This is a genomic window from Brevibacterium renqingii, assembly GCF_017808095.1.
Taxonomy (GTDB): Bacteria; Actinomycetota; Actinomycetes; order Actinomycetales; family Brevibacteriaceae; genus Brevibacterium; species Brevibacterium renqingii.
Window position 1 is genome coordinate 57,672 of record NZ_JADBHG010000001.1, and the last position, 57,671, is coordinate 115,342.

The 57,671-nt window shown below is 64.4% G+C and carries 54 protein-coding genes (1 of these 54 only partly in view); 12 read left to right on the top strand and 42 right to left on the bottom strand.

From position 1 onward, the window contains the following. Positions 1-107: 107 nt before the first annotated feature. Positions 108-812, top strand: a complete 705-nt coding sequence (locus tag IIE29_RS00245) for an aspartate/glutamate racemase family protein (protein WP_209323206.1) — start codon at positions 108-110, stop codon at positions 810-812. Positions 813-880: 68 nt separating this feature from the next. Here the strand turns inward: IIE29_RS00245 and IIE29_RS00250 are convergent, their stop codons facing one another. The 6 genes from IIE29_RS00250 to pheS all read right to left on the bottom strand — a co-directional run bounded on the left by IIE29_RS00250 (position 881) and on the right by pheS (position 10,561). Next, positions 881-2,989: a hypothetical protein gene (locus IIE29_RS00250; protein ID WP_209323207.1), complete on the bottom strand. Its 2,109-nt coding sequence runs from the start codon at positions 2,987-2,989 to the stop codon at positions 881-883. A 609-nt stretch (positions 2,990-3,598) separates the two neighbouring features. Continuing rightward, positions 3,599-4,504, bottom strand: a complete 906-nt coding sequence (locus IIE29_RS16725; protein ID WP_343071740.1) for an anthranilate synthase component II — start codon at positions 4,502-4,504, stop codon at positions 3,599-3,601. 353 nt (positions 4,505-4,857) lie between these two features. Then, positions 4,858-5,601 (bottom strand): oligosaccharide repeat unit polymerase, encoded by a 744-nt coding sequence (locus IIE29_RS00260; protein WP_209323208.1) that lies wholly within the window; start codon positions 5,599-5,601, stop codon positions 4,858-4,860. Positions 5,602-6,053: 452 nt separating this feature from the next. After that, positions 6,054-6,932 (bottom strand): SDR family NAD(P)-dependent oxidoreductase, encoded by an 879-nt coding sequence (locus IIE29_RS00265; protein WP_209323209.1) that lies wholly within the window; start codon positions 6,930-6,932, stop codon positions 6,054-6,056. 10 nt (positions 6,933-6,942) lie between these two features. Beyond that, positions 6,943-9,516 carry a phenylalanine--tRNA ligase subunit beta gene (gene pheT / locus IIE29_RS00270; RefSeq protein ID WP_209323210.1) on the bottom strand — a complete coding sequence of 858 codons (2,574 nt, stop codon included), beginning with the start codon at positions 9,514-9,516 and terminating at the stop codon, positions 6,943-6,945. Position 9,517: 1 nt separating this feature from the next. Next, positions 9,518-10,561 carry a phenylalanine--tRNA ligase subunit alpha gene (gene pheS, locus IIE29_RS00275; RefSeq protein WP_209323211.1) on the bottom strand — a complete coding sequence of 348 codons (1,044 nt, stop codon included), beginning with the start codon at positions 10,559-10,561 and terminating at the stop codon, positions 9,518-9,520. A gap of 223 nt (positions 10,562-10,784) precedes the next feature. On the opposite strand from pheS, the gene IIE29_RS00280 reads away from it, so the two are divergent. Together IIE29_RS00280 and IIE29_RS00285 are read left to right on the top strand one after the other, a co-directional pair. Continuing rightward, entirely contained in the window at positions 10,785-12,416 is a 1,632-nt protein-coding gene (locus IIE29_RS00280) for an acetolactate synthase large subunit (RefSeq protein ID WP_209323212.1), read from the top strand. A gap of 174 nt (positions 12,417-12,590) precedes the next feature. Then, the gene (locus IIE29_RS00285; protein ID WP_209323213.1) at positions 12,591-12,875 is read left to right on the top strand and encodes a hypothetical protein; all 285 of its coding nucleotides are present in this window, start codon (positions 12,591-12,593) and stop codon (positions 12,873-12,875) included. Between the two features lie 5 nt (positions 12,876-12,880). On the opposite strand, the gene IIE29_RS00290 is transcribed toward IIE29_RS00285, so the two are convergent. The 9 genes from IIE29_RS00290 to infC form a co-directional block, all read right to left on the bottom strand. Next, complete coding sequence (locus tag IIE29_RS00290) at positions 12,881-13,648, bottom strand: DUF429 domain-containing protein (RefSeq protein ID WP_343071741.1); 768 nt, start codon at positions 13,646-13,648, stop codon at positions 12,881-12,883. A 61-nt stretch (positions 13,649-13,709) separates the two neighbouring features. Beyond that, positions 13,710-14,612, bottom strand: a complete 903-nt coding sequence (locus IIE29_RS00295; RefSeq protein WP_209323214.1) for a polysaccharide deacetylase family protein — start codon at positions 14,610-14,612, stop codon at positions 13,710-13,712. A gap of 151 nt (positions 14,613-14,763) precedes the next feature. Further along, complete coding sequence (locus IIE29_RS00300; protein WP_209323215.1) at positions 14,764-15,423, bottom strand: pentapeptide repeat-containing protein; 660 nt, start codon at positions 15,421-15,423, stop codon at positions 14,764-14,766. 76 nt (positions 15,424-15,499) lie between these two features. After that, positions 15,500-15,742 carry a hypothetical protein gene (locus tag IIE29_RS00305; protein WP_209323216.1) on the bottom strand — a complete coding sequence of 81 codons (243 nt, stop codon included), beginning with the start codon at positions 15,740-15,742 and terminating at the stop codon, positions 15,500-15,502. A 67-nt stretch (positions 15,743-15,809) separates the two neighbouring features. Further along, the gene (locus IIE29_RS00310; protein ID WP_209323217.1) at positions 15,810-16,079 is read right to left on the bottom strand and encodes a hypothetical protein; all 270 of its coding nucleotides are present in this window, start codon (positions 16,077-16,079) and stop codon (positions 15,810-15,812) included. A gap of 162 nt (positions 16,080-16,241) precedes the next feature. Beyond that, entirely contained in the window at positions 16,242-17,063 is an 822-nt protein-coding gene (locus IIE29_RS00315; protein WP_209323218.1) for a TrmH family RNA methyltransferase, read from the bottom strand. A gap of 140 nt (positions 17,064-17,203) precedes the next feature. Then, on the bottom strand, positions 17,204-17,593 hold the full coding sequence (gene rplT, locus IIE29_RS00320) for a 50S ribosomal protein L20 (RefSeq protein WP_025779787.1): 390 nt from the start codon (positions 17,591-17,593) through the stop codon (positions 17,204-17,206). 127 nt (positions 17,594-17,720) lie between these two features. Further along, positions 17,721-17,927, bottom strand: a complete 207-nt coding sequence (gene rpmI / locus IIE29_RS00325) for a 50S ribosomal protein L35 (RefSeq protein ID WP_209323219.1) — start codon at positions 17,925-17,927, stop codon at positions 17,721-17,723. A 100-nt stretch (positions 17,928-18,027) separates the two neighbouring features. After that, a complete protein-coding gene (gene infC, locus IIE29_RS00330) occupies positions 18,028-18,609 on the bottom strand; it encodes a translation initiation factor IF-3 (protein WP_216629483.1) in 582 nt (193 codons plus the stop codon). A gap of 355 nt (positions 18,610-18,964) precedes the next feature. Here infC and IIE29_RS00335 point away from each other — a divergent pair, with 355 nt between their 5' ends. Then, positions 18,965-19,336 (top strand): DUF1844 domain-containing protein, encoded by a 372-nt coding sequence (locus IIE29_RS00335; RefSeq protein WP_209323220.1) that lies wholly within the window; start codon positions 18,965-18,967, stop codon positions 19,334-19,336. A 94-nt stretch (positions 19,337-19,430) separates the two neighbouring features. Here IIE29_RS00335 and IIE29_RS00340 read toward each other — a convergent pair whose 3' ends face one another. Next, a complete protein-coding gene (locus IIE29_RS00340) occupies positions 19,431-20,093 on the bottom strand; it encodes a TetR/AcrR family transcriptional regulator (protein WP_209323221.1) in 663 nt (220 codons plus the stop codon). 157 nt (positions 20,094-20,250) lie between these two features. Between IIE29_RS00340 and IIE29_RS00345 the strand changes: the two genes are divergently transcribed. Next, on the top strand, positions 20,251-21,222 hold the full coding sequence (locus tag IIE29_RS00345) for a Rossmann-fold NAD(P)-binding domain-containing protein (RefSeq protein ID WP_209323222.1): 972 nt from the start codon (positions 20,251-20,253) through the stop codon (positions 21,220-21,222). Between the two features lie 19 nt (positions 21,223-21,241). On the opposite strand, the gene IIE29_RS00350 is transcribed toward IIE29_RS00345, so the two are convergent. The 8 genes from IIE29_RS00350 to IIE29_RS00385 form a co-directional block, all read right to left on the bottom strand. Continuing rightward, positions 21,242-22,567 (bottom strand): dicarboxylate/amino acid:cation symporter, encoded by a 1,326-nt coding sequence (locus tag IIE29_RS00350; protein ID WP_209323223.1) that lies wholly within the window; start codon positions 22,565-22,567, stop codon positions 21,242-21,244. Positions 22,568-22,797: 230 nt separating this feature from the next. After that, a complete protein-coding gene (locus IIE29_RS00355; RefSeq protein WP_209323224.1) occupies positions 22,798-23,634 on the bottom strand; it encodes an SseB family protein in 837 nt (278 codons plus the stop codon). A gap of 4 nt (positions 23,635-23,638) precedes the next feature. Then, a complete protein-coding gene (priA, locus tag IIE29_RS00360) occupies positions 23,639-24,376 on the bottom strand; it encodes a bifunctional 1-(5-phosphoribosyl)-5-((5-phosphoribosylamino)methylideneamino)imidazole-4-carboxamide isomerase/phosphoribosylanthranilate isomerase PriA (protein WP_209323225.1) in 738 nt (245 codons plus the stop codon). Between the two features lie 58 nt (positions 24,377-24,434). Beyond that, positions 24,435-25,061, bottom strand: coding sequence for an imidazole glycerol phosphate synthase subunit HisH (gene hisH / locus IIE29_RS00365; protein WP_209323226.1), 627 nt, complete (start codon positions 25,059-25,061; stop codon positions 24,435-24,437). Further along, positions 25,058-25,660 carry a hypothetical protein gene (locus IIE29_RS00370; protein WP_209323227.1) on the bottom strand — a complete coding sequence of 201 codons (603 nt, stop codon included), beginning with the start codon at positions 25,658-25,660 and terminating at the stop codon, positions 25,058-25,060. The genes hisH and IIE29_RS00370 overlap by 4 nt, the downstream gene beginning before the upstream one ends. After that, positions 25,657-26,253 (bottom strand): imidazoleglycerol-phosphate dehydratase HisB, encoded by a 597-nt coding sequence (gene hisB, locus IIE29_RS00375; protein WP_209323228.1) that lies wholly within the window; start codon positions 26,251-26,253, stop codon positions 25,657-25,659. The genes IIE29_RS00370 and hisB overlap by 4 nt, the downstream gene beginning before the upstream one ends. Beyond that, positions 26,250-27,479, bottom strand: a complete 1,230-nt coding sequence (locus IIE29_RS00380; RefSeq protein ID WP_209323229.1) for a histidinol-phosphate transaminase — start codon at positions 27,477-27,479, stop codon at positions 26,250-26,252. Before IIE29_RS00380 ends, hisB begins: the two co-directional genes overlap by 4 nt. Positions 27,480-27,602: 123 nt before the next feature. Further along, the gene (locus IIE29_RS00385; protein WP_209323230.1) at positions 27,603-27,941 is read right to left on the bottom strand and encodes a LysM peptidoglycan-binding domain-containing protein; all 339 of its coding nucleotides are present in this window, start codon (positions 27,939-27,941) and stop codon (positions 27,603-27,605) included. 234 nt (positions 27,942-28,175) lie between these two features. On the opposite strand from IIE29_RS00385, the gene lexA reads away from it, so the two are divergent. Then, positions 28,176-28,931, top strand: coding sequence for a transcriptional repressor LexA (gene lexA, locus IIE29_RS00390; protein WP_209323231.1), 756 nt, complete (start codon positions 28,176-28,178; stop codon positions 28,929-28,931). A gap of 146 nt (positions 28,932-29,077) precedes the next feature. On the opposite strand, the gene IIE29_RS00395 is transcribed toward lexA, so the two are convergent. Together IIE29_RS00395 and hflX are read right to left on the bottom strand one after the other, a co-directional pair. Next, entirely contained in the window at positions 29,078-31,045 is a 1,968-nt protein-coding gene (locus IIE29_RS00395; protein WP_343071742.1) for an ATP-dependent DNA helicase, read from the bottom strand. Then, positions 31,042-32,514, bottom strand: coding sequence for a GTPase HflX (hflX, locus tag IIE29_RS00400; protein ID WP_209323232.1), 1,473 nt, complete (start codon positions 32,512-32,514; stop codon positions 31,042-31,044). Before hflX ends, IIE29_RS00395 begins: the two co-directional genes overlap by 4 nt. Positions 32,515-32,624: 110 nt before the next feature. Between hflX and IIE29_RS00405 the strand changes: the two genes are divergently transcribed. Beyond that, positions 32,625-33,239, top strand: a complete 615-nt coding sequence (locus tag IIE29_RS00405; RefSeq protein WP_209323233.1) for a class I SAM-dependent methyltransferase — start codon at positions 32,625-32,627, stop codon at positions 33,237-33,239. An 83-nt stretch (positions 33,240-33,322) separates the two neighbouring features. Here the strand turns inward: IIE29_RS00405 and dapF are convergent, their stop codons facing one another. The 11 genes from dapF to IIE29_RS00460 all read right to left on the bottom strand — a co-directional run bounded on the left by dapF (position 33,323) and on the right by IIE29_RS00460 (position 44,406). After that, positions 33,323-34,312: a diaminopimelate epimerase gene (dapF, locus tag IIE29_RS00410; protein WP_209323234.1), complete on the bottom strand. Its 990-nt coding sequence runs from the start codon at positions 34,310-34,312 to the stop codon at positions 33,323-33,325. After that, positions 34,309-35,253 carry a tRNA (adenosine(37)-N6)-dimethylallyltransferase MiaA gene (miaA, locus tag IIE29_RS00415; RefSeq protein ID WP_209323235.1) on the bottom strand — a complete coding sequence of 315 codons (945 nt, stop codon included), beginning with the start codon at positions 35,251-35,253 and terminating at the stop codon, positions 34,309-34,311. The genes dapF and miaA overlap by 4 nt, the downstream gene beginning before the upstream one ends. A gap of 28 nt (positions 35,254-35,281) precedes the next feature. Beyond that, positions 35,282-35,875, bottom strand: a complete 594-nt coding sequence (locus IIE29_RS00420) for a hypothetical protein (RefSeq protein WP_209323236.1) — start codon at positions 35,873-35,875, stop codon at positions 35,282-35,284. 73 nt (positions 35,876-35,948) lie between these two features. Next, complete coding sequence (gene miaB / locus IIE29_RS00425; RefSeq protein WP_209323237.1) at positions 35,949-37,445, bottom strand: tRNA (N6-isopentenyl adenosine(37)-C2)-methylthiotransferase MiaB; 1,497 nt, start codon at positions 37,443-37,445, stop codon at positions 35,949-35,951. Positions 37,446-37,516: 71 nt separating this feature from the next. Beyond that, positions 37,517-38,356 carry a regulatory protein RecX gene (locus IIE29_RS00430; RefSeq protein ID WP_246475627.1) on the bottom strand — a complete coding sequence of 280 codons (840 nt, stop codon included), beginning with the start codon at positions 38,354-38,356 and terminating at the stop codon, positions 37,517-37,519. After that, entirely contained in the window at positions 38,310-39,413 is a 1,104-nt protein-coding gene (gene recA / locus IIE29_RS00435; RefSeq protein WP_209323238.1) for a recombinase RecA, read from the bottom strand. Before recA ends, IIE29_RS00430 begins: the two co-directional genes overlap by 47 nt. A gap of 225 nt (positions 39,414-39,638) precedes the next feature. After that, a complete protein-coding gene (locus IIE29_RS00440; RefSeq protein WP_209323239.1) occupies positions 39,639-39,866 on the bottom strand; it encodes a DUF3046 domain-containing protein in 228 nt (75 codons plus the stop codon). Next, positions 39,866-40,195, bottom strand: a complete 330-nt coding sequence (locus IIE29_RS00445; RefSeq protein ID WP_209323240.1) for a helix-turn-helix domain-containing protein — start codon at positions 40,193-40,195, stop codon at positions 39,866-39,868. Before IIE29_RS00445 ends, IIE29_RS00440 begins: the two co-directional genes overlap by 1 nt. A gap of 184 nt (positions 40,196-40,379) precedes the next feature. Further along, the gene (locus IIE29_RS00450) at positions 40,380-40,946 is read right to left on the bottom strand and encodes a CinA family protein (protein ID WP_343071743.1); all 567 of its coding nucleotides are present in this window, start codon (positions 40,944-40,946) and stop codon (positions 40,380-40,382) included. Continuing rightward, entirely contained in the window at positions 40,939-41,598 is a 660-nt protein-coding gene (gene pgsA, locus IIE29_RS00455; RefSeq protein ID WP_209323241.1) for a CDP-diacylglycerol--glycerol-3-phosphate 3-phosphatidyltransferase, read from the bottom strand. The genes IIE29_RS00450 and pgsA overlap by 8 nt, the downstream gene beginning before the upstream one ends. 147 nt (positions 41,599-41,745) lie before the next feature. Further along, complete coding sequence (locus IIE29_RS00460; RefSeq protein ID WP_343071744.1) at positions 41,746-44,406, bottom strand: DNA translocase FtsK; 2,661 nt, start codon at positions 44,404-44,406, stop codon at positions 41,746-41,748. A gap of 775 nt (positions 44,407-45,181) precedes the next feature. On the opposite strand from IIE29_RS00460, the gene IIE29_RS00465 reads away from it, so the two are divergent. Beyond that, the gene (locus IIE29_RS00465; RefSeq protein WP_209323243.1) at positions 45,182-46,015 is read left to right on the top strand and encodes a hypothetical protein; all 834 of its coding nucleotides are present in this window, start codon (positions 45,182-45,184) and stop codon (positions 46,013-46,015) included. A 142-nt stretch (positions 46,016-46,157) separates the two neighbouring features. After that, complete coding sequence (locus IIE29_RS00470) at positions 46,158-46,367, top strand: hypothetical protein (protein WP_209323244.1); 210 nt, start codon at positions 46,158-46,160, stop codon at positions 46,365-46,367. Positions 46,368-46,555: 188 nt separating this feature from the next. Here the strand turns inward: IIE29_RS00470 and IIE29_RS00475 are convergent, their stop codons facing one another. Beyond that, on the bottom strand, positions 46,556-47,215 hold the full coding sequence (locus IIE29_RS00475) for a response regulator (RefSeq protein ID WP_246475628.1): 660 nt from the start codon (positions 47,213-47,215) through the stop codon (positions 46,556-46,558). Continuing rightward, positions 47,212-48,915 (bottom strand): ATP-binding protein, encoded by a 1,704-nt coding sequence (locus tag IIE29_RS00480; RefSeq protein WP_209323245.1) that lies wholly within the window; start codon positions 48,913-48,915, stop codon positions 47,212-47,214. The genes IIE29_RS00475 and IIE29_RS00480 overlap by 4 nt, the downstream gene beginning before the upstream one ends. A 143-nt stretch (positions 48,916-49,058) precedes the next feature. Here IIE29_RS00480 and IIE29_RS00485 point away from each other — a divergent pair, with 143 nt between their 5' ends. Together IIE29_RS00485 and IIE29_RS00490 are read left to right on the top strand one after the other, a co-directional pair. Next, complete coding sequence (locus IIE29_RS00485; protein WP_209323246.1) at positions 49,059-50,591, top strand: CitMHS family transporter; 1,533 nt, start codon at positions 49,059-49,061, stop codon at positions 50,589-50,591. Between the two features lie 6 nt (positions 50,592-50,597). After that, entirely contained in the window at positions 50,598-51,059 is a 462-nt protein-coding gene (locus IIE29_RS00490) for a universal stress protein (protein WP_209323247.1), read from the top strand. Between the two features lie 3 nt (positions 51,060-51,062). Here IIE29_RS00490 and IIE29_RS00495 read toward each other — a convergent pair whose 3' ends face one another. Together IIE29_RS00495 and aceB are read right to left on the bottom strand one after the other, a co-directional pair. After that, the gene (locus tag IIE29_RS00495) at positions 51,063-52,220 is read right to left on the bottom strand and encodes an FAD-binding oxidoreductase (RefSeq protein WP_209323248.1); all 1,158 of its coding nucleotides are present in this window, start codon (positions 52,218-52,220) and stop codon (positions 51,063-51,065) included. A 260-nt stretch (positions 52,221-52,480) separates the two neighbouring features. Then, entirely contained in the window at positions 52,481-54,085 is a 1,605-nt protein-coding gene (gene aceB, locus IIE29_RS00500; protein WP_209323249.1) for a malate synthase A, read from the bottom strand. A gap of 285 nt (positions 54,086-54,370) precedes the next feature. Here aceB and IIE29_RS00505 point away from each other — a divergent pair, with 285 nt between their 5' ends. Then, positions 54,371-56,275, top strand: coding sequence for an L-lactate permease (locus tag IIE29_RS00505; RefSeq protein ID WP_343071745.1), 1,905 nt, complete (start codon positions 54,371-54,373; stop codon positions 56,273-56,275). Positions 56,276-56,676: 401 nt separating this feature from the next. Here the strand turns inward: IIE29_RS00505 and IIE29_RS00510 are convergent, their stop codons facing one another. After that, positions 56,677-57,671, bottom strand: partial view of a ribonuclease J gene (locus IIE29_RS00510; protein ID WP_209324076.1) — the 3' portion only. 652 nt of this gene lie beyond the right edge of the window; only the last 995 of its 1,647 coding nucleotides appear in the window; the start codon falls outside the window, past its right edge; its stop codon occupies positions 56,677-56,679.

Consider the following 57,671-nt stretch of genomic DNA (forward strand, 5'->3'; position numbering starts at 1 on the left):
CCAGAGCAGTGGGAACTGGGTCTACCGGGAGTCTCCGGTTCACGCGAGACTGGTCACAAGGGACGACTTTGAATCGTCGCGTCATCGCTGAGTTGAGGAGTGGGAGTATGCGCAGGATCGGTCTGCTGGGTGGAATGAGCTGGCATTCGAGCATCGAGTACTACACGAAGATCAATGATGCCGTGGCGAAGCAGCTCGGCGGTCACCATTCGGCGCAGATCCTGCTCGACTCGTGCGACTTCGCCGATATCCGGTCGATGCAGGAAGCCAACGATTGGGCGGGCAACGATGCATCCCTGACGGCGACGGCGCAGCGTTTGGTCGACGGCGGAGCCGAGGGTGTAGCGATTGCCACGAATCTCATGCACAAGTGTGCCCCGGCCATCGAGGCGCAGGTCGATGCACCGCTCATCCACATGGTCGATTCAATCGCGACGATAGCGAAGCGCCAGGGTTATTCGACGCTGGCTGTGCTCGGTACCAGATGGACGATGCTCGAGGATTTCTACACGGGTCGACTCGAGTCACAGGGCATCAAGACCCTGGTTCCCGATGAGGCAACATGCCTCGAGGTCGACCAGATCATCTGGGATGAGCTCACTCAAGGGAAGTTCACTGATTCCTCCCGAGCCCGATACGTCGAAATCATGAATGAACTCAAGGCCCGCGGTGCCGAGGCCGTGACACTGTCGTGCACGGAGATCGGTCTATTGGTTCCCCCGGAGACCGCTCCCCTACCAGCCATCGACTCCGTCGACGCTCACGTCGCCGCGATTGTCGACTGGCTAATAAATCAGAACGCATTTGCCTGAGATCTATGAGGCAACACTACCCATCTACAACAATCAAGCTAGCAGTACCCGCTCAAATCGAAATAACCTCAAGCGTCTAAAGTTTCATAGGTAAATAGAGAGTACCCTACAAAACCAACCAAAACCAACAAAGGAAAGAACCCAGGCAAAAACAGGAGCGGCAGCACCCCCACCTTCAAACCGACGCTAACCATAAACCCAATGCAACCCATAAGCGCCAATATCAAGGGCACACGAACGAAACTCACCGCACATACGCTAAGCACCACCGATAGCAATATCAAGACCATTGCACCAAGCATCACAATACCAAACAAGTTCATTACCGAAACAAACAAAACAGGCAGACGGTTCAACTCTGATCCTGACACCACGCTAAACAGGGCATATCCAATAAACCCAAACAGGCTCACAACGCCCGCCAGCAAGACCGATCGAATGAACTTGAAATCATAATTAGTAGTTAACGAGTCAACGCCAATAGATAACCACTTCGGGAATTCAGGCCCGAACAACTCGCGGTACTCGAACCGTGACCCAATCCACCACCATATACCACCAAACGCTAAAGCGAGACTATAGACTAAGACTCCCGTCCACAGAGCGTTACTGGCCGCCGAATAGAGCGATTTACCCAGAATCGAAGGCACCAAGACCGCGATAGATAGAAACATAAAATATATGGTCATGCGCAGGCGGTAAATACGTAGCGAAAGAAACTCCAAACGATCACCAAGGCGATCAATCCGTCCATACATTCCAGTGCGCTTTAGATTCGGATAAGCCCATTTACATATCTCGAAACGAAATACAGATCTGGTATTCAAATAAGATGCAATTGGATGATCAAATATAGGACTCCGGCGTGTCGGAACCGAACCTTGAATCACTCCAGATGGCAATTCAGGCACAGACATACTGCCGACTATGTCGCTAAGAGAGCTGATTTCATGCCACTCTATTTTGGACCGCAACGGCCTCAGTTTCGGGAAAACTAAATTTCGTGATCGTTGATATCGCCAACCGAAAAAAGCGCTCACCAGGCCCACAAAGATAAGCAATGGTCCGTACCAAGTGTCGGGCCATACGCTATGCGAACTCGCTTCCACAAAGTCAGTCAATAACGACACCGAATCTGGCATCATCAGTATCGATGGAAAATTGAACAATAATGCCGTAGTCAAGTAGATCACTATTTGAAAGCCAAAAGTATTACCCAATTCACCTGGCTCAAATACCCGAACCACTCCTCCTACGATCAGCGCGTTCGACAATACATTTGCCCAGGCATATATTATCCATTGTCTATTACTCACCTCTCGCAACACAGAGATCGGCTTCAATCCGGACGCTAACCCGGTATATTTTCGCACCTTGGGGTACCTACCGTCGGGCAGAGTGCTCAGCAGCTGGTGAGTAATATAGCCGCCTTGGGAGTGCCCGATTACCCAAACATGTTCACTGTTCTCTGATGCATACGATAGAGCATTATTGGTGCGCACATTCACCGCATCGAGAGCTCTTCCGCCCTTCGACGCAATGGCGAGGTGCTCAAAAACATCAAATCTGCTTTGTGCATATAAAAGCACTCCAACTGCCAGCGCGACGAGTATAGCTACGGTCGGCCATAAATAAGCAGTTAATCCTAGTGAAAGAATAAGTAATATAGTGAACCAGGTGGCCATCCGCCATACAGTAGGAGCCAGAGCCAACATTTCCGTCAGAGCTCCGCTGCCTTTTTTTGAGGTCTTCTGCGCTGCTTCCTTGGAATAGGTGCCGGATGTAAAGTCTTCGTGGTATCTGGGCATGACTGCGAGCATAATCAAGATGGGAAGTGCAACTAAGAGCCGACCGGACCTCCTAACCGCAGCGCCGATTCCTTTTTCTCGCTCCTGTTCGACAATATCGGCCCAGTGAACTTCGATGATAGCTGACGGTTTACTAGTCGATATTTCCAGTTCCTGTAAATTAACCCCTTCGGCTACAGTTTCTGACTTTCCACGCTGATGTTTTACCTCGAACTGATCAAGGCTCTCTTCCACACAGCTCGTGAATGATTCGACTACGGCGAATGCCTTTTGCTTCCCTACCCCGTGAACCACGACCAGGGAGTTTCTATATTTTGCCTTGTCGATCGACTTCTGTACCTTATTTCTCGAATTACTCTTTTTCGCCATGCAACCCGCACTTAATCGATATGTTCAGTTATTGAGATTGATTCTACCACTTCCATTTGTTCGGCTGTACAACGGAATTCCTTTCGAGCGATTCGTGCGTTACTCGTTTTGGAATCAATGTAAACTTGACTTGCGATTTATGGCGTTAATTTGTGCGCATTTCACAAACCGAATACGCGAGCCTTAAATAGAGTCTTGAGTGCCAGAGTGATTAATCACATGTGAACATGTGTGAATTGAATTTCCGTAGTCATCATATAACCCAACTAACGATTCCACCGGTTTTGCCATCGCCTAATATGTCATTAATTTCATTTATATTTCGAGTACAGGTGCGTTGTTCTATTTCGACGCGGCTTCTTAAACCACACTATTTGTTCCACTAACCGTGTTGGTCTGGATTTTTAATGCATTCTCGAACTGCTCTTGAGGTTGCTAGCTCTAGTCCGCCGTGAGCCAAGGGGTGTGTTTCGCGGTAATCGAATATTCGTAATTGAAAGCGCTACCGGTGATACTGGTATTTTTACTAAGCTACGATGTATCAAGCAGAGGCCTCCCTAAAAATCAAACCGTTTTGTCACGCTGTAATACAGGTGGGATCGTCAGCCGTTAGCTGCGCGGAGGGACTATAACGGTTTCCAACCATGCACGCCAACTACCGAGACGGAACGCGTCTCCATGAGGCCGGCTTCCATTCCTAGCCCAAGCCTGATTCGGTCCAATGCCGCAAGGCGCACTGTCGCGAAAGTCGACCTTTTGTGGGAGCGCATCGGAGTCGAGAATGTAGTGGTTCCCAGCATCAAAACGACTGGTGGTCATGTGCGACCGGTCGAACGCTGCCAACGTCCCCGCAGGGATATCGTCATCAGAGGCGGCATCCTTCCCAACCCATTTTTCGCTAGCCGGGAGGTCGTTCTTATGCTGATCCCGACGGTTCCACGCCACAGTCAGGTCGGCAAAGTTCTGTAGTAGCGTCCGTGACTGCTCGGACGCGATCGATTCCGGGTGGAACTGGACTCCCCACTGTGGCCTAGTCCGATGCCGGAGCGCTTGGATGACTCCGTCTTCGGACCAAGCTGTCACCTCCAAACAGTCGGGCAAGTCGGTCACTGCGAGGGAGTGGTACCGCACCGCAGAGAAAGGAGTGGGGACGCCGGCGAACAGCTCAGTTCCGGTATTGCTGATCTGGGAGACTCGACCGTGTCGAGGTTCCGGAGCGTGCACCACGGCTCCCCCGTGCACATGTGCGATTCCTTGATGGCCGAGGCGCACGCCGAGCACGGAGATCTGTGAGTGTTCGACGACTTCGGCGCAGATGCCGAAGTCGGCTGGCCGCTCCGGGGTTCCTGGTCCCGGGGAGAGGACAACATTTTCGAACTCGTCGAGCACGCTCAGCTCGAACTCGGCCCAGTCATTGGGCACAAGCGTCGGCGCACACTCATTCACCTCGGCGAGGAGATGGAAGATGTTGAGCGTGAATGAATCGGCATTGTCGATGAGCAACGTCCGGATCACGCCTGCCTCCTCGCCAGAAGCTGATCGCCGTTGCGACAACTCAAAATTGGAGTCAGGCTCGAGCAATCAATGCGAATCGTGACCTCGGTTTGGTCAATCGATTTCGAACCGGCGTTCTGGTTACCCGCACCGACGCGCAAATTGCTTAAGCCGTTCTCTGAGTATGGACGATAGCGGGTCAATTCGAGCGTTGCATACTCGACCAGGCAACGAGTCTGCCGAACAGCACACCCAGCTGATCTTTCGTGTTACTGCCAAAACTTTCAATAGGGATCGGTGCCGCGGATTATGCGGCACCGATCCCTATTGGATTGCACGACGGGCAAGATGTGCTCAAGACCTAGCGCGTTGAACTACTTGACTTGGATGAATACTTTGTCGGCAAACATGTCAGGGCTCACTGCGAGCATGCCTGACTCAGCATCCTCGCTCGGTATCTTGATAGCGATGGGCCCCTCCGTGGAAGCGCCCTTGTAAAGCGTCTCGGCCTCGTCTTGCGCATTCGGCGCTATCACCAGGTCTTCGAGACCGTCGAAGGTGTTTCCGCCTGCCGATGCGTACTCAACGGTCGACATCGGCATTGACCCGCCCGGCTCGTCGCCCTGATAAGTCAGCTGGACGTCGATCACCATGTACTGGTTCCCCGACTCCGGCTTCTCATTGAACTCGTCAACAGCGAGAACCTCGTCAGTGGCGTCCAGCGTCACATCGGTGATCGTCATGTCCCACTCATCGGAGCTGATCTTGGTGCCGATTGCATAGGGGTTTTCCCTAGTGCCTTCTTCGGCCGAGTCACCGCCTTCTTCGACTACCGCGTTGTCAGCTTCCTGCGCAAGCGCTTCGGCGGAGACATCATCGCTGAACGCTTCGTCGAACGATGATGCCACTACAAAAAAGAACACGAGGATTCCGACAATGGTTCCAACCACCGAAATGATCAGAGCAGCAATAGAGAATCCCTTCTTGCCATTCAAGAAGAAGGAAATGATCGACAGCAAGAAAGCAATCGGAAGGAGGATCCTTCCGACAGTGAGCGCGCCTGGAATACAGGCAAAGATGAAACCGATCAACGCAAGAACAAAAGCGATGATTCCCATCACATTTTTGCCGCGGTTTCGCCTGGTCTGGTCACCCTCGGGGCCCTGCCCACTGCCATTGCCATAGGCGTAGGTTCCACCCTGATGTGGGTAGGCAGGCTCAAATGCAGCGCCCGACGGCTGGGCGTACTGGGGTGGCTGCTGCGCAGGAACGCTGTGCTGCTGCGGCCGGTTTTCTGGGAATGGGTTCTGGCTCGTGTCACCTCGACACTAGAAGGTTGAAACTAGAACTAGAATGGGCGACGTCCACAGCGGTAAATACCAAATTGCATACCACTACACCCGATAATTGCGCAAACGTTACAAATGCACTACAGGCAAGACAGCAAGACATTTATAATTTTGCACGCGGTGCATGTACTCGTGATTTAAGCTAATGCGAAGGCGCGAGTTTCTACTGCGGTGGCTTTTTCTGCCGCAGCCGATCCTTACCGGTTTGGAACGGCAATTCCTCAGCCAAGCACCATTCGTCGGGTCTTGTCTGCGAGCCCGGCCGCCTCGGCGAGCAGGGACTCCTCCGAGTCCGCGCCCGCACGGACGTACCGGCCGGTGAACGCATCCAGCGTTCCCGAGGCCAGGGCCAATGCAAGATCCGTGACCTGCTCGGGTGAGGTCCAGTCATCGCCCTGACGGAAGTCGTGGACGGGCATCGACTTCGTCATCGCCGTCTCGACGACGCCGGGTGCCATCTCGAAGATGCGCAGCCCCTTGTCGTGGCCGAAGTGGACGACGGAATCGGCGAGACGGAACAGCGACGCCTTCGACGCCGAATACACCGCATACGCCGGTGTGCCCTGCGCTCCCGACCCCGAGTTGAGGTCGATGATGCGGCTGGGACGTCCGGTCGCCTCGGCGTTAGCGAGCAGAACGGGGGCGAAGAGGTTGAGCACAAGCGCCACGCCGAGCACATTCGCGTCGACAACGCCCTTGATGCTCTCCGGATCGGCCTCCCACAGCGGCCCCTCGGTCGACTCGATGCGGCCGGCGTTGTTGATGAGCACCTGCATGCGGCGGCCCGTCTCGGTCTCGAGTGCACTCACAGACTCGCGGAAGGCCTTCACCGAGTCGATGTCGTCGGTGCACAGACCGCACCCGGTGACCGCTCCCCCGGTGGCATCAAGAATCTCGGCGGCAGCCGCTTCTGCCCTTTCCGCCGAGGTCGCCGTGACGACCACGTGGTACCCGGCCTTCGCAAACGCCTCCGACAGATACCGCCCGATACCGCGGGCACCACCTGTGACGACGGCGATCGTCTCTGCCGGCACTGCGGTCGCCTCGGAGGCAGCTTCGCCGGTGGGCATGGTGGTTCCGTAGGGCAGCTTCTCGCTCATCTTTTCCTCCTCAACTGCGGACTTCTGCACCGTGACGCTCGGCGGCCAGCTCCGTCGCCGCCTCCCGCATCGCCGAGGCCTCGTCGGCCTTGAGCGTACGGTCGGGAGCACGGAAGGTCAGGCGGAACGCCAGCGACTTCTTGCCCTCGGGCAGCTGGTCGCCGGTGTAGAGGTCGAAGGTCTCGAGCAGTTCGAGCTCCTCCCCCGCACCCTCGCGCAGGGTCGCGGCCAGAGTCTGAGTGGGCAGCTCGGCATCGACGATCAGCGCAACATCCTGCCGCGACACCGGGTAGGTCGACAGGGCACCGCCCCAGGACCGCAGGTCCTCCTGCGCCAGCAGCGCGTCGAGGTCGATCTCGAAGGCGACCGTCCGAGACGGCAGAGCGAGGTTCTCGCATACCTTCGGGTGCAGCTCACCGGCGTGACCGAGGATCTGCCCATCGGCGAGGACGAACTTGGCGGACCGACCCGGATGCCAGGGGGAGATCTGGTCGGCCTCGACCGTGACGTCGAGTCCGTTCGTCTTCGCGATCCGGCGGACCGTGTCGATGACATCGGCGGCCTCGGCCCTGCGGCCCTTGCCCCAGACGCCGGGCAGCTCCACATTGCCGGCGATGATGCCCGCGTAGTGGTACGGCTGATGCGGCACCGAGGCGTAGATGGCTTCGAGCTCCTCATCGCTCGGATGGTATCCGGGCAGGTGACGCGGTCCGGGGCCGGCAGGCAGGCCCGCCGAGGTGGACACGAGTCCGGCCTCGAACAGCGCGACATCCTTCGCCCCGCGACCGAGGTTGCGCACCACGAGGTCGACGAGCGTCGACAGCAGGTTGGTGCGCATGAGCGGCAGGTCTTCGGACATCGGATTGGCCAGACGCACGTGCTTGCGGCGCACATCGTCGGTTTCGAGCCGCAGCTGGTCATCCCGTTTGTCGTTCGTGAACGGGTACGACAGCACCTCAGTGAACCCGTCGGCGGCCAACAGGTTCGAGATCCGGCGGCGCGTCTTCTGCGCCACCGTCAGTCCGTTGCCAGCTCGGGCTGCGGGCTGGACGGACGGAATCCGGTCGTACCCGCCGGTGCGGGCGACTTCCTCGATGAGGTCGACGTCATCGGTGATGTCCGTGCGCCAGCTCGGCACGGTCACTGCCAGCCGGCCCTGGGCGACGAACTCGACTGTGGCGCCGATGCTCTCGAGCAGGCCGGTCACCTCGGCGGTGGAGTAGTCGACTCCGACGAGCGATGAGACGCGGTCGACCGGCAGTTCGATGACGGTCGGCTCGGGAGCCTGCCCGATCTGCGTGGTCGCTTGGCTGAGCGTTCCGCCGCCGAGTTCGACGAGCAGATCAGCACACCGACGCGCGGCCACGGGGCCGAGCTTCGGGTCCACACCGCGCTCGAAGCGGCGCGAGGCCTCCGAGGACAGCCTGTGCCGGCGGGAGGTGCGGGCGATCGAGATCGGGTCGAAGTGCGCGGCCTCGATGACGACGTCGGTGGTCTCTTCGCCGACTTCGACGGCGGCGCCTCCCATGACGCCGGCCAGACCGATGATCTGTCCGCCCTTGCCGCCGCGGTCGGTGATGAGGAGGTCCTCGGCATCGAGTGTGCGTTCGATGTCGTCGAGGGTCGTGAACTTCTCCCCGGCGCTCGCACGGCGGACGACGATCTCGTCGCCGAGCAGCGCGGTGTCATAGGCGTGCAGGGGCTGGCCGAGTTCGAGCATGACGTAGTTCGTCACGTCGACGGTCAGGCTGATCGGACGCATGCCCGCCTGCTGCAGGCGGCGCTGCATCCAGAACGGGGTCTTCGCTGTCGGATCCAGCCCGGTGACCTGAACGGCGGTGAACTGGTCACAGCCGGGAACCTCGTGGATGGGGTTCGCGTCGTCGATCACGACGGGGAAGCCGTCATCGGTGGGGGCGTTCACCTCGGCAGAGGTGGGGCTGCCGATGTCGGTGAAGGTCTGGCCCTTCATCTGGGCGTATTCGCGGGCGATGCCGCGCATGGACAGCTGGTAGCCGCGGTCGGGGGTGACGTTGACGTCGAGAGTGACCTGGTCGAGGCCGAGCAGGGCGATCGCGTCATCGCCGGGCTCACCGGTCAGATCCAGATCACTGAGCACGATGATGCCGTCGTGATCCTCGCCGAGGCCGAGCTCCTTGGCCGAGCAGATCATGCCGTCGGACTTGTGCCCGTAGGTCTTGCGCGCGGCGATGGCGAAGTCACCAGGCAGGACGGCTCCGGGCAGGCAGGCGACGATGAGGTCACCGGGCACGAAGTTGTGGGCTCCGCAGATGATGCCGCGGCTGGGCACCTCGGGGCCGGGCTGCGGGTCCTTCGGGTCGTCGAGAGCTTCGTTGTGCTCCGGCCCGACGTCGACGCGGCACCAGTTGATCGTCTTGCCGTTCGAGTGCTCTTCCTTGACGAGGTCGAGCACGCGGCCGACGACGAGGGGGCCGGTGATCTCGGGGCCGAAGAAGTCCTCTTCCTCGAGTCCGATGCCGGCGAATTCGGCGGCCAGGGCATGGGGATCCGTATTAGCCGGGAGATCGACGTAGTCGGCCAGCCAGTTCAGTGGGACGCGCATATCAAGCCTTCATTCCGAAACGGGCCGAGAAGCGCACATCGCCTTCGACCATGTCGTGCATATCGTTGATTCCTTCGCGCAGCATCAGGGTGCGCTCGATGCCCATGCCGAAGGCGAAGCCCTGGTAGACATCGGGGTCGATGCCGGCGGCGCGCAACACATTGGGGTGGACCATGCCGCAGCCGCCCCATTCGATCCAGCCGGGGCCGCCGACCTTGTTGGGGAACCAGAAGTCCATCTCCGCGCTCGGTTCGGTGAACGGGAAGAAGCTCGGACGCAGGCGGGTCTTCGACTCGGGGCCGAACATTTCGCGGGCGAAGCCATCGAGGGTGCCCTGCAGGTTGGCCATGGTCAGGCCCTTGTCGATGGCGATGCCTTCGATCTGGTGGAAGACCGGGGTGTGGGTGGCATCGAGCTCATCGGTGCGGAAGGTCTTGCCCGGGCACACGACGTAGAGCGGCACACCGCGTTCGAGCAGCGAGCGCGACTGCACCGGGGAGGTGTGGGTGCGCAGGACGAGTCCGGTCTCAGGAGGGTCGACGAAGAAGGTGTCCTGCATCTGCCGGGCCGGATGGTCGGGGCCGAAGTTCAGCGCGTCGAAGTTCAACCACTCGGATTCGATCTCCGGGCCTTCGGCGACCTCCCAGCCGAGGCCGATGAAGTAGTCGGCGGCCTGTTCCTGGATGAGGCTCAGCGGGTGGCGAGCGCCGAGCTGCCTCCGGTTGCTGGGCAGGGTGACGTCGATGGCCTCTTCGATGAGGACGGCGGCGTCGCGTTCGGCTTCGAGTTCGGCCAGGCGAGCGTCATGGGCCTGCTTGACCTGGCCCCTGGATTTGCCGACGATCTTTCCGGCGGCGGCCTTATCGGCTTTGTCGAGTCCTCCGATGGCCCTGTTGGCGAGCGCCAGCGGAGACTTGTCACCCGTGTGGTCGATCTTCGCCTGTTTGAGTTCGTCGAGGCTGTGGGCGTCCGCGAAAGCGCTCAGGGCCGCGTCGACGGCCTGCTTCACGGCGGACTCGTCCAAGGGGTCGAGCTGATCTGTCATCAATGTCCTTCTGTCCGTGTCGAATTGGACCGAATGTCTCTTCGCTCTCAGTCTATCGTCTCCGATGGGGGCCCTTGCGGCGGCGTCCGCGGGGTGGGTGGAGCGGAAACGAAGGGGTGAGCGGGGACCGAAACGATGGGCCTGGTCTGGCTGGATCGGTGGGGCCGCCTCGATGTGGGCGAGGTCATATTTACGGCGGGCTATGCGCGGTAGTGTCGTGCGTATGACGACTCAACGAGCATCCGATGTCATGGTCAAAGCTTTGGAGAACGAGGGCGTCGAACGGATCTTCGGCATTCCCGGCGAGGAGAACATCGATTTCATCGACTCCCTCCGCCAATCGTCGATCGAGTTCGTCCTCACCCGGCACGAGCAGGCCGCGGCGTTCATGGCCGCCACCTACGGACGGCTGACCGGCAAGCCCGGCGTGTGCCTGACGACGCTCGGGCCGGGCGCGCTCAACCTCGCGACCGGGGCTGCGTACGCCCACCTCGGCGGGATGCCGGTGATCATGATCACCGGGCAGAAGGGCATCCGCACGGCCGAGCAGGCGGCGTTCCAGATGGTCAACACGGTCGCGACGATGGATCCGCTGACGAAGGAGAGCAAGCAGATCACCTCGGCGGCGATGATCCCGACGATGGTCAGGGACGCCTTCCGCGTCGCCCAGGCCGAACGGCCCGGCCCGGTCCACCTCGAACTGCCCGAGGATATCGCCGGTCTGCCCGTCGAAGGGTTCGAACTCATCGAACCGCACACGAACGGTCGGCCCGTCGCCGCAGAAACGGCGATCGCGAATGCGGCCAATGTCATCCGGGAGGCGAAGAAGCCGCTGCTCATGCTCGGTGCGGATGCGTCACGATCCGAGTGCAGCGAATGCCTGTCGCGCTTCGTCGCCGGGATGCGCATCCCCTACTTCACCACGCAGATGGGCAAGGGCTCAGTGTCCGGATCCTCGGACCTCTACCTCGGTACGGCGGCGCTGACCGACCGCGACTACGTCCACGACGCGATCGAGGAAGCCGATGTCATCGTCACCATCGGCCACGACACGACGGAGAAGCCGCCGTTCACCATGGACGGGAACGGCCCCACCGTCGTCCACATCGGCTACCGCTCCGCTGTCGTCGAGCAGGTGTACTTCCCGCAGTTCGAGGTCATCGGCTCCCTGGGCCCGTCCCTCGACAGGCTCGCCGAGGTGCTCGGAGGTCCGGTGCCCACCGCCGAGGCGCTGCTGCCGATGCGTGAGAGCATCATCGCGCACACCGCCGAAGGATCCGATGAGGACCGGTTCATCCCGCAACGCATCGTCCGCGAGGTCCGCGACGTCATGCCCGTCGACGGGATCGTCACCTTGGACAACGGCATGTACAAGATATGGTTCGCCCGCAACTACCGCACCACCAGGGCCAACACCCTGCTGCTCGACAACGCCCTGGCGACGATGGGTGCCGGGCTGCCCTCGGCGATCGGGGCGAAGCTGACCTACCCGGAACGTCGGGTCATGGCCGTCGTCGGTGACGGCGGGTTCATGATGAACAGCCAGGAGATGGAGACCGCGGTGCGACTGGGCCTCGACCTCGTCGTGCTCATCCTCGAGGACAGCGCCTACGGCATGATCCGGTGGAAGCAGGAGTGCGACGGCATGCCCGACTTCGGCCTGACCTTCGGCAACCCGGACTTCGTCAAGTACGCGGAATCCTATGGCGCGACCGGACACCGTCTGGAGGACGTTTCTGAAATGAATTCGGTGCTGTCATCGGCGTTCGAGGCCGGTGGAGTGCACGTCGTGGTCGCCCCCGTGGACTATTCGGAGAACAAGCGGGTGCTCATCGACGAGCTGGGGCAGCGGTGAGACGCGGTCGAGCCCTGTGGACCTAATCGGGCGGGTGGTCGATTGCTGCGGTCATGGATCTTCACGATCCTGCTGGGGATCTCCGCGCTCTGTGCGTGGGGTTCTCTCGGCGAGGTCGTCAAAGCGCTTTTCCGAGACCGACCGATCGCTTCACTGCTCTGGATGGTCTTCGGGGTGACGACCGCCTCGGCGATAGCCGTTTGGTTCGTGTTTCGGTCGCGAGGTGTCGATCTCGAGGTCAAAAGCTTCATCGGCAGCCTTCCGCTGGGAGTCGTGTTGCTGTGCTCGCTGGTGGGCGGATTCGTGCTGCCGTCACTGCTGGTCGGCGGAACTGATGTTATCGACGTGACAGTCACCGCGGTCGTCGTCGCTGCGGTCTGCGGTGGAGTGATGGTCTACCTCCGCAGAACCTATTTCACTCCCCCGGACAGCCCGGAACAGTTGGACGCTGACACCTAGTCAGTTCAGTCATTTCTTGGAACCCAGATCCACCCTTCTCGTAGCGCATTCGACTTCAAATCAGCAGGGGCCGGTTCGCATCTGCCCAAATAGGCTTCCAGTGCGATGCTGGCGGCCAGCACTGCGTCCAACGCATTGTCATCGGCGACGCAGAAGTCCCTGTGCCCGTTCCACTCCAAGTTGGGAAACTTCGCGGATAGGTCATCGACCAGCTGGTGCCGGACTTCAGAATTCTTTTGTCCTTTGTAACCACGATGTCGCAGACCCCACGCTTTCAGCGCTGCCGCAGGATAGACCTCGTAAACAGAACCTGACCCGTCTCGGGCAACTGGGACTCCCTCTGCCCTCAGCTGAGCCTCAATACCTGCCCAGCGCATTGCTGCATAGGCGATCCGCTCGGTGGCTACGCTCAAGGGCCAGACACCGGTGCAGCGTTGGACGAACCGGTCAGTTTCCCTCAGCGCCAGCCCCCGTCGCCATTCGCGGTCGGTGGTCTCCGGCGCTGCCAGGTTTCCGCTGGCGTGGTCGGACACGAACTCGACGAATCTCTGTGGCCAGCCAAGAGGTACATCGATGCCGGTCCCGTCCACCTGAGCGATTGTGGCCCGGATAGCGTCATCGTCGGCGCCGAGGAGAAGGTGGTCAATCCTTATTCGCCCATTGAGCGCGTGCAGCTCATCGATACTGAGTATTGCGAGGCCCGTGCGGTTTGCCTCAGCTGCGAGGTCGACTCCGGCAACTCTCATCCCGACCTTCTTTCCGTGTGTATCCACTAGGTCATCGACTCGCTCAACGGAGGAACCGACGACGGACGCCGCTTGCTGACCAGTGTTTTCAGTACGCTGGTGGGCGCTCTGGAGACTCAAACGGATAGCGGGCGCGGAAGTCATCGGCGATCTCGCCCATGGTCACGATCTTCACTCCGTCGTGTCCGCCGATGTAGTCCAACAGTCGCTCGAGCATGAGCAGCACCTGCGGTCGGCCGGACACGTCCGGGTGGATCGTGATCGGGAAGATCGCATAGTCGAGTTCGCGGTAGACCCAGTCGAACTGGTCGCGCCACAGGGTCTCGATATCGCGGGGATTAACGAAGCCGTGGCTGTTCGGGCTGCCCTTCACGAACAGCATCGGTGGCAGGTCGTCGACGTACCAGTTCGCGGCGATCTCGACGAGATCGATCTCCTGACCGTGTTTGAGCGGCTTCATCCACGTTTCCGGCGACTGCGAATAGTCGATCGGCGTCCATTCGTCGCCGACGATGGAGTAGTAAGGCACGAAATCCTTATGGCTCTGGCTGTGATCGTAGTCAAAACCGAACTTCTTGAGCAGCTCTGGAGTGTATGCGCTCAATTCCCACCATGGTGCGACGTATCCGCGCGGCTGTCTGCCGGTGAGGTTCGTGATGAGCTCGACGGACTTCTCCATGATGATGTCTTCCTGACGGTTCGTCATCGCGACGGGGTTCTCGTGGCTGTAGCCGTGGGCGCCGATCTCATGTCCGTCGTCGTGCACCATCTTGCATTGGTCAGGGAAGGTCTCGAGCGAATGACCGGGGATGAACCAGCTTGCCTTGAGGTCGCGGCGTTTGAGCATCTTCAATAGCCTGGGAACTCCGATCTCGCCGGCGAAGATGCCCCTCTGAATGTCCGAGGGAGAGTCCTCCCCACCGTAGGAACCGAGCCAGCCTGACACTGCATCGATGTCGATACCGAGTGAAACGAAAATCTCTTTGGCCATCTTGCGCATCCTCCATCGATTCGAAAGTGAGAACGCGGACTCGCTACGGGCGAATGCCGCGATGCTGTGAGTCTTTCACCGAAGAATGAGCTGCGCAATAGGTTTCTCACCTGGTCAGAGAGCGTGCTTCGCCGCGAGGCAGCGCCCACACTCACTCCACGGTGATGCCGAGTTCGGAGGCGAAGAGTTCGGCGAAGAGCATGAGCTGAGTGTCGTCAATGGTCGCTCCGCGCAATGAGTGCACTCCGGAGATCTTGTGCGGCTCCAGCCCCCGGATGTCGACATTGCCGAGGGCGGCACCTTCACACTGGAACACGCCGACACTGCTTCCTGGAAACGCGACCCGGCTGGCCTTGGCACGGTCGAGGTCGATCTCGTCGATCTTGCAATCGCGGAATTCGACGTCGGTGAGTTTCGCCCCGCGTAAGTTGAGATACGAGATGCGACAGTTGGAGATGAGCACCTTCTCCCAGACACTGTCGTAGACGACACCCGCACCGATCCGCGTGCCAGAGATCTCGGTGTGCAGCAGATTCCCACGGGGCATGTTCCAGGTGTCAGCGCGGCAGTCCATGATCTCCGTTCCCGAGATCCTGACTCCGGTGAGATCGATCGGACCTTCGCCATCGCCGAAGTTGACGTTCGACCATCGGCAGTCGAGGAACGTCGCTTGCGTGGCGGCCGCCTCGGCGAGGTCGAGGTCGGTGAACTCCATGCCTTCAAGGAATTCCTCTCGACCGATATCGCCGAGGCAGCCCTCCACGAGATTCTCGAGGCTGATCTTCGTGGGGCGCGGGTTCTGAACTGTCATGCGCCCACCCTATTCGGTGGCGGTGACATGCCGCGTCGGCGGCACGTCCTCAAGAACATTGACGATAGACGGCGGTCTAAGTATCGAGTTCCAACAGTCGTTTGTTAACGAAATATTCGACAAGCGAATAGATGATCAGGCCGGGGATGAGCATCGTGAACATCATCCGTGCGGCCGAGACTGCGCTGTGCGAGTTGAAGTCGATCGCCCAGCAGAGCAACCCGATGACGGCAAAGAGCGCTACGTTGAACAGCCCGTCGTGGAGGGACTTTCTGCGCAACGTGTGCAGACTCTGCGGCTCGGTGGTTGCGGCATTCAAAGCTGAAATCCTCTCTGCAGTCTTCGCGGTCTTCGCCGAATCGACTCATTCTCCGGTTCTCAAGCGGCTACACAATCGCCTTCGTGCTTCTCGGAACCTCGACGAAGCCGAATCTCTTCACTGCCGACACGTAGAGGATGTACTCCTTGAGCAGAGCAACAGGCAGCACAATTGTGACCAGCACCTGCGGTACCGACGGTGACGCACCAGTGCCGAAGTCGAAGACCCAGAAGATATACGACACAGCCGAGAAGCAGACCACGGAGTCAACAGCTTCGTTGAGGTGATGACTCCGCAGCATCGCGAGAGACTTCGGCCGCTCAGACGCTTCAGCCATTCTCACCTCACCACGCTGATCATTCCGACGGTCTGGACAGACTCCTTGTCGTTACCGTAACGCAGATCGGCGAAGAGTTGAACCACTTCCGTAGTGCACTACTGCCCCGGAGGTGTCGAGGAGATACCGCGGCAAGAGGCGTCGCGACCGCGCCACAGCCCTTCACATCCGCTGGTTCCGCGCGCTCTCGTAGATGCACACGCCCGCAGCGGTACCGAGGTTGAGACTTTCCGCCGAGCCGTAGATCGGCACAGCCACGGATGCATCGCACAGTTCCAGATCGTCGACGCTCATCCCCCAAGCCTCATTGCCGAACACCCATGCGGTTCGGGCGGTCAGGTCGAGGCCGGTGTCCCACGGGTGGTGAAGGTCGTGAGCTTCATCGTTTGCGTCGGCGGCGAGGACCTGCAGGCCACGAGCGCGTGCGAGTTCGGTCACCTCTGAGAGTCCGACTCCGGTGACGACGGGAATGTGAAAGAGCGAACCCACGGTCGAGCGGACGGTCTTGTCGTTGTAGACATCCACCGACGACGAGGTGAGCACGACAGCATCGGCGCCGGCAGCATCGGCCAGACGGATGATCGTGCCCGCATTGCCGGGGTCACGAACCTGCGAGAGCACGACGACGAGCTGTGCTTCCTTGTTCACCACCGAGGTCAGCTCCACATCCAGGGCCTTGCACACGGCCACCACGCCCTGAGAGTGCACTGTCGTCGCGAGCTCCGTGAGCACCTCGGGAGTGACGATGCTCGCCTGGAGGCGTCCGTGCTTGGCCGCGGCCAGGAACTCCGGATGGTTCTCGGCGGCTTCCTCGGTGATGAAGAGCTCTACAACAGACCCCTTACGAGCCAGAGCCTCGCGCACGGCCTGTGGCCCCTCGACGAGGAACTGCCCGGTCGCCTTGCGGTCACGACGCTTGAGCAGCTTTGCGGCATTCTTGATCCGCTTCGACTGGGGCGAGGAGATGACGTCTGGGAGCTTCATGCGTGCGTGGTCCTAAGAATTGAGGGAGCGAATGTAAGGCAGAGACGAACTCTGCCCGAACAGACTCAACGGCCCCGAACCATGTCAGTTCGGGGCCGTTGGCAGTCACCGAGGTGACCGGAGTCTTAAGATGACGCTGCTCAGGCGGCGTCGGTCTTCGCTGCGTTGACGTCAGCAGGAAGAGCGTCCTTGGCGACCTTGACCAGGTGCGCGAAGGTGGCCGAGTCGTTGACAGCGAGCTCGGCGAGCATGCGACGGTCGACCTCGACGCCAGCGGCCTTGAGGCCCTGGATGAAACGGTTGTAAGTCATGCCGTTGGCGCGGGCGCCGGCATTGATGCGCTGGATCCAGAGGCGACGGAAGTCACCCTTGCGCTTGCGACGGTCACGGTAGCTGTAGACCAGCGAATGGATGACCTGTTCCTTGGCCTTGCGGTACAGGCGCGAGCGCTGTCCGCGGTAGCCGCTTGCCCGGTCGAGGATGACCCGGCGCTTCTTGTGAGCGTTGACCGCTCTCTTCACACGTGCCACGTGTTACTCCTTCGAAGAATTCTTATCTGCCGGCGGTGCCGGACTCTGGTTCAAGCTGTGGGAGCCGATGATCGGCTGCCCGGGGATGTCCCGGAATCTGCCCGGAACGAAGACCCATGAAAGGGTCTCACCTGCCCTTGAGCTTGCCCAGAAGCTTGCGGGCCTTGGCGCGATCTCCGCCGGTGATCTCCTGGTCGGTGGCCACGCGACGCTTACGCGCCGAGGTCTTGCCCTCGAACTTGTGCTGGTTGTTCACGCCTTCACGCATGATCTTGCCAGTGCCAGTCACGCGCATGCGCTTCTTGGCGCTGCTGTTCGTCTTCTGCTTCGGCATGGTGCCGTTCTCCTTTGCAATTCGTTGCAGGCGGTGACCGCCGGCAACTACTTCACACGCACAGACCCGTGAGGCCTCGAACGCGACGTTACCTAACTTCTCACGCGTCCGGGTTGGCTGCGTTCTTCTCTGCAGCGACCCGATCGCGACGGGACTTCACCTCAGCGGTCTTGCCCTTGGCACCTGCTGATGCCTTCCGGGCCTCCGCCTTGGCGTCAGACTTTGACTTGAGTGGGGCGATGACCATCACCATGTTGCGTCCGTCGACTCGCGGGGAGGACTCGACGGTGCCGAGGTCCGACACATCTTCGGCGAGGCGGTTGAGCAGCTTGATGCCCATCTCGGGGCGGGACTGCTCACGGCCACGGAACATGATCATGACCTTGACCTTGTCGCCGCCTTCGAGGAAGCGGGTGACGTGGCCCTTCTTCGTCTCATAATCGTGTTCGTCGATCTTGAGACGGAAACGAATCTCCTTGAGCGCGGTGTTCGCCTGGTTCTTCCGGGCTTCCCTGGCCTTCTGAGCAGATTCGTACTTGAACTTTCCGTAGTCCATGAGCTTGGCTACGGGTGGCTTCGCCTGCGGTGCTACCTCGACGAGATCGAGATCCGCCTCGCGGGCGAGATCGAGTGCCTTGCGAATGGCAACGATACCGACCTGTTCACCATTGGGTCCGACCAACCGAACCTCGGGAACCCGAATCCGGTCATTGATGCGCGTCTCGCTGATGTGTTCACTCCTTTTTGCTCAAATGTGGTCGTGACAACGAAAAAGGCTCCCGTTGACACACATGCCAAGGGAGCCTGCACACTCGAGCAGTACGGAGTACCGTACGACTTCGGTGATACACCTCGATCCGGAACCCGTTCGGATACGTATCCTTCAGGCCAGATCTTTGGACCCGATCGCTCTTCGCGATCAAGGTGGGAGTCAGACTCCGCTTCGCACCAGCCTCCAGTGTACTACGCATCATGACTCTTCGCACATCGAGACCCTGAGGTGACCGGCAGATTGATTTATATGTCAAGCTTATGGCATGAGTTCTGAAGATTCCGTTCCCGCCGAGGCGATCGCCGAAGTCACCCGCGATATCGCCGAGGTGCCCGCCGTCGAGGTCATCACCTCCAGCGCCGTCCATCTCATGTCCGCCGCCGCCATCAAGTGCGGCCTGGCCGAGGACACCTCCGAGGGCCCCGGCTCCGACCTCAAGGACCTCGACGAGGCCCGCAAGCTCATCACCGCACTCGCCGGATTCGTCACCGGCGCGGCCACAGTGATCGGCGATCACCACGCCCGCCCGCTGCGCGATGGACTGCGCAGCCTGCAGCTGGCCTTCCGCGAGGCCTCCGAGGTCCCCGACGCACCGGGCGAAGGTCCCGGAGAGAAGTTCACCGGCCCCGTCCGCTGACCCACTCTCCCCCGCCGACGCCTTCGCGGCGTCGGCCGACACCGTCTGTCTGACTGCGGCCCCCGATCATCGGTCGGGGGCCGCAGTCATGTCCTCACTCGCCGAGGCTGCTGATGACCCCGCGCATGAGTTCGTCTTCGACGCCGTCGAGCCCCGGGCCGAACTGACCGAAGCGCAGAGCGTTGACAAGCCCGATGACGGCGACCCAGATCGTCACGGTGGACATGATCACCGCGCCCTCATACTCGAGGCCGAGTTCCGCCAGACCCTCACGCAGCGGCTGCAGTGCCGCTGCAGCCGGCAGTGGCTCAGGGGTGGGCCCCTCGCCGCCGCCCGTGCTGTCGGCAACCAGCTGCGCGAGAGCGACCATGATCCGCGTTCCGGGCACGACGGTCTCCTCGCGGGGTGCCTCATAGTCTGCGATCGGCGTTCCGTAGATGAGTGCCCACCGATTCGGATGGCCCCGCGACCACTCGAGCATCGCCAGCGCCAGAACTGCCACGCTCCGCTCCTTCGCCAGCGCCTCGTCGACGAAGTCTGCGATCTGATCGAAGGCATCGCGGATGAGGATCGTCAGCAGTTCGTCGCGGTTCCTCACGTAGCGGTAGACCGCGCTCGAGACGACGCCGAGCTCGCGGGCGATCGCACGCAGCGAGACCCCCTCAATCCCGTCCTCGTCGACCATCCTGTTGCCGATCGCTGTGATCTGCGCTTCTGTTTCGAGGCGGGCGCGCTGCCGCGGGGTCGTGTCCGTCATAACTGCACCCTACTTTCAGAGATCGTGCGTAACAACAGTGAGCAGTGCTCTTGTTTTGGGCACAGGATGGGTCTACGCTGAATTTCAGAGAGCACCGCTCTTGTTTTGTTCGGCATCACTGCCAAGTTTGTTAGGCACCACTGTCAGGGAGGACCTCATGAAAAGCGCACTCGTCATCGGCAACGGGCAGATCGGTTCCGAGATCTCCGCTCAACTCGCGGCACTCGGCGTCTCGGCGCGAATCGCCACCCGCACAGGTGCCGGCAAGCAGGCACCAGTCGGTGTGAGCGCTGCCGATTCGGCATCATCTCTCGCACACTCTTCTGCTTCTGCTCCCGCTCCCGTGCACATCAAGTCCGATGCCAGCGATCGGGATCAGCTGGCCCGGGCTGCCGAGGGCGTCGATGCGATCTTCGCCTGCGCTCATGCGCCCTATGACAGTCGGAAGTGGGAGCAGATACTGCCGGGGTTGGACTCGGTCGTCCTCGATACCGCTGACGAGCTGGGCATCCCTGTCGTCTTCCCCGAATCCGTGTACGCCTTCGCCGGCCTCGGTGCGCCGATCACCGAGACCTCCCCCTTCGCTCCGGTCGAGGACAAGGGACGGATCCGCAAGCGCCTACTCGAGGCCCGCGCCGCGCATTCTGCCGTCAGCGCCACCGTCGTCGCCGGCGATCTGCTGGGACGCAGCGCCGAACCCTGGTCCTCGGTCGTGCGGATGTGCATCACCGAGCCCATCTCCAAGGGTCGCCGGGCCGTGGTTCCCGCTCGCACCGACGTCGCTCACGGCATCACCGTCATCGCCGATCATGCAGCCGCGATGATCCGCTCCGCGCAGCTGCTCGAGGATGCCCCCGCGGGGACGCACCGGCTGTTCATCGCCCCGGCGTCGAATCCGACTCTCGGCGAGATCGCCGAGTTCACCTCGAACTCTCTCGGTCAGAAACCCAAGCGTCCCGTCTCGGTCCCGCGCTGGGTGACACGGGCGGCAGGCGTCGCCGAACGCTCCTTCTTCGAGCTCAACCGCCTAGCCCCGATCTGGTACTCCCCCTGCGTCATCTCCCCTGGCAAGCTCGCGGCCGAGGTCGGCACCACCGATTGGCGTGAAGGCGTGCGGCAGATGCTCTGAGGCTGTCCGCTCGAGAAGCTCACCGACCCCCTTCGATCTCGGAACTTGCAGCGCGGCTTTCGGCGCCACGTCGCTGCTTCCCCTTTGCGGCGGGATCGTCGATCTGACCTTCGGATCGCGCGACGATATAGGTTCCGGTGAGATCGCCCGTCACGTTGCACATGGTGCGGACCATGTCGAGCAGCGCATCCACCCCGGCCACGAGAGCGACAGCGGCGAAGGGCAGACCAGCCTGGGAGATGACAAGCGACAACATGATGAGACCGGCACCGGGGACGCCGGCGGTGCCGATCGAGGCCAGCACACCGACGGCCACGATCTCGAGCATCTGCACCAAGGACAGATCAACTCCGGAGACATTGGCGACGAACATCGCTGAGACGCCGACGTACAAGGCAGTGCCGTCCATGTTGATCGTCGCGCCTAACGGAAGGCTGAATCCGTAGGTGCTCTCTGAGATGCCGAGCTTCTCGGCGGCGCGCATACTCACCGGCAGGCTTCCGCTCGAAGAGCGCGTCACGTACGCAGTCAGCATCGGCTCCTTCGCGGCGCCGAAGAACCGTCGGACGTTGAGCCTGAAAGCGAGCAGGATCAGAACATACACGCCGATCATCAGCGCAACACCAAGATAGACGTTCACCGTCAGTTGGAGCATGGGCAGCAGTGAGTCGGCTCCGGTCTCGCCGACGACAACCGCGATCAGGGCGAACACACCGATCGGCCCATACTCGAGCACGCCCCGCACGATCTTGAACATGATCTCCGACCCTGCGTCAGACAGCTTCTTCACTGGTTCTGCCAGACTGCGCATCCATTCGCTATCGCTGTACAGCATGGATCCCAACGCGAGTCCGGCGATGACAGAAACGAAAATGACGGCGAGTACGTTGCCTTCGGCCATCGCGCTGACGATGTTCTCCGGAACGATGTTCAGAAATGTGTCGACAAGCGAAGGGGCCTGCTCAGGTTCCCCTCCGGTGCCCGGCATGTCGAGTCCCACGCCCGGGCTGATGATCAGCGCGAGCCCGAGACCCAGGGCGATGGCAACGGCCGAAGTAACCAGATAGTACCCGAAGACTTTTCCACCGACTCGGCCGAGATTGGATGGGGAGACGGACGCGGCACCCGAGAGCAGCGTCAAAAATACCAGGGGGATCACAAGCATCTGGAGCAGACGCAAGAACAGATCGCCTAACGGCTGCACTACGGCGATCGGCGGACCCACGATCAGCCCCACAATCAAGCCGAGCACCAACGCTATAGCGAACTTCCAGATCAGTGGAAATGCCAAATACCGTTGCCATGGGGTTCTGCGTTCCGGTGAAGCTGGTTTCACGTCTGCCATGAGTCATCTCTCCTACAGGTTCGTGTTCGAATTCTCCACACCTCGTTGTGAGGGGAGAACACGGTGAGTCATTGATCTCGACCGGGCTGGCGACGCCGGAGTGACTGCGGTCACGGAGGTCGCCCATGATTGATAAGCATAGGGGGCCTTGTCGCCCGAGCACACCCGTGTCGCTCAGTTCAGGGCCCGAGCAAGCGGCTCAGCCCCATCGCCTCGGGTGAAGAAACGGGTCAGGACTCGACGAGGCGGATGGCCAGCGAGTCGATCTTCGATACGAGTTCCTCATCGCCGGCCACGGCTTCCTGGAACCGGCGCACTTCGTCCTGCGGGACTTCGGATTCGACGCCGAGGGTGATGCCGAGCTCCGGTCCGCCGAGGTGGACGCTGTTGCTGCCGGGGCTGACGGCCAGCCGTGCCAACCAGGGAAACGACTCGGCGATGGCACGCAGACGGTGGGCCACCTCGGCGTCGGCCCAGGCCGGGGTCCACGGCTGGGACTGGACGAAGGCGAACATGGCCGGGCGGCGCAGCAGGAACGAGGACTCCGCGCCCGGGTCGAGGACGACGAGCTGGGACTCGGCCTCGATGGCGCCGAGCACGAGCCGTTCGGATTCGATCGGCACCGGCCGGGCATCCGGGTGCCAGGCCGTCAGCGGCGGGATTCCGGAGAAGCCCGGAGTGCACTCACGTCCGTCTTCGGCCTGCAGGCGGACCATCGCCATCTCCGAGGAGTTGTCGGACATCAGCCCGTTCTCCCCGACCTCCTGGTCGACGACCATGGGCACGATCGGAGCGTACAGCCTGGTCCCGGACAGTGCGGAGACGACTCGCTGGTGTGCCTCGGGATCCAGCGGCGAGGCCGCGACCTGCTGCATCGCTTCGAGGAGGGCGGCATCGGCTAGCCCGCTGTCGCCGGAGAACGGGTTGGGTTTGAGGTTCCGTCCGGCCCAGGCCTGCCCGGCCGAGTCCGTGGGCCCGTTCGGTCGGGTGGCATCCTGCGACTTCGCCGGATCCTGCGACTTCGCCGGGTTCTCTCCGCCTTCGGAACCGTGTGAGTGCGTGCTCAAGCGATCACCGTCCCGCGACGTCGAGGGCTTCTTCCAGGGTGAACTTGCCGGCGTAGAGCGCCTTGCCCACGATCGCGGAGTCGACGCCGAAGGGCACGAGTTCGCGCAGGGCGCGCAGATCGTCGAGGCTCGAGACTCCGCCCGAGGCCACGATCGGGGCGTCGGTCTTCTCGGCCAGGGACTTCAGCAGTTCGACGTTCGGTCCCTGCAGGGTCCCGTCCTTGCGCACATCGGTGACGACATAGCGCGCGCAGCCGGCGGCCTCGAGCGTTTCGAGCACCTCGTAGAGGTCGCCGCCGTCCTGCGTCCAGCCGCGCGCTGCAAGGGTGGTGCCGCGGACGTCGAGTCCGATGGCGACCTGGTCGCCGAAGCGGGTGATCATCTCGGCCGTCCACTCGGGGTTCTCAAGTGCTGCGGTGCCGATGTTCACGCGCTCGGCGCCGGTGTCGAGCGCGCGCTCCAGGCTCTCGGTGTCGCGGATCCCGCCGGAGAGTTCGACCTTGATGCCCACGGCCTTGACGACCTGGTTGAGCAGGTCGGAGTTCGAGCCGCGTCCGAATGCCGCGTCGAGGTCGACGAGGTGGATCCATTCGGCTCCCCTGTTCTCGAAGTCCTGAGCCGCGTCGATGGGTGAGCCGTAGTCGGTCTCGGTGCCGGCTTCGCCCTGGACGAGACGGACGGCTTTGCCGTCGGCGACGTCGACCGCGGGAAGGAGGACGAGCTTGTTCGAAGTGTCTGTCATTGTGACCTTTCTGCACGGGGTGCCACGGGTTTCGGCCAATGGTAGTGGGTGGGCTCGGTCAGGAACCGGGCGTCTGCGCCGCGAAGGATCCGAGCCAGTTGCGCAGCAGCCTGACTCCGGCCTCGGCGGATTTCTCGGGATGGAACTGGGCGGCCCAGGTGGTGCCGTCCTCGACGGCGGCGATGAACTCGCCGCCGTGGCGGGCGGTGGTCACCGTGGTGCCGGCAGGCGGGTCGCCGGCGGCGTAGGAGTGGACGAAGTAGAAGCGGTCGTCACGGATGCCGGCGAACATCTCCGAGTCCTCCGGGGCGCTGACCTGGGACCATCCCATGTGCGGTACGACAGTGGCGGCCAGGGCGGTGACCGCTCCGGGCCACAGTCCGATGCCCTCGGTCTCGACTCCGTGCTCATGCCCGCGGGCGAAGAACACCTGAAGGCCGACGCAGATGCCCAGCAGCGGGCGGCCCTGTTCGTGGCGGGTGCGGATGAGTTCGACTCCCCCGACGTTCTCGAGTCCGGCCATGACGGCGGAGAAGGCTCCGACGCCGGGGACGAGGAGGCCGTCGGAGTCGTTGATGACATCGTGGTCGGCGGTCAGCGTCACCTCGGCACCGGCGGCGGCGACCGCTCGCACGGCCGAACGGACGTTGCCGGCTCCGTAGTCGAGGACCGCGACGCTCGTCATCGTTTGGCTCCCTTGCTCAGCACGGACCAGATCCGCCACAGGGAGAAGCCGAGGACGATGACGCCGAAGACCGCGATGACCCAGGCGACGTTGTTGCCGCCGAGACCCAGCGCGATCCCGAAGGCGGTGACGAGTCCGGCGAGGACTGCGGCGATGATCCACAGCAGAGCGGTGCGCGCCACGGCGGCCCGTCCCGGTGTCATGGTCGCGGCGCTGGCCTGCAGCTTCGTCATCGAATCGGTTCGGATGCTGCCCTCGACGTCGTCGGCCGAGACGGTTTCGAGCAGGAGCTGTTCGAGCACATCGGGCAGGTTCTTCAGCGCCAGACCGGCCGGCACATCGGATTCGCGGGTGCCGTGGCGGTAGTGTCCGGCGTCGATCTGCTCCTCGCTGCGGACGAGCAGGAGGACTTCGTGTTTGCCGGCGAGCTTCGAGATCGCCGCGGCCGCCTCGTTGCCGGAGGCCACGTCCGTGTCGTTGAGGACGATTCCGCTGAACTCCCCGATCGGCACGATGGTCCCGGAGATGTTCGACAGCACACAGGCCGCGGCAAGCTGCTGGGCGACCCCGAATGGGGTCACGACGACGGTGGTGCTCACAGGACTCCCTTGGTGCTGGGGACGGAATTGCTGCGGGGATCTTCCTCCACGGCCGCGCGGAGGGCACGGGCGAAGGCCTTGTACTGGGCCTCGACGATGTGGTGCGGGTCGCGACCGCGCACGAGGTCGAGGTGGACGGTCAGTCCGCCGTGGAAGGCGATCGACTCGAGCGAGTGGGAGGTCATCGATCCGGTGAAGTGACCGCCGATGAGGTGATACTGCTGCCCTTCCGGTTCGCCCTCATGGACGAAGTAGGGACGGCCGGAGACGTCGACGACGCACTGGGCCAGCGCTTCGTCGAGCGGGACGGCGGCGAAACCGTAGCGGCGGATTCCGCTCTTGTCGCCGAGGGCCTCGCGCAGGGTCTGGCCGAGCACGATCGAAGTGTCCTCGACGGTGTGGTGGACGTCGATGTGGGTGTCTCCGGTGGCGGTGATGTCGAGGTCGATCATCGAATGCTTCGCCAGGGCCGTGAGCATATGGTCGAAGAACGGCACGCTCGTGGAGATGGTCGAGGCTCCGGTGCCGTCGAGGTCGACGGACACGGACACCGTGGACTCGGAGGTGGTGCGTGAGTTCTGGGCCTGCCTCATGGAGTGCCTTTCGTCGGGGCGGCGGGTGACGGAGTGGAGCTGTGGGGCGCGTCTTCGGACGAGTGTGGGCCGTCGACCGGATGCGCATCTTCGGCCGGTGGTGCGGCGAGGATGTCCGGGGATTCGGCGAGGATCTCGTCGATCGCGGTCAGGAACGCCTCGGTCTCGTCCTCGGTGCCGGCGTTGACGCGGGCGTGGCCGTCGATGCCGATGTCGCGGATGAGCACTCCGCGGTCGAGCAGCTTCTGCCACAGCTCGGCCGGGGTGGAGATATTGCCGAAGAGCACGAAGTTCGAATCGCTGTCGTGGACGCTGAAGCCGACCTTCGCGAGGTGGGCCGACATCCGGTTGCGGGAATCGATGAGTCGGTCGACGTTGCCCAGCAGCACGTCAGCGTGTTCGAGTGCGGTGCAGGCGAGCACCTGTGTGACCTCGGACAGGTGATAGGGCAGGCGGACGAGGCGGAGGACGTCGATGAGATCGGGATCGGCGATTGCGTAGCCCAGGCGCAGCCCCGCACAGGCGAAGGCTTTGCTCATGGTGCGTGAGACGACGAGGCGGGGACGTCCCTCGAGCAGGGTCATGGCCGAGGGCTTGGCCGGGCGGGAGAACTCCGCGTAGGCCTCATCGACGATGACGATCCCCGAGCAGTTGTCGTAGGCCGCTTCGATGACGTCGAGCCCGATCGAGGTGCCGGTCGGGTTGTTCGGGGTGCAGAGGAAGACGATATCGGGGTCGATCCGTGCGACCTCGGCGGCGACGGTGTCGGCGTCGAGCGTGAAGTCGTCCTTGCGGTCGACGCTGAGCCAGCTGGCTCCCGTTCCGGTTGTGATCAGCGGGTGCATCGAATAGGACGGCGTGAAGCCGAGCACGGTACGGCCGGGTCCGCCGAAGGCCTGGACGATATGGCTGAGGACCTCGTTCGAACCGTTCGCAGCCCAGATCATTGCGGGGTCGAGCTCGACGCTGTCCCCGGCACGTTCGTTGATGCCGGTGAGATAGGTGACGAGGTGTTCACGCAGTGCGGTGAACTCACGATCGGGGTAACGGTTGAGTCCGGAGAAGTGATCGTTGACGGCGGCACGCATGCTGTCGACGACGACGTCCGGGAGCGGATAGGCGTTCTCATTGACGTTGAGCTGGACCGGCACGTCGAGGTGCGGAGCCCCGTAGGGCTTGAGGCCGACGAGGTCGGAACGCACTGGCAGAGATTCGAAGTTTCCCACGCGATCATTCTACCGAGAGACCCCCGCCGCCCGGGCGGCGGGTCGGGGCGCGAGACTCGGGGAGGACTCCCCTTCTTCAACGGATCCCGGAAGGATCTGCGGCCTCCTCAGTTGGGCGCAGACTCAGCGGACAGGGACGTCGAGGGTCTGGCCGGGGTGGACGGTCGGGGTCGTCAGATGGTTGATCTCGGCGATATCGGCCACGACATCACGGGTGTCACGGTCGAGACCGAGGTTCGACGCCACGGTCCACAGCGATTCGCCCTCGCCGACGACGACCGCTTCGGCGTCGATGCCGATGCTCTCGGTCTCCGATTCGGCGACAGCGGCGGCCGAGAACGACTGAGTGGCGAGGAGGAGCGCTCCGCCGATGACGACGAGAGCAATGAGCAGGGTCCGGAGAAGGCGCACGGCCTGGCGTCCACGCGTGGTCAGGCGCAGCCCGGTGTTCTGTGCAGACATCGCATTACCTCTTTCATTCGTACGATTCCACCAGCAATCGGTAGAACGTCTGTTCTATTCAACATGCCAATCGAACAAATGTCCAGTCCAACTCGAACATCTATGCGACAATGAGAGGGAACCAGCGTTGTTGATCGATCTGTCAGAACCATCTCAGTCGGCACTGACACGAGAATCCCCGAAGCGGGGATCGCAGGGTTCGGCGGCAGGGAATAGAACGAAGGGGAACGAGCAATGGTTCAGAACAAGCGAGGCAGAGGCCGCCCGCGCAACGAGGACGTTGCCAGTGAGATCGCTGCCGCCCGCAGCGATGACGAGGTCGTCGAGATCCCAGAGGGATCGTCCGGAGAGGGCGATTTCCGCCTCACTCCCCGGCAGCGCCTCGTCCTCGAGACCATCGAACGCGCCGTCGTGACCAACGGCTATCCGCCGAGCATGCGCGAGATCGGCAAGGCCGCCGGGCTCGCCTCGCTCTCGAGCGTCGCCCACCAGCTCTCGCAGCTCGAACGCCTCGGCTATGTCCGCCGTGATCCGAAGCGTCCCCGCGCCATCGAGGTCGTCAATCCCTTCGAAGAGGAAGAGGCCGAGCGCGCGAAGTTCGAGGAGCTGTCGAACAACACCGTCCAGGTGCCCGTCGTCGGGCGCATCGCCGCCGGTGGCCCGATCCTGGCCGAGCAGGAGGTCGACGACGTCTTCTCCCTGCCGACCCAGGTCGTCGGCTCCGGCGACATGTTCCTGCTCAAGGTCGTCGGCGACTCGATGATCGACGCCGCCATCTGCCACGACGACTGGGTAGTCGTGCGCAAGCAGCACACCGCCGACAACGGTCAGATCGTCGCGGCCCTGCTCGACGGCGAGGCCACGGTGAAGACGCTCAAGCGCAAGGCCGGACAGCAGTGGCTGCTGCCGCAGAACGAGAACTACGAGCCCATCGACGGCAACTTCGCCCAGATCATGGGGCTCGTCGTCGCGGTCATCCGTCGCCTCTGAGGTCTCGTCGTCCGTCGCCTCTCAGGCCTCGGAGAGCCTCCGCCCGCGCTGACTTCTCCGAAAGCCTGCGCCGGAGCTGAGACCCGTGAAGGTCTCCGCAGCCGGGGAACAGAACGCCCGCGAACAGTCCGTTCGCGGGCGTTCTCTCATTCCTCTTGTGTTTCGGCCAGCCGTCCGAGGCTCGTGCGCACGAGCTGCGAATTCGTCGTCGGCCACATCCGCGGCATCGAATTGACGAGGAAGCCGGCATACCTGGCCGACCGCAGCCGCGAGTCGAGCACCGCCACGACTCCCCTGTCCTCGGTCGAGCGGATGAGGCGGCCGGCGCCCTGCGCCAGACGCAGTGCAGCATGAGTGGCGGACACGGCCATGAACCCGTTGACGCCGCGCTGGTCGGCATCGCGCGCCCGTGCCTGCATGAGCGGGTCGTCCGGCCGGGGGAAAGGCAGCCGGTCGATGATGACGAGTCGGTTCGTCCGCCCCGGCACATCGACTCCCTGCCACAGCGACATGGTGCCGAACAGGCAGGTCTGGTCATCGGCGGTGAACTGGGAGACGAGTGCGGGCAGCCCGTCGTCGCCCTGGAGCAGGATCGGGAAGTCGAACTTCTCCCGCAGGTGTTCGGCCGCAGCGTTGGCGGCTGCCCGGGAGGAGAACAGTCCCAGCGCCCCGCCGTTCGAGGCCCGCACGAGTTCCTCGAGTTCGGTCAGCGCCTCGGAGCTCAAACCGCTGCGCCCGGGCTTGGGCAGGTGGGAGGCGACATAGAGGATGCCCTGTCGTCCGTAGTCGAAGGGTGAGCCGACATCGAGGCTGTCCCATTTCGGGGCGTCGGGTCCGAAGAGCCCCAGTGAGGCTGCGACCGCGTCGAAGTTCCCGCCCAGGGACAACGTCGCCGAGGTGGCCACGACCGTGGATTCCTCGAAGATGCCCGAGCGCATCGTTCCGGCCACGCTCAGCGGTGCGACGACGAGGTTCGTCGTCTCCTTCTCCCGGAAGGTCGACCGGGACAGCCAGATGACGTCGTTCTTGCCCGGCTCGCAGAAGCGTTCGGCCAGTTCGAAGATCTCCTGGCACCGGGCCTTGGCCATCTGCCGACCGGCATCGGCGTCCTCGGACTTGCCGCCGATGTCATTGATGATCTGGCGCGCGGAGTCGCGGATCTGTGCCAACGCCAGTCCGAGCGCCTCGCTCATATTGAGGATGAGCCCTTCGGGCACGGAGGACTGGGCGCGTTCGAGTGCCGCCGCGGCCGAGTCGAGCAGGGACACGACCCCGTCCTGGACGGCGGTGTGCTTGCGCACGGAGCTCGTCGCCGCCGACAGCATGCTCGTGTTGATCTGCCCGGACAGCGCGTTCGTCACCCGGTCCTTGAGCTCGTGCGCCTCGTCGATGATGATGACGTCGTGGTCGGGCAGCACAGCCGATTCGCCGAAGGCGTCGATGGCCAGCAGGGCGTGGTTGGTGACGACGATGTCCGCCTCGGCGGCCTTGTTCCTGGCGATCTCGGCGAAGCATTCGGTGACCAGAGGACAGTTCGCCCCGAGGCAGTCGAAGGCGTTGACCGACACCTGCGACCAGGCGCGGTCGCTGACTCCGGGCATGAGGTCGTCGCGGTCACCGGTCTCGGTGATCTTCTCCCAGGTGCGGATCCGTTGGATCTCCTCACCCAGACCCGAGCGTTCGGAGGGTTTGCGTCCCGCCTCGGCGTCGGCCCCGAGGTCGAAGAGCATGCCCTCCCCCTCGTCCGGGTACCCGCCGGCGAGCTTGTGCTTGCACACATAGTTCCGCCGCCCCTTGAGCAGAGCGGCCCTCGGCAGCGGATCGAGGTCTTTCTTCACGGCCTTGAACAGCCGCGGCAGATCGCGGTGGATGATCTGAGTCTGCAGCGCCAGCGTCGCCGTGGACACGACGACCTTGCCGCCGGTGCGGGTGACGTATTCGGCCGCGGGCACGAGGTAGGCCAGGGACTTACCCGTCCCGGTTCCGGCCTGGACGAGCAGGTGGATCCCCTTGTCCACCGCCGAGGCGACCGCTTGGGCCATCTCCTGCTGACCGCTCCGGGTCGAGCCGCCGATGGCCCCGACGGCCGACTCGAGGAGTTCTTCGACGGTCACTGATCGATGACCAGGTCCGGACGCTGGAATTCGCGCAGTTCGTCGAGGAGCTCGGCCGGCACCTTGGCCTGCAGGCTCGTGCCCTCGGAGCCATGTTCTTCGTGTTCGACCGTGCCCAGGGCGTAGATCTTCGACACGAGGTCGCCGCGCTCATAGGGAATGAGCACGGTGATGTCGATATCGGGTGCCGGCAGCCGGGATTCGATGGCCTCGATGAGCTCGTCGATGCCGTCCTTCGTCGCGGCGGAGACGAACTGGGCCTGTGGATACTCCGCACGCAGACCGGCGAGCACGGCCTCCTCGGCGATATCGGACTTGTTGAACACGAGCAGTTCGGGGATCTCCCCGGTCTCGACGTCCTTGAGGACATCCCGCACGGCGTGGATCTGTCCGTGCGGGTCCGGGTGCGAGGCGTCGACGACGTGGAGCAGCAGGTCGGAGCCGGCGGCCTCCTCCAGCGTCGAGCGGAATGCCTCGACGAGCTGGTGGGGCAGATTGCGGACGAAGCCGACGGTGTCGGTGTAGGTGAACGTGAGCCCGTCGGCGGTCTGTGCCTGCCGGACGGTCGGGTCGAGGGTGGCGAACAGGGCGTTCTGCACCATCACCTCGGCGTCGGTGAGCAGGTTGAGCAGGGAGGATTTGCCGGCGTTGGTGTACCCGACGATGGCCACCGACGGCACGTGGTGGCGGGCGCGGTTCTTGCGTTTGGTCTCTCGGGAGGGGGCCATCCCGGCGATCTCACGCCGCAGCTTCGACATGCGGGTGCGGATGCGGCGGCGGTCGAGTTCGATCTTCGTCTCACCGGGTCCGCGCGAACCGATTCCGGCACCGCCGGCTACGCGGCCACCGGCTTGGCGCGACAGGGACTCGCCCCAGCCGCGCAGGCGCGGGAGCAGGTATTCGAGTTGGGCGAGTTCGACCTGGGCCTTGCCTTCGCGGGACTTCGCATGCTGGGCGAAGATGTCGAGGATGAGGGCCACGCGGTCGATGACCTTGACCTTGATGACGTCCTCGAGCCCGCGCCTCTGGCTGGGCGCGAGTTCGGAGTCGATGATCACGGTGTCGGCGCCGACGGAGGCGACGATCTCGGCGAGTTCGGCCGCCTTGCCCTTGCCGAGGTACGTGCCCGGGTCTGGTTTCTCGCGGCGCTGGATGAGCGCGTCGAGCACCTCGGAGCCGGCGGTCTCGGCGAGTGCCGCGAGCTCGCGGATCGAGTTCTCGGCTTCGGCCTGGGTGGTGTTCCAGATCCCGGCCAGGACAACTCGTTCGAGTCTGACCTGACGGTATTCGACCTCGGTGATGTCCTCGAGTTCGGTCGAGAGGCCGGCCACACGGGTGAGTGCGGCACGCTCGGCGAGATCGAACTGGTCGTCCTCGCCGGTGGTGTCGTGATCGCCGAGTGCTTGGGCACCTCGGGAGAGCACACGGTCGAGCATCGCTTTCCGACGCTCATTGTCTTCAGACGTCATTCATTCCTTAGTTCTCTGCCGCCCTCACGGTGCTGCTCGTTCGGGCGTCGTCATCCTTCGCACCGACAGTGGTGTCCATCAATTCTCCCACAGCCGTCTAGACTGAAGTGGTGTCAGAGCACTATTTCACCGAATCGCCGAGCAGCGAGGCGAGAACCCGTGAGCTGCACCTCGAATTGGCCGGCCACGAGGTCACCGTCGAAACCGTATCAGGCACCTTCTCCCCCACCCGCCTCGACCTCGGCACGGCCGTGCTGCTGCGGCACCTGCCCGAGCCGTCGACCGGTGATGTGCTCGACCTCGGCTGCGGTTGGGGGCCGATCGCGCTGCACACGGCGTTGGAGGCCAGAGACGCCGAGGTGGATTTGCGAGTGTGGGCACTCGACGTCAACTCCCGGTCCCTGGAGACCACCGCGGCGAATGCCGGCCGATTGGGACTCGAGTCGATCCGCACCGTCACCGCCGAGGAGATCCCCGCCGAGGTGGAGTTCACCGCGATCCGGTCCAATCCCCCGATCCGGATCGGCAAGGAGGCACTCCACGAACTGCTCGAGACCTGGCTGCCGCGTCTGGCTCCCGGCGGCCGCGCGGACCTCGTGGTGTCGAAGAACCTCGGCGCCGACTCGCTGCAGAAGTGGATCGCCGGGATGCTCGGGAACGGATTCGAGGTCGTGCGCACGGGTTCGTCCAAGGGCTTCCGGGTTCTCACCGTCCACCGGGACTAGTTCGGGCTGCGGGACCGGATCGGGCCAACCGGGGCTGGAGCTATCCCTTCGGCCGCTGGTGCCGCCTCGGCCGGGTTCGGCTCTCAGCTGATGGTGCCGCCGGCGACGAGGACGGCGGGGCCGGCGAGGCTGACTCGCCCGCTCGTGCCTTCGGCATTCGGATCGATCTCGATGCGCAGCTGACCGCCGGGCACGTCCACACGCCACTGCAGGGGTGACTTCTCCCCCGCCCAGTGGTGGGCGGCGATCGCCGCGGCGCAGGCACCGGTGCCGCAGGAGCGGGTTTCGCCGACGCCGCGTTCGAACACGCGCATCCGCAGGGCGCCCTCTCCCCCGGCCACATCGGAGCGGGCCGGTTCCATGACGATGTATTCGACGTTCGAGCCCTGGGCGGGCACCGGGTCCACGACAGGTGCGTCACGGAGGTCGGCGGCTTCGAGCTCGGCGGTCTCGGCAAGCGCGACGACAGTGTGCGGGTTGCCGGTGCTCACGCGCAGGCCGGGCCGGGCCACTTCGATGCCTCCGGTGGTCACGAGCGAGGAGTTCGTCGGATCGAGCGACCATTCGCCCATGTCGACCGTGTACCAGGCGTCGCTGGACGAACCGGGCCCGGACGCTGCGGCGGAGACGACGTCATCGCCGGTCTGGACGCCGAGGGCCGGGTTGAGAGTCGTGCGCACGGTCTTGATGCCGTCACGGGTGCCGACGAGGATGTCCCGGGCATCGGCCGGGATGCGTCCGCTGGTGACGAGGGCGTGGGCGAAGACACGGACCCCGTTGCCGCACATCTCCGACAGGCTGCCGTCGTGGTTGTAGTAGTCCATGAACCATTCGGCTCCGGCCTCGGCCTGCTCGGCGGCTCCGGGGATTCCGCTGGCGGCCGAGCGCACGATGCGGATGATTCCGTCGGCTCCGAGTCCGGCACGCCGGTCGGCGAGGGTGGCGATGGTTTCAGGATGGATCTCCAGCCGGCTGTCGTCGTCGGAGAGGAGGACGAAGTCGTTCTGGGTGCCGTGCCCCTTGACGAAGGCGACATCGGCCAAGGCGGCGAACGGGGTATCCGGAGTGCTCATGTCTCCATCCTATCGGTGGACTCGGCGAGGATGTCGAGTGCCCGTGTGCGGTTCTGCCCGGCGTCGGCGGCGGTGCCGTCGATCCAGTGGATCCGGGGGTCGCGGCGGAACCAGGTGTCCTGCCGGCGGGCGAACTGGCGGGTTCTGATGACCGTCTCCTCCTTCGCCTCGGCGGCGGTGATCTCACCATTCAGATGACGCTGGATCTGGGCGTAGCCGATGGCCCGTGAGGCGGTCTTGCCCTCGGCCAGTCCGGCCGCGAGCAGACGGCGCACCTCATCGACCCACCCGTGTTCCCACATAAGATCGACGCGAGCGGCGATGCGCTCGTGAAGGATGCCTCGGTCCATGCTCAGGCCCAGGTGAATGGTCGGTTCGAGCTCCTGATAGTCGGGCAGCTGGGCGCTGAAGGGCCGACCGGTGAGTTCGATGACCTCGAGTGCGCGGGCGATGCGCCGCTGGTCGTTGACGGTGATCTTCTCCGCAGCCGCCGGGTCGAGTTCGCGCAGCCTCTGGTGCAGTCCCCACCGGTCGGCTGCGGCCTCGGCCTCCAGCCGGGCGCGTACTTCTGGATCGGTGCCGGGGAACTCCATATGGTCGACGGCGGCACGCACATACAGCCCGGATCCGCCGACCAGGATCGGGCGCTGCCCGCGGTCGCGGATGTCCGCGATGGCGGCTCGGGCGCGTGCCTGGAAGTCCTGCACGTTCGCCTCGGCGGTGACGTCGAGGATGTCGATGAGATGGTGCGGGATGCCGCGCCGTTCCTCGACCGGGAGTTTTGCGGTGCCGATGTCCATGCCCCGGTAGAACTGCATCGAGTCCGTGTTGATGATCTCCCCGCCGAGGTGTTCGGCCAGATCGAGCGCGAGATCGGATTTGCCGGTGGCGGTGGCGCCGACGACGGTGATGATCGGCGACCGATCGAGGTCCCCGCTCATGCGCGCCTCTCCACGATCATGCCCGTGCTCACGCCCAGGCTCCGGCTGCACACAGCGAGCGGACTTCGTGCACGCGTTCGTCGACGCTGAGGGTCGCCGCCGACATGGTTCCTCCGCGCTCGAGGATGTGTCGGAGGCCAACCTCCAATCCGGCGAGGTTCGCGTGGACGTCGGCAGACCGGGCACAGAGGTCGACCACCCTGTTGACATCGACGCCAGCAGAGGCGGTGAGCGCGTCGACGACTTCTGCGTCGAAGCCCGCGGCACCGTCGACGGGTGCCAGGGGCGCGTCCTCGGTTGCGGCTGCCGACAGATCGATGGGCAGCAGCAGATTCGGACTGCTGCCCAGCGGGCCGACCTCGACGCCGGCAGCATGTGCATGAAGCAGACCGACGATGACGGACGGATCGACAGCCTCGGCGTCTGTGCGTTCGGTTGGAGTCAGGGATTCGACCGCTTCCACCCAGTCGTGGCCGGTCAGCGTACGGCCGGTGCGGGTGTCGACGCCGCGGTCGATGCCCCATCCTCCGAGTCCGACCAGGGGCGGCAGGGACCCGACCGGCAGCGACCAGCATGTCTGTGTGCGCAGTGTCTCCCTGATGAGGGCGCGCAATTCAGCCACCCGTGCCGTTTCGACACGATCGATGTCCTCGAGCAGCACTGGGGCTGCCGGGATGATGGCGAAGGCCCCCATCTCAGGCGCGGGTGCGGAGAGTCGGCATGCCCAGGTTCGTCGTCGCTCCGGACCCCTGGCCGGGAGTCGGGGTCCCGCAGCTGTCAGCCTGCGCCCGGTCGTAGGCGTCACCGGCAGCAGAAGGACGCACCGAGTATCCGGAGTCGGCGAGGAGGAAGTACGGCTTCGCCTCGGTGACGGTGGCAGTGACGAAATCACCCGGGCGGGGCAGCTGGGACTCTTCGGGGATGCCCACGTGGATGAGCCGGTTGTCCGCGGCGCGACCGCTCAGGCGAGGAGAATCGCCGTGGGGCAGTTTGGTCACGAGCACCTCGACGGTCTGGCCGATCTGGGCCTTGTTCTCTTCCCAGGCGATCTCATCCTGCAGTGCAGTGAGCCGCTCGAAGCGTTCCTGGACGACTTCCTTGGGCACTTGGTCGTCCATCGTCGCCGCCGGGGTTCCCGGGCGGATCGAGTACTGGAAGGTGAAGGCCTGAGAGAACCGAGCGCGGCGGACGATGTCCATGGTGCCCTGGAAGTCCTCTTCGGTCTCGCCGGGGAAGCCGACGATGATGTCCGTGGTGATCGCCGCGTTCGGGATGCGTTCGCGCACGGTGTCGAGGATGTTCATGAACCGCTTCGTCCGGTACGAGCGACGCATGGACTTGAGGATCGCGTCCGAACCGGACTGCAGCGGCATATGCAGCTGAGGCATGACCGTGGGAGTCTCGGCCATCGCATCGATGACGTCCTCGGAGAAAGCCGCGGGGTGCGGACTGGTGAAGCGGACGCGTTCGATCCCCTCGACATTGCCGACGGCTCGCAGCAGCTTGGCGAAGGCGCCCTTGTCACGGAATTCCGCGCCGTAGGAGTTGACGTTCTGGCCGAGCAGGGTGACTTCGACGACTCCGTCGGCCACGAGCGCTTCGACCTCGGCGAGGATGTCGCCGGGGCGTCGATCCTTCTCCTTGCCGCGCAGGCTGGGCACGATGCAGAAGGTGCAGGTGTTGTTGCAGCCGACGGAGATCGACACCCACCCGGAGTGCTGGGATTCGCGGCGGCTGGGCAGGGTGGAGGGGAAGACGTCGAGGCTTTCGAGGATCTCGACCTGAGCTTCCTCATTGTGGCGGGCGCGCTCGAGCAGCGCCGGCAGCGAACCCATGTTGTGGGTGCCGAAGACGACGTCGACCCACGGGGCCTTCTTGACGATCGTGTCCCGGTCCTTCTGCGCCATGCATCCGCCGACGGCGATCTGCAGACCGGGGTGGCGCTCCTTGACCTTCGCGAGCTGGCCGAGGTTGCCGTAGAGACGGTTGTCGGCGTTCTCGCGCACAGCGCAGGTGTTGAAGACGACGACATCGGCCTGGTCGTCGGTGTTCGCCTGAACGTACCCGGCGTCGTCGAGGAGTCCGGAGAGACGCTCGGAGTCGTGCACGTTCATCTGACATCCGTAGGTCTTCACCTCGTAGCTGCGAGGTGTGGTCTCGGATGTCGTCGGGGAGTCAATCAGTTCAGTCATGGCGCACCCATTCTAGCCGTTCCCTCCGCCCAGGCCGCACACGCAGATCGTGCCGCCGCCGCGGCGAGCGTTCAGTCTTCGGCGAGCACTTCCCGAGTGACCTTGATGCAGATGGCCGAGGGGAAACCGCGTCGGGCGAGCATGCCGAGGATCCGTCGCTCCCGCACCTCATAGTCCAAGCGACGAGTGGAGGCGGCCTTCTTCGCGGCGACTTCCCGTGCGAGTTCTTCTTCCCCGTCGACTTCGGAGACGGCCTCGGAGGCGAGCTCGGGGCTGATGCCCTTCTTGGCCAGTTCGCGTTTGAGCACGGAGCGCGAGAGCTTGCGGCTCTCCCGCTGCGCACGGACGAAGCGGTGGGCGAACTCTTCGTCGTTGAGCAGCCGGGACTTCACGAGCTTGTCGATGAGAGTGTCGATGGCTTCAGGCATCAGCTCGCGCTTGATCAGTTTCTTGCGCAGCTCATCGCTCGAGTGGTCACGCATGGCGAGCATGTTCATCGCCGTCTTCTTCGCCTTCGCATAGTCGGCGTCGAAGTCGGGGGCATCGTCGCCGTCGTCGTCATCGGCGAAGCTCAGCGCATCGGCGAAATCAGGAGCTGCCCCGGCCGCGCCTTCGGCCCAGCCGCTGCCGGCGGCTTCGACAGCCCTGCCTGGTTTCGACACACCGGGCTGGCCGGCACCGGTACGGACGGTCTCGCCCGGTATGGACAGGCCGGCGAAGAAGCCGGATTCCCCTTCGGCATGGCGCTGATCGATCTCCGAGATCGCGTCGCGCAGCTGCGAGAGCGTCTCCGTCTGATCCGCCTCCCCCGCACCGTCCTGCTGGGACGGCACGAGGGCGGACTCGTCGTCCGGAGACTGCTTGTCAGGAGACTTCGACGTCATCCGTCTGCGCGGTCGCTGCGGAATCATCGGCATCCTCGGCGCCTTCCTCGGGCTCGTCGGCCTTGATGAGACCCAGCTTGTGCTTGATCTTCAGCTCGATCTCCTCGGCCAGGCCGGGATTGTCACGAAGGAAGTTGCGCACGTTCTCCTTGCCCTGACCCAGCTGGTCACCGTCATAGGTGAACCAGGATCCGGATTTGCGGATGATGCCGTTGTCGACGCCCATATCGATGAGGCTGCCCTCACGGGAGATCCCGTGTCCGTAGAGGATGTCGAACTCTGCCTGCTTGAACGGCGGGGCGACCTTGTTCTTCACGATCTTCGCACGTGTCCGGTTGCCGACCGCGTCCTGGCCCTCCTTGAGGGTTTCGATGCGGCGCACGTCGATGCGCACAGAGGCGTAGAACTTCAGAGCCTTACCGCCCGAGGTGGTCTCCGGCGAACCGAAGAAGACTCCGACCTTCTCACGCAGCTGGTTGATGAAGATCGCGGTGGTCTTCGACTGGGCGAGGGCACCCGTGATCTTGCGCAGCGCCTGGGACATCAGGCGGGCCTGCAGACCGACGTGGCTGTCGCCCATCTCGCCCTCGATCTCGGCCTTGGGCACAAGCGCGGCAACGGAGTCGATGACGATGATGTCGAGGGCCCCGGAGCGGATGAGCATATCGGCGATCTCGAGCGCCTGCTCACCGGTGTCCGGCTGGGAGACGAGCAGCTGGTCGGTGTCGACACCGAGCTTCTTCGCGTACTCGGGGTCCAGGGCGTGCTCGGCGTCGATGAACGCCGCGATGCCGCCGCCCTTCTGGGCATTCGCCACCGCATGCAGGGCCACGGTCGTCTTACCGGAGGATTCCGGACCGTAGATCTCGACGACACGGCCGCGCGGAAGACCGCCGATGCCCAGAGCGATATCGAGGGCGACCGAGCCGGTCGGGATCGAGGCGATCGGTTCGCGAACACCCTCACCCAGACGCATGATCGCGCCCTTGCCGTAGTTGCGATCGATCTGCCCCAGCGCAGCGTCGAGAGCCTTCGACTTATCGCCGCCGCTGGGGACCTGGAGGTTCTTGGGTGTACGTGCCATGACGTCTCCTCTTCGTTGCTTTTCCTTTGAGACCAAGGCTAGAAGATGGCACTGACATAACGACAGAGGAGGGATCTCCCCCGTGGATAACCAGCCACTCATGGTCACAGGTCCCGTGATTCCCCACCAGCATAGCCCACATGGGAACAGGTGTTCGATATATTCGGGTGTGTCGCTGCGGCCTTTATCGCAATGTCGGATCCGGTTCGGCCGAACGTCGGAGGATCAGAACGGCCGGGAGCGCGGCTTCTCCTTGCCGAGACGACGCGATTCGGGCACGCTCATGGAATCGCAGACGGCGATCCAGATGTCACGGGGTTCGACGCCTGCGGCAAACGCCTCTTCGGCGGTACGCGATCCCAGCGAACTCAGAGTCAGGTCGGTGTGCAGGGATGCCGCGCGTGCCTCACCGAACTCCTCGTTCATGAGCGTCCAGTAGAGAGTGTGGCGCATCAGGGCTTAGCGGCCAGGCGCGGCGCAGAGTATCCGTCGGGGTGACCCAGGATCTTGTCCGACAGTTCCTGCGGAATGGTGTCGGGGATCTGCACTCCCTCTTCGAGGGCGAAGCGATCCGACACTGATGACAGCAGTGCCGACAGCGGCAGATCGAGTGCCTCGCAGATCGCGGACAGCAGCTCAGAGGAGGCTTCCTTCTGTCCGCGTTCGATCTCGCTGAGGTAGCCCAGCGACACGCTGGCTCCGGTCGAGACGTCGCGAAGGGTGCGTCCTTGACGGCGGCGGGCGGAACGAAGCGCGTCGCCGATTTCGACTCTCAGTAACATTGCGCGGCCCTCCCTTTGTCAGCGCGTCCCGTCGTCGTGGTTCCCACAACCTTACAGCCTGGCCGTGACACAGCACCAACCTGGTGCCCCGAGCGGATGGTATTGCCAGTCCATTCGAAGACTTTGGAGAAAATTCGTCCGATAGTCATTACTCGGTCAACCCCGAGGGGGCCGAACTTATTCCTCAGCCGCCGTTCCCGTCATCCTCGGCCGCCTCGTTCCCCTCGGCCGCCTCGTTCCCTTCGGCCGGGCCGAACGCGAGCTCGGTGACGAACTCGTCGAGGTTCGTCGACATGGCTCGCACCGTCTGGTTGCGTATGGCGTCGCGGTCGCCGGTGAATTCGTGTTCGAAGACCTTGGCCTTGCCGCCGAAGGCGATGGCCGTGTAGACGAGACCGACGGGCTTGCCGTCCTGCGGATCGGGCCCGGCCACGCCGGTGCAGGAGATGCCGATGTCGGCCACGCACTTCACAGCCGTGCCCACGGCCATCTGCGCGGCGACGACGGGATCGATCGGGCCGGTCTCCTCGAGGTGGTCGGCGTCGACGGCGGCCAGGCTCGACTTGAGGTCGGTGGCATAGGTGATCAGTCCCCCGCGCATGACTGCCGAGGCGCCGGGAACGTCGACGAGCGAAGCGACGAATCGGCCGCCGGTCAGGGATTCCGCCCCGGCCAGCGAGAGCCCGAGCCGAGTGCAGTTGGCGATGATGCGACGATTGGTCTCGAGCAGCGCAGCCTCGATCTCAGGCACGGGAACCGTCTCCGTCTGTGCCGCCCGACTTCGCCTCGCGGTAGAGCTTCACGGCCTGCACGCAGTAGTCGATGCCGGTCACGAGGGTGACGATGATCGCCGCGGTCATGACGATCCAGGCGAAGACGAGCAGGATGGAGTACACGACCGAGGGAATGATGTCGGCCAAGGGGAAGATCAGCAGGAAGAGCCCGATGGCCACGGTCTGCAGCACGGTCTTGATCTTCCCGCCCCGTGAGGCGGGCATGACGGCGATGCGGATCATGAAGAAGCGCAGCGCGGTGATGCCGAACTCGCGCACGAGGATGATCACCGGCACCCACCAGGGCAGTTCCATGATGACGGCCAGGCCGATGAGGGCCGCGGCCATGAGCGACTTGTCTGCTATGGGGTCGGCGATCTTGCCGAAGTTCGTCACGAGGTTGTACTTGCGCGCCAGGTCGCCGTCGATCTTGTCGGTGAGCATGGCCAGGAGGAACACGACGAGCGCCCACCACCGGGTCGTGACGTCGTCGCCCCCGTGCGCCAACAGCAGCACCAGGAAGACGGGCACCATGAGGATGCGCAGCACGGTGAGCGCGTTCGGAATGTTCCACGGACTCGGTTCTGCTGCGGGTTGCTGAGAGGCCCCGGCCTCGACTCGATCGTTCACGTGACCACCCTATCGGAGTGAGCTGAGGAGAACATCGCAATCACCGACGCCGAGGCGGGTGCCCGATATTCGGACACCCGCCTCGGCGAGTGGCGTCGTCATGGTCGACGACGGGGTGCGACTGCGGAGACAGCGGTGGCGGAGGGCTCAGCGGCCGGTGAGCTGCCAGGCGTCCTCACCGCTGGCCTCGACGACCTCGAGCCCGGTCTCCGGGTCGACATCGCCGACGCTGAGGTCCTCGGCGTGACCGACTCCGTGACCGTAGCGTCCGGAACCGTGGCCGTTCGCTGCGGAGCCGCCCGAGGACTGTCCGGAGTCCTCATCGGGCGGGGTCTCGCCCTTGATGATCGCCAGCGTGCCTGGCAGGTCATCGGGCCGGACGAGCACATCGCGGGCCTTCGATCCCTCGGACGGTCCCACGATGCCGCGGGACTCCATGAGGTCCATGAGGCGACCTGCCTTGGCGAACCCGACGCGCAGCTTGCGCTGAAGCATCGAGGTCGAACCGAACTGCGTGGTGACGACCTGTTCGACGGCCTGGAGCAGGAGTTCGAGATCGTCGCCGATCTCCTCGTCGATCTGCTTCTTCGGCGCCTCGACGGCGACGTCCTCGCGATAATTCGGTTTGAGCTGGCCCTTGACGTGGTCGACGACCTTCTCGATCTCGGACTCGTTGACCCAGGCGCCCTGGACGCGCATCGGTTTGGCCGCGCCCATCGGCAGGAACAGGGCGTCACCCTGGCCGATGAGCTTCTCGGCTCCGGGCTGGTCGAGCACGACCCTCGAGTCGGCCAGCGACGAGGTCGCGAACGCCAGACGCGAGGGCACATTGGCCTTGATGAGGCCGGTGACGACGTCGACGCTGGGTCGCTGGGTGGCGAGCACCAGGTGGATGCCGGCGGCACGCGCGAGCTGCGTGATGCGCTGGATCGAGGCTTCGACGTCGCGCGGGGCGACCATCATGAGGTCGGCGAGCTCGTCGACGACCACGAGCAGGTACGGGTAGGGCTGGAGCACGCGCTCGGAACCGGCCGGGGGCGAGATGCGCCCCTCACGGACGGCCTTGTTGAACTCCTTGACGTGTTTGAAGCCGTAGGTCGCCAGGTCGTCGTAGCGGGCGTCCATTTCGCGCACGACCCATTCGAGCGCCTCGGCGGCCTTCTTCGGGTTCGTGATGATGGGCGTGATGAGGTGCGGGATGCCTTCGTAGATCGTCAGCTCCACGCGCTTGGGATCGACGAGGATCATCCGCACCTCGTCGGGGGTCGCACGCATCATGATCGAGGTGATCATCGAGTTCACGAAGCTCGACTTACCGGCACCGGTGGCACCGGCGACCAGCAGGTGGGGCATCTTCGACAGGTCCGCGACGACGAATCCGCCCTCGACGTCCTTGCCCACGCCCATGACCATCGGGTGGTCGGATTTGCGGGCGGCCTTCGACCGCAGCACATCGCCGAGGGCGACGTTCTCACGGTCGGAGTTCGGGATCTCGATGCCGATGGCCTTCTTGCCGGGGATCGGCGAGAGGATGCGCACATCGGCGCTGGCGACCGCATACGAGATGTTCTTCGACAGCGCCGTGACCTTCTCGACCTTCGTACCCGCACCGAGTTCGACCTCGTAGCGGGTGACCGTCGGTCCGCGGGAGAATCCGGTGACCTGGGCGTCGATCTTGAACTGCTCGAGCACATCGCGCAGCGCTTCGACGACACGGTCGTTGGCCTCGGAGCGCTCCTTCGCGGGAGGTCCGGGCTGGAGATTGTCCGAGGCGGGAAGCGTGTAGGTGACGTCGCCGGCCAGGGTGAGCTGCTCGACGCGTTCGGGCAGCTGCTCCGTGGGAGGCGCTGCGGGGGCATTGGTGACCGGGACCGGCGCCGAGGCGGCCGCCTCGTCCGTCTTCTGTCCCGAGGCCCCCTTGTCCTCGTCCATGCCGATGGTCTTCTTGAGCGCGGCCATCTCGCGTTCGGCCTTCGTCGGACGGCGCTGACCGGGCTTGAGCTTCGGCTCGGGGTCGGTCTCGATGACCGTGGTGTCGGCCTCTTCGTCACTGACGTCGTTCTCGTGGATATAGGCCTTGTCGTAGGCCTTCGTCGCAGTGTCGTCGTCGGAGGCGGCGTCGGGGTCCGGAGTGTCGGTCTTCTTCTTCCGGCTCCGGCGCTTGGCACCCATGACGGGTTTGAGACTCGAGGTGCGGGCGTTCTCGGCCACGAGGTCGGTCTGTGCCTCTTCGGCCTCGGCCGCGGTCTCCGGACGGGTGCCCCCGGTCAGACGCCAGTAGAGGTCGGTGAGGCGCTTGGGGATCGCGCGCACCGGGGTGGCCGTGACGACGAGCAGGGAGAACAGCCCGAGGAGGACGAGCAGCGGCACGGCGACATACACAGTTGTCGCGATGACCAGGGGCGAGGAGACGACGAAGCCGAGCGCCCCTCCCCCGTTGGCCATGGCCTCACGGGAGTTCGTGAAGGTGGGATTGCCGGCGGCGATGTGCGCCAGTCCGGAGGCCGCGAGCAGGCCGAAGATCATCCCGATGAGGATGCGGTTGTTGCCGCGGTTGTCGTCGCCGCGCAGGAACAGGCGGATGGAATAGCAGGTGAAGATCACGGGCAGGGCGAGTGCCACACGCCCGAAGGTGCCTTCGACGATTCCGCGGACTCCGTCGCTGATCGCACCCGGAATGTTCCACCATTCGAAGGCGGCGATGACGATCGAGAGTCCGATGAGGAAGAAGGCGGTGCCGTCTCGCTTCGTCGGAGACTGGTCGATCGGTTCGTCGCTGAGAGTCTTTCGCGCACGGTTTCCGGCCATGTGGGCCACTCCCCTCCATGCACCGGTGACAACGTTTGTCCCGGGTTCTTCGGTCCCCGCTTGACCGGACCGACCAGCGCTTTTGCGCGCTGTGCGTTTCCCGGAACCAGAAGCGGGGGAAGTCGTTCTGGTCGCCATGTCTCTCATCTTAGGACGATATTGCACTCCTGCCCAGCAAATCCGCAGGTTTCGGCGTGCCATGAGGGTGCTGCGAACGGGTGAATTGCCACGTCAGAATGCCTGTCCCGTCCGCGCTTATTCGACCGCAGTCTGTCCGCCCGAGTCGCTCCGACGCAGCCTGCTCCGACGATTCTCTCCGCCGCGGGCATTCCGGGGATTCTCTCCGCCGCGGGCGATCCCGGGATTCGCTCCGCCTCGGCGATCCTGGGTCCGACACCGACGGTCCCGGGCCCGACGCGGGCGATCCTGGGTCCGACACCGACGGTCCCGGGCCCGACGCGGGCGATCCTGGGTCCGAAGCGCTGGAAGCGCTGACGAATCTGAGCCGAGACGACCGGGATGACCTTCGACCTATCTGCTGCCTTAAGTGGTCGTTTCAGGCGGATCTGGTGCCCTTAGGAGGTCGTTCTAGGCGGATCTTCCTGCGGTTTCTTCCGCCCATTTCGACCACGTAACGCAGGCGCTTCGTTCCTTGCCAGACGGTCAGCCCGCCGACTGGACGCATGATGTGATGACCGCGCGACGTTTCAGACGCTAGCCCCCGCCGGGCTCGGCCAATGCTCGCGAACGCAATCGCCAACACAACATCTACTGTATGCTCCTGGTGAAACTCGGGATACGAAAGGGTACGTTGTTGAATCGCTTCACGTTTGGACTCATGGCCGCTGGCAGCGCTCTTGCATTGGCGGCCTGCAGTGCCGATTCCGGAAATCAGGACACTCAGGACTCGACAGATGAAGAGGCGGCGCCTAGCCAGACCGAGGTCGAATCACAGGAGTCCGAAGAACGTGCTGCGATGAGTCCAGAGGACTTCAATGAACGCATCCTCTCCCTCGACGATCTGCCGGGAGGTTTCACAGTTGAGGACGAGGTCGAATTCGGAGAGACCGAGGAACAAGCGGACAATCCCTTTGACGCCGATGACAGCTCTTCGAAAGCTGATTCGACTCAAACCGCATGCATCGTCGGCACCATGAAGACCCATTCGTCGGACTTGAACGGAGTCTCCGCCGCCCGGAACTTCGACAACTCCAACGACAGCGCCGGCACTTTCATCATGACCTCGCTGTCCAGACCGGAGAAGGGAGCGAAGGAGATGCTGAAAGACCTCCGAAAGACGGTGGATGAATGTCAGCGGACCATCGATGCACAACCAGCCGAATCGGTGGATATCTTTGAGCCCAGCGGCAACAAGGGCGAAGGATTCTGCACGACCGCATATGACGGCTCGTTCATAGGCCAGGGAAAGATCGTCATGTCCGAGTGCTACGTCGCGTGGGCCGGTGAGCTGATGACGATTCATAACATGGCGTTCGAGGCCGGCGTCGCTTCCCAGGTCGATCGAGACGCCGTTCAAGGAGTCACTGACCATATGACTGACGACCTCCTGCCGAAGGCCCTCAAGAAGGCCGATATGGCGAAATCCTGACCTCGGCGATCAGCAGATCACAGTCGCGGCCCGCCCGCATACATGTGCTCCGATCCGATTGCCCCGGACTGCAGTCACTTCGGAGCGCCGCGCATCCCTCTTTCCGTGCGACGAAGGCGAGCTCACGGCCAACGCGGTCGCCGTGTCTGCGGCCAACGCGGTCGCCGTGTCCGCGGCCAGGGCGGTCACCGTGTCTGCGGCCGTCAGCGGACTGTGCTTTTTCGGCATGCACCTCGCCTCGATCTTGCTTACCCTCCCGAGTCTTCTCATCAAGTGGTACCTCGTCACCTGGGCGTTCATCGTCTACAACATCGTTTCAAGCGGAACTGGTGCCCTTAGGAGGTCGTTCTAGGCGGATTTTCCTGCGGTTTCTTCCGCCCATTTCGACCACCTAGCGCGAGTGAACGCCGCCAGAGGGCCGCGCGGCGAGAACTGGGTACACGACCGGGACGAGGGCGACCCGCGTGAGAGGTGCGCGGCCGGAGCGGGGTGCGCGAACGGCAGAATCCACTCGCGCCGGGTCAGCGATCGCGGCCCCGCTCAGCGGGTGGCGTAGAGGTGCTCGGGGCGGCCGGTGCTGCCGTATTGGAGGGAGACGGTGATGGTGCGGGCCTCGGCGAGTTTCGCCAGGTGTCGCTGCGCGGTCGCGCGGGAGGCACCGACCGCCTCGGCGACCTCGAGGGCCGTCATCGGACCGCTCGCCTCCTCGAGCGCGTTGAGGATCCGACTCGTCGTCGACGATCCGGCCCGGCTCGCCCCCGTCCCGCCGACGGCGGAGGCATCGTGGAGGTTGCGCAGCTGGCGTTCGAGGTCGGCCTGGTCGACCTTGTCGCGCTCCCAGTACCGGAGGAAGCGGGCATAGCGGCGCAGGAAGCTGTGGAGGACCTCGGCGGCGAAGGGTTTGACGATATAAGTCATCGCCCCGGCCCGCAGCGCGGAGCGCACGACCTGTGGATCCGTGACCGCCGAAAGCACGATGGCATCGATGTCGGTCTCGCGGATGAGATCGACTCCGGTGCCCTCGGGCAGCACATAGTCGACGAGCAGCAGGTCGACGTCCTGTTCGGCGATGACCTCGCGCGCCGTGGCGAGGTCCCGCACCGGTTCGAGCGCCGTGAAGCCGGGCACCTCGTCGACATAGCGGCAGTGGATCTGCCCGACGAAGAAATCGTCGTCGAGCACGAGAACATTGACCATCATCTCTCCTCGGAGTGCTGAAATTCCTCGAGCGCATCGGGCAGGACCACACCGAAGCTCGCCCCGCCGAGCTCGGGATCGTGGCCGTCGATGAGCCACACCCGGCCGCCGCCGCGTTCGGCCACCCGGCGGCTGAGCGCGAGCCCGATGCCCAGTCCGTGGCCATCGCCGGTTCCCGTCCCCGTCGCCAGCCCGATCCCGAAGTCCTGCGCCGAGGCGGGCGCGGCGGTCGAGAATCCCTCGTCGAAGATCGTCTCCCCGAGTTCCGCATCGACGCCGTCGCCGGTGTCGGTGACGACCGCATGGAGCTCGGCCCCCGAGCTGAGCAGCTGCACCTCGACCCGGCTCGTTCCGTCCGGGGGGCGGCGAGCGGCGACGGCGGCGCGGACGGCGTTGTCGATGAGATTGCCGAGGATGAGCGTGACGGCCTCGGGGTCGCGGACCGTGCCCATGGTCAGGGAATCCGGGGTCACGGCCAGAGTCACCCCCGCCTCGGCGGCGGTGGTCCCCTTCGCCTCCAGCACGGCGCGCAGATAGGCGTCGGAGATGAGCTCGATGTCCTCGACCGGGGTCGTGATCGGCCCTGTGCCCAGCAGCGAGGCGAGGTAGGTGTGGGCCTCATCGGTGGCGCCGGTGTCGACGAGGCCGAGCACGGTGTGCAGGCGGTTGGCGAACTCGTGGCGCTGCGTGCGCAGGGCTCGGGCCATGGCGGTGACGGATTCGAGCTGGCGGGCCATCGTGAGCATCTGGGTCTCATCGCGCAGCGTCACGACCCCGCCGACGGAGACTCCGTCGCGTTGGACCCGCACAGCGGTGGCCAAGAGGATCCGCTCACCGATCGTGGTCCGCCGGCGCAGCGCACCTTCGGCGGGGGCGTCGGCCATCATCGCGGTGATCTCCGCGGGCACGGTGTCCGAGCTCGGGGCGACGCCGAGCAGCTCCTCGGCATTCGAATTGCTCACGGTCAGCTCGCCGGCGGAGCTGAAGCCGAGGACGCCGTCGTCGAGTCCGCGCAGCACTGCGCCCTGATCGCGGGCCATCTCGGCGAGCTCTTCGGGCCCCACCCCGAGAGTCTCCCGCCGCAGCCGGCGCCCGAGCATGACCGAGACGATTCCGCCCAGGGCCAGCGCCAGCACCGCCACTGTGCCGAGCAGGAGCAGCTCGCGGCGCACGTCCGCATCGAGCACTGAGGCATAGATGCCGACGGAGACCTCGCCGACGACGGTCTTGCCGTCCTCGCTCGAGTAGATCGGCACCTTGGCCCGCACCGTCTCCCCCAGCGTGCCCGATTCGTGGGAGACGTTCTCACGTCCGGCCAGAGCCTCGTCCGGGGAGGTCGAGACCTTGTGGCCGATCTTCGACCGGTCGGGGTGAGTCAGCCGGATCCCGCGGTCGTCGGTGATCACGGCGAAGCTGATGCCCGACCGATCCCGCAGGTCATCGGTGATGTCCAACATCGAGGCCACGAGGTGTCCATCGGGATCCACGGCATGCTCTGCCGAGGCCGCGGTCGAGGCGGCCCGGACGTCCGGGTCGATCGCCAACGTGCGGGCGGTGGCCAGGGCCTTCGTCTCGGTCACCTCGGTGACGGTGCGCGCGCCCATCCACGCGAACACGCCCGTCACCAAGGCGAGAGTGACGACGACGAGCGCGAGCTGAGAGATCAGCACACGGCGGGAGAACGACTGGCGGGGCCGGGGCACGCGCTCACTGTACGCACGAATGAGCGCAATGCGCAAAAGGTGGTCAACGATCAGAACGCCATCAGTGCACACAAACGCGCGCGGCACGTGATCTGGACCCTACGGTGTTCTGAGCCTCACATCCGCCTTCGAAGGAGAAGCCCGTGCTTGTCATTCTCGGTTTCGCCATGATCGGCGTCTTCATGACGCTGATCATGACCAAGCGCCTCTCGCCGATCCTGGCGCTCATTCTCGTCCCCACCGTCTTCGGCCTCTTCGCCGGGGCCGGTCTGGGCATCGGGGAGATGGTCATGGACGCGATCGCCTCGATGTCGTCGACGGCAGCGCTGCTGCTCTTCGCGATCATCTACTTCGGCATCATGATCGACGTCGGCCTCTTCGACAAGCTCGTCGAGTTCATCCTCAAAGTCGCCGGACACGATCCGGTCAAAGTCGTCCTCGGCACAGCCCTGCTCACCGGGGCCGTCTCGCTCGACGGTGACGGTTCGACGACATTCATCGTCGTCACCGCCGCCATGCTGCCGATCTACCAGCGGCTCGAGATGTCGCCGGTGGTGCTCACCTGCGTGGCTGGTCTCATCAACGGCACGCTCAACATCGTGCCCTGGGGCGGGCCGACCGCACGCGCGTCCTCGGCGCTGCAGATCGATGCGAACGACATCTTCGCCCCGATGGTGCCGTCACTGGTCGCGGGTCTGCTCGTATGCCTCGTCTTCGCTTACCTGCTCGGTCTCTCCGAGCGTCGTCGCCTGGCCAATAACGGTGTGGCCTGGGTCGAGGAGCGCGGGTCGAACCGTCGCAAAGACCTCGTCGGCGCCGTCGCCGGGTCGAGCGGCAAGGGTGCGACCGCGGCCGGCGCGGCCATGACCCCATCCGGTGCGACCACGGCCGGTCACGGTGCCGGGAACGGCACGGCCGCCTCGGCGAGAGGATCATCCGATGGCGGCGACGCATCCGGCGCCGAGGCGGGGGCCGACTCCGCAGACGCCGGAGCCGAGTCCGCCGGTTCCGGTTCGGCCCTGTCGAACACCGCACTCGACCCGCACCGGGCGACCCTGCGCCCGAAGCTGTTCTGGTTCAACCTGGGCCTTACCGTGGCCGTGATGGTCCTGCTCATCGCGGACATCCTCCCGCTTCCGTACCTGTTCATGATCGCCACCGTCATCGCACTCATGGTCAACTTCCCGAAGATGAAGGAGCAGCAGGAGGAGCTGGCCAGCCACGCCTCCGCGATCATCTCCGTCGTCGCCATGGTCATGGCCGCCGGTGTGCTCACCGGCATCATGTCCGGCACCGGCATGGTCGATGCGATGGCCGCGTGGCTCGTCGACGTGATTCCTGATTCGATGGGTCCCTACATGGCCGTGATCACCGGTCTGCTGTCGATCCCGATGACCTTCTTCATGAGCAACGACGCCTTCTACTTCGGCATCCTGCCCGTGCTCAGCGAGACCGCCGCGCATTTCGGCATCTCGGCCGCGGACATGGCCCGCGCCTCGATCACCGGCCAGCCCGTGCATATGCAGTCCCCGCTGGTGCCGGCGATCCTGCTGCTGGTCTCGCTGTCGGGAGTCGAGCTCGGCGACCACCACAAGAAGGTGCTGTGGCGGGCGCTCATCGTCGCCCTCGTCATGCTCGCGGTGGGTGTCGCGCTCGGCGTCATCGGGATCGGCTGAGCGGCGATGACAGATCTGTATTCGACATCGCCTCGCCGCTTCCCCGCCCCGTCCCTGCGCGTGACCGCATCACCGGACGTCGATGCCGCCGAGGCGACCGTCGTCCTCGCGCTGCGGACCGACTCCTCCCCGGCGGTGCTCGACCAGGCGATCGCCGCCGCCCGGCGCGAACGGGCGGCTCTGCGGGCGATCGTGTTCGGCACGGACACGACCACGGCCCCGTCCACGTCTCCCCTGGCCGAATGCACCCGCTTGGGCGCCTCCCTCGCCGAGGCGGGGCTTGCGTACGAGGTGCAGCGCGCCGGTTCCGATCTCGCCGAGCAGGTCCTCGACCTCGCCGACCGGCATGCTGCGGTGGTCATCGTCATGGCCGCCAAGCGCCGGTCCCCCGTGGTCAAGCTGCTGCTGGGCTCGAGCGCGCAGCAGGTCATCCTCGAGGCCGAATGCCCCGTGCTGCTGGTGAAGTGAGGCTCAGATCCCGCCGAGGCCGCGGCCGGGCGCCAGCAGTCCGCGCGGGTCGAGCAGATCCTTGAGCTCCTGCAGTCCTCTGCGGCCCGGCAGCGGCCCCCACGCATCGACGCTCTCCCACACCGAGGCCGGGGCGTGGAGCAGTCGGGCGCAGATCCGGTGCAGGCCGAATGAGCGCAGGTGCTCGAGCACCACGCGGGTGGCGATTCCCGGCTCGGTCTCGGGAGCTCCGACCCCGAGTTCGAAGAGCCCGGCCGCACTCCCCTGCAGCTGCAGGGGATAGCCGATGGCGTCTTCGAGCCGTGTCATCGTCTCGAGAAGTGTCGGAACGAAGTCCGGAGTCACCGACAGGCCGATCGTCACGGGCGCCTGTGTCCGCCTGCCCCACCATCCGGGTCGCCTGCAGCGGGTGGCTCCGGGAACTCGGTCGAGGATGCGGGAGATCTCGGTTTCGACGAGTTCCTCGTCGCCTTCGACCAGGACCACGGTGGCGGCGGGCGAACCGGGTGGTCGGCCGATGACGACGGCGGCCGGTCGCTGCCGGGCGGCGAGGAGTTCCGGGGCTGCCGCGGCGCCGGGAATCCATACGAACTCCTGAGCCGCCGGTCGCGCACTCAGTCGGATCTCGGCCTCGACGATGATGGCGCGGGTGCCCCAGGATCCGGCCACGAGCTGTGGGAGACCCCTGCCGGTCAGGCTCAGACAGAGTCCTCCGGCGGTGCGGGCGATGGTCCCGTCGGCGCCGACGGTCGTCACGGACACCAGCGTCTCGGCAAGTCGGGGACGGTGGAGGTGCCGCGGTCCGGTGGCGGCCGTGGCGATCATCCCGCCGAGGCTGGACCCGGCTGCGATGCGGCCGTCCGGCAGATCGGCGAGGATCTCCTGCCCGGTCCGGCCGGCGAGGTCGTTCAGTGCCGAGATCTTCGCTCCGGCCCCGGCACGGACGGTGGCGTCCGCGACGGAACGGTCGGCCGCCTCGGCGAGTCCGGTCATGTCGATGAGCAGCCCGGGGGTGGTCGCGGGCGGATGGTCGTCGAAGGCGGTGCCGCCGCCGAAGACGGTGACCGTGCGGGATTCGGCGTGGGCACGGGCCATGAGCTCGGAGAGTTCGGCGATGCTGTCGGGGCTGGCCAGTCGGGGCAGTTCTGTGGTCCGGCTCATCCCCACCTCTGTCTCTGCTGTGTCGGACTCTGCTGTCTCTGTCTCTGCTGTCTCGGGCCTTGTCTCTGTTTCCGTGACCGTGTGTTCAGAGTGTAGCGAAGAACGCCTCCGGAATCGGTGCGCTGGGCACAGATTTCGGAGGCGTTCGACGTGGTCGGACCCTGCATCGCAAGCGTCGATCGGAGGCGGGATCACCAGTGCGGGTGCGCGGCTGCGAGCCTTGGCTCAAGGCCTGCGGCCGCGGACCCGGCGCCTTCGGCTCAGGGCATGCGGGCGTAGGCCGGCAGCGTGAGGAAGTCGACGTAGTCGGGAGCGATCGCGACCGAGACGAAGGTGTCGGTGGCGTCCTTCCAGGCGGCGTCGTCACCGGGCAGCTTCGCGACCTCCTCGGAGACGATGCGCTCGACGAGGTCCTTCGTCACCTTCTCACCGGAGTCGAGGGTGACACCGGCATCGAGCCACTGCCACACCTGGGAGCGGGAGATCTCCGCGGTGGCGGCGTCCTCCATGAGCCCGTTGATGGCGACGGCGCCGTTGCCCTCGAGCCAGGCGCGCAGGTACTGGATGCCGACGGAGACGTTCGTGCGCAGTCCCTGCTCGGTCATCGATCCCGGCGTCGACTTCACGTCGAGGAGGTCGGCGGCGGTGACGTCGACGTCTTCGCGCTTGTTGTCGATCTGGTTGGGCTTGTCGCCGAGGGTCTCAGTGAAGACCTCCTTGCACAGGGAGACCATGCCCGGGTGGGCGACCCAGGAGCCGTCGAAGCCGTTGCCGGCCTCACGGGACTTGTCCTCGCGCACCTTGTCGAAGGCGGCCTTGTTCGCAGCCTCGTCCTTCGAGGGGACGAATGCGGACATGCCGCCGATGGCGTGGGCGCCGCGCTTGTGGCAGGTGCGCACGAGCAGTTCGGTGTAGGCGCGCATGAACGGCACGGTCATCGTCACGTCCGAACGGTCCGGCAGCAGGTAGTCCGAGCCGCGGGAGCGGAAGTTCTTGATCACGGAGAAGATGTAGTCCCAGCGACCGGCGTTGAGGCCGGCGGAGTGCTCGCGCAGTTCGTAGAGGATCTCCTCCATCTCGAAGGCCGCGGTGTAGGTCTCGATGAGCACGGTGGCGCGGATGGTGCCGCGGGCCAGTCCGAAGGCGTCCTCGGCGTGCTCGAAGACCTGGTTCCACAGGCGGGCCTCGAGGTGGGATTCCATCTTCGCGAGGTAGAAGTAGGGGCCCTTGCCCTTCTCGATCTGGACCTGACCGGCCGTGGCGAAGTAGAGGGCGAAGTCGACGAGCGAACCGGAGGTCTCCTCACCGTCGATGAGGATGTGCTTCTCGGGCATGTGCCAGCCGCGGGGGCGTACGACGATGGTCGGCAGCTGCTCGTCGGGAGCGAGCTTGTACTCCTTGCCCTCGGGCGAGGTGAAGTCGATCTCACGGTTGAGGGAGTCGAGCAGGTTGATCTGGCCCTGGATGACCGAGTCCCACTGCGGGGTGTTCGCGTCTTCCTGGTCGGCCAGCCACACCTTGGCTCCGGAGTTGAGCGCGTTGATCGTCATCTTCTTGTAGGTCGGACCGGTGACCTCGACGCGACGGTCTTCGAGACCCGGAGCCGGGGGCGAGACCTGCCAGCTCGGATCATTGCGGATCTCGGCGGTCTCCTCGAGGAAGTCGAGGTCCTTGCCGGAGGCGATCTCGGCCTGACGGACCTTGCGTGCTTCGAGGCGGTCGAGGCGGTCGCCGTTGAACTTGCGGTGCAGTTCGACGATGAGCTCGAGTGCCTTCGGGGTGAGGACCTTCTCTGCGCCATCCGGCAGCTCGCCGGTGATCTCCATCCCGGCGGGGATGTCCAGGTTCTCGATATGAGCGGTCATCGGTGGTTCTCCTTAGTCAGCACACGAAGTGCTGCGTCCTTATCGGCACCATCAGGTGCGTCTCTGTTCGCTGGCAACGGGGTTTGGCCTGCGAAACTTTCACATCGTGAAAATTTTTGTTCACACACCGAAAGAATATGAGGTGATGCACGTCTCGTCAAACCTTATCGCGCTTCGAGACGGGGTGTCTGTTGACTCCGGCGGGCGAACTGGCACGATGAATGGACGAACCTCTCGTGGGCCCGCTTCCGGCGACCGGATGCGGACTTCTGCGACCACGCGGCAATGACGCCGCAGATCGGACACACGATGGACAACCTCGCTGTTGCAGCTCTTCTGGCGCTCTCCCCGATCCTCCTGGCCGGAATCCTCCTCATCGGCTTCCGCTGGCCGGCCAAATACGCCATGCCCATCGGGCTCGTCGCCGCTGCCCTGGTGGCGAACTTCGCCTGGAAGATCGAATGGGTGACGATCGGCGCCTCGGTCGTCCAAGGCCTGCTCGTGGCGATCGGCCTGCTGTGGATCGTCTTCGGGGCCCTCCTGCTCCTGGCCACGATCACCCGCTCGGGAGCCATCGAGACCATCCGCGCCGGATTCGTCTCGATCTCCCCCGACCGCCGGGTCCAGGTCATCATCGTCGCCTGGCTGTTCGGCTCCTTCATCGAAGGTGCGGCCGGATTCGGCACCCCGGCGGCCGTGGTCGCCCCGCTCATGCTCGCCCTCGGGTTCCCCGCCGTCGCTGCGGTGCTCGGCGGGCTGATCATCCAGTCCACTCCCGTGAGCTTCGGCGCCGTGGGCACCCCGATGGTCGTCGGCATCGGCACCGGCCTGGCCCAGGAGGACGGTTCGATGTCGACCGATGTCGCGGCACGGGCCGCCGAGCTCGGTCTCGACCAGACGGAGTTCGTCGCCCACACGGCCACTCAGGTCGCCCTCATCCACGGCATCTGCGGGATCTTCATCCCGCTGCTGCTGGCGTGCATGATGACCGGTTTCTTCGGCGCGAACCGGCGCTTCGCCGACGGTCTGGCCGTCACTCCCTTCGCCGTCTACTCCGCGCTCGCGATGATCGTGCCCTACCTCGTCGTGGCGAAGTTCCTCGGTCCCGAGTTCCCTTCGCTGCTCGGCGGCCTCATCGGCCTGGCCATCGTCGTGACCACGAGCAGGCTAGGATTCCTCATGCCGAAGAAGACCTGGGACTTCGCCCCGCGTGAGCAGTGGCCGGCCTTCTGGATGGGCACCGTCGACCCGAACGAGGAGAAGGCGCAGCTCACGAGGCGGATGTCGCTGGTCCGCGCCTGGTCGCCCTACCTCATCGTCGTCGCTCTGCTGCTCATCACCCGCAATGTGCCGGCGATCAAGGAGTTCCTCAACGGCCCGGCGGTCATCAAGGTCGACGGCATCTTCGGCACCCCGATCAACCAGAACATGGACCTGCTGTGGTCGCCCGGTGCGATCTTCGTCCTCGCCTGCGGCATCACCTACTTCATCCACCGCATGACGAAGGACCAGATCTCGAGCTCCTGGACGATCGCGGGTTCCCAGATCGCCGGCGCCGCCGTGGCTCTGCTCTGCTCGCTGCCGCTGGTGCGGGTGTTCATCAACTCCGGTGCCGACTACAACGGTGCCGGACTCGAGTCGATGCCGGTCACCCTCGCCGAGGCGGCCGCGAGCACCGTCGGAGACGCCTGGCCGCTGCTGGCCCCCTTCGTCGGCGCCCTCGGTGCATTCATCGCGGGATCGAACACCGTCTCGAACACGATGTTCGCCCAGTTCCAGTTCTCCACCGGCACCGCCATCGGGGCGGCCAGCCCGGAGACCGTCGTGGCCGCGCAGGCCGTCGGCGGCGCGGCGGGCAATATGGTCGCCGTGCACAATGTCGTGGCCGCCTCGGCGACGGTGGGGCTCGTCGGTCGCGAGGGCGAGCTCATCCGCCGCACCGCCATCCCGATGCTCGTCTACTCGCTGGCCGCGGGCGCGATCGCCTTCGTCGGTCTCAACGGTCTGGGCATGAACGCCGGCACGGTGATCCTCACCGCGCTCATCGTGGGCTTCGGCGTCGCGATCGTCCTGGCCCGGCGGTCCCCGGGCAAGCCGCTAGAGATCGGAGCCGTGTCCTCCCACGGGACGGCTGAGGACGAAGCCGCGCCTGCCGGCGACGACGAGCCGGAGCCCACCGCCCGCGGCTGAGGCCGGCCCCGAGGCACCGCCTTGTCGGCGGCGAGCCGTGCAACGGCCGCACCGCGCGCAGTGCCCGCACGGCTCACGCGAGCTGCGGAAGTCTCCTGCGGGTGGATCCATCGCGATTATCGGTCGGTTTTCGCGGTGGATCGACCCGCAGGAGACGCAAATTCGCGAAGCGACCGCCGCACTCACAGAACTCCTGGCCCTAAGACGACAACAGCTCGGTCATCCGACGCCACGCGGAAGCGCCTGTGCGCGCCAAGCGGAAGCGCCTGTGCGCGCCACGCGGAAGCGCCTGTGTGCACCTCACGCGGAAGCGCCTGTGTGCACCTCACGCAGAGGCGCACACAGGCGCTTTCTCGCTCCACTGCCACGCCTCGCCTGTGGCGGCTCGGGGCCCGGGTCGCTCAGACGATGACGACCATGGGGACGATCATCGGCTTGCGGCGCAGCTTCGAGGACACCCAGCGGCCGATGGTGCGGCGCACGACCTGCTGGAGCTGGTACTGGTCGACGGTCCCGTCGCGCAGCGCATCTTCGACGGCCTTGCTGACCTTCGGCACGATCGTGTCGAAGACGTCATCGGACTCGGCCACACCGCGGGCGTGGATCTCGGGTCCGGCGATGAGCGACTTCGTCTGCGAGTTCACGGCCATGAAGATCGTCACGAAGCCCTCACCGGACAGGACCAGACGGTCCTTGAGGTCGGCCTCGGTGATCTCGCCCACCGAGGATCCGTCGACGAAGACGTAGTTGCAGTCCACGGCGCCGACGACTTCGGCGCGGCCGTCCTTGAGGTCGACGACCCAGCCGTCATCGGCCAGGACGATGTTGTCGGGATCGACGCCGGTCGCCTCGGCGTGGCGGGCATTGGCCAGCAGGTGGCGCCACTCACCGTGGACGGGCATGACGCCACGGGGCTTGACGATGTTGTAGCAGTAGAGCAGCTCGCCGCCGGAGGCGTGCCCGGACACGTGGATCTTCGCATCGGCCTTCGAGATCACGCGGGCGCCGAGCTTCATCAGACCGTTGATGACCTTGAACACGGAGTTCTCGTTGCCCGGGATCAGCGAGGAGGCGAGGATGACGGTGTCGCCGTCGCCCACGTCGACGCGGTGGTTGCGGTTGGCCATGCGCGACAGCGCGGCCATCGGCTCACCTTGGGACCCGGTGCACATGAGGACGATCTGGTCCTCCGGGTAGTCGTCGACCTTCTTGATGTCGATGAGCGTGCCCTGCGGCACGTCGAGGTAGCCGAGGTCGGCGGCGATCTTCATATTGCGCACCATCGACCGGCCGACGAGCGCCACTTTGCGGCCGTGGGCCGTGGCGGCGTTGAGCACCTGCTGGACGCGGTGGACGTGGGAGGAGAAGGAGGCGACGATGATGCGGCGCTCGGCGG

Excerpts from the sequence above, each read along its gene's own strand:
- IIE29_RS00245 (WP_209323206.1), top strand. The coding sequence starts at position 108 with ATGCGCAGGATCGGTCTGCTGGGTGGAATGAGCTGGCATTCGAGCATC.
- IIE29_RS00250 (WP_209323207.1), bottom strand. The coding sequence starts at position 2,989 with ATGGCGAAAAAGAGTAATTCGAGAAATAAGGTACAGAAGTCGATCGAC.
- IIE29_RS00260 (WP_209323208.1), bottom strand. The coding sequence starts at position 5,601 with ATGGGAATCATCGCTTTTGTTCTTGCGTTGATCGGTTTCATCTTTGCC.
- IIE29_RS00265 (WP_209323209.1), bottom strand. The coding sequence starts at position 6,932 with ATGAGCGAGAAGCTGCCCTACGGAACCACCATGCCCACCGGCGAAGCT.
- pheT (WP_209323210.1), bottom strand. The coding sequence starts at position 9,516 with ATGCGCGTCCCACTGAACTGGCTGGCCGACTACGTCGATCTCCCGGCT.
- pheS (WP_209323211.1), bottom strand. The coding sequence starts at position 10,561 with ATGACAGATCAGCTCGACCCCTTGGACGAGTCCGCCGTGAAGCAGGCC.
- IIE29_RS00280 (WP_209323212.1), top strand. The coding sequence starts at position 10,785 with ATGACGACTCAACGAGCATCCGATGTCATGGTCAAAGCTTTGGAGAAC.
- IIE29_RS00295 (WP_209323214.1), bottom strand. The coding sequence starts at position 14,612 with ATGGCCAAAGAGATTTTCGTTTCACTCGGTATCGACATCGATGCAGTG.
- IIE29_RS00300 (WP_209323215.1), bottom strand. The coding sequence starts at position 15,423 with ATGACAGTTCAGAACCCGCGCCCCACGAAGATCAGCCTCGAGAATCTC.
- IIE29_RS00310 (WP_209323217.1), bottom strand. The coding sequence starts at position 16,079 with ATGGCTGAAGCGTCTGAGCGGCCGAAGTCTCTCGCGATGCTGCGGAGT.
- IIE29_RS00315 (WP_209323218.1), bottom strand. The coding sequence starts at position 17,063 with ATGAAGCTCCCAGACGTCATCTCCTCGCCCCAGTCGAAGCGGATCAAG.
- rpmI (WP_209323219.1), bottom strand. The coding sequence starts at position 17,927 with ATGCCGAAGCAGAAGACGAACAGCAGCGCCAAGAAGCGCATGCGCGTG.
- IIE29_RS00335 (WP_209323220.1), top strand. The coding sequence starts at position 18,965 with ATGAGTTCTGAAGATTCCGTTCCCGCCGAGGCGATCGCCGAAGTCACC.
- IIE29_RS00340 (WP_209323221.1), bottom strand. The coding sequence starts at position 20,093 with ATGACGGACACGACCCCGCGGCAGCGCGCCCGCCTCGAAACAGAAGCG.
- IIE29_RS00345 (WP_209323222.1), top strand. The coding sequence starts at position 20,251 with ATGAAAAGCGCACTCGTCATCGGCAACGGGCAGATCGGTTCCGAGATC.
- IIE29_RS00350 (WP_209323223.1), bottom strand. The coding sequence starts at position 22,567 with ATGGCAGACGTGAAACCAGCTTCACCGGAACGCAGAACCCCATGGCAA.
- priA (WP_209323225.1), bottom strand. The coding sequence starts at position 24,376 with ATGACAGACACTTCGAACAAGCTCGTCCTCCTTCCCGCGGTCGACGTC.
- hisH (WP_209323226.1), bottom strand. The coding sequence starts at position 25,061 with ATGACGAGCGTCGCGGTCCTCGACTACGGAGCCGGCAACGTCCGTTCG.
- hisB (WP_209323228.1), bottom strand. The coding sequence starts at position 26,253 with ATGAGGCAGGCCCAGAACTCACGCACCACCTCCGAGTCCACGGTGTCC.
- IIE29_RS00385 (WP_209323230.1), bottom strand. The coding sequence starts at position 27,941 with ATGTCTGCACAGAACACCGGGCTGCGCCTGACCACGCGTGGACGCCAG.
- lexA (WP_209323231.1), top strand. The coding sequence starts at position 28,176 with ATGGTTCAGAACAAGCGAGGCAGAGGCCGCCCGCGCAACGAGGACGTT.
- hflX (WP_209323232.1), bottom strand. The coding sequence starts at position 32,514 with ATGACGTCTGAAGACAATGAGCGTCGGAAAGCGATGCTCGACCGTGTG.
- dapF (WP_209323234.1), bottom strand. The coding sequence starts at position 34,312 with ATGAGCACTCCGGATACCCCGTTCGCCGCCTTGGCCGATGTCGCCTTC.
- miaA (WP_209323235.1), bottom strand. The coding sequence starts at position 35,253 with ATGAGCGGGGACCTCGATCGGTCGCCGATCATCACCGTCGTCGGCGCC.
- miaB (WP_209323237.1), bottom strand. The coding sequence starts at position 37,445 with ATGACTGAACTGATTGACTCCCCGACGACATCCGAGACCACACCTCGC.
- IIE29_RS00430 (WP_246475627.1), bottom strand. The coding sequence starts at position 38,356 with ATGATTCCGCAGCGACCGCGCAGACGGATGACGTCGAAGTCTCCTGAC.
- recA (WP_209323238.1), bottom strand. The coding sequence starts at position 39,413 with ATGGCACGTACACCCAAGAACCTCCAGGTCCCCAGCGGCGGCGATAAG.
- IIE29_RS00440 (WP_209323239.1), bottom strand. The coding sequence starts at position 39,866 with ATGCGCCACACTCTCTACTGGACGCTCATGAACGAGGAGTTCGGTGAG.
- IIE29_RS00445 (WP_209323240.1), bottom strand. The coding sequence starts at position 40,195 with ATGTTACTGAGAGTCGAAATCGGCGACGCGCTTCGTTCCGCCCGCCGC.
- IIE29_RS00460 (WP_343071744.1), bottom strand. The coding sequence starts at position 44,406 with ATGGCCGGAAACCGTGCGCGAAAGACTCTCAGCGACGAACCGATCGAC.
- IIE29_RS00465 (WP_209323243.1), top strand. The coding sequence starts at position 45,182 with ATGCTCCTGGTGAAACTCGGGATACGAAAGGGTACGTTGTTGAATCGC.
- IIE29_RS00475 (WP_246475628.1), bottom strand. The coding sequence starts at position 47,215 with ATGATGGTCAATGTTCTCGTGCTCGACGACGATTTCTTCGTCGGGCAG.
- IIE29_RS00490 (WP_209323247.1), top strand. The coding sequence starts at position 50,598 with ATGACAGATCTGTATTCGACATCGCCTCGCCGCTTCCCCGCCCCGTCC.
- IIE29_RS00495 (WP_209323248.1), bottom strand. The coding sequence starts at position 52,220 with ATGAGCCGGACCACAGAACTGCCCCGACTGGCCAGCCCCGACAGCATC.
- aceB (WP_209323249.1), bottom strand. The coding sequence starts at position 54,085 with ATGACCGCTCATATCGAGAACCTGGACATCCCCGCCGGGATGGAGATC.
- IIE29_RS00505 (WP_343071745.1), top strand. The coding sequence starts at position 54,371 with ATGACGCCGCAGATCGGACACACGATGGACAACCTCGCTGTTGCAGCT.